The following is a 57,671-nucleotide window of genomic DNA, read 5'->3' on the forward strand; positions in this document are numbered from 1 at the left end:
AGATTTGAATAAAAAACAGGAGCCGAGCCGAGAAAACACATAAAACATAACTATAGAGAGCGTATGGGCCTGGCATTCGTGACTTAATGGGGTGTGATTCTTGTTGTACCTGCATGGTGATAATAACCATTCGACTATCGTGAAAACTTAGGCACATTTGAAATGCTACCAAGATTTATTCGAGTATTTACCTTGATGTACCTTGATAAAATCTAAACACATCAAAGTAGAGCTAAACCATACAGCACATAGCTTTAAGGCCATTTAAGAGCACTTTATGATTATGGTCCATTAAGAAAAAAGGTACGGCGTAATACACATCGATGTACCAGGCCAATTTTGCGACACGTAGAGACACGAAATGAATTTTTGTTAAAAGCAATGCAAGCCTTACAGTGCTTATGTTTGAGTGTGATTTTGGTAGCAAATGTGATACTGCATTGTGTCTCAGAAACTCTTAATACAACCATGCAGCAAATAAGTTTTACCTTGACGAAATTCATTTTTAGTAAAATGCTGGAAAACCTTGCTGTATATAGCTTTGAAACCATTTTAAGGGTCTTTTCCTTGATGGTTTGTTAAGGTAATTAAATCAATCTGAAAATAATGATTTACCCCCCAACCTTGTTATACGTAGTCATACAGAATCAATAACCGGTTAAAACGCTATACCATTTTGAATGGCTTGGCTTTGAGCGCATTTTTATAGGTGTTTTTATGAGTGCCTTGTCAAACAAGATTTAAAGCCATTTTGCGACAAGTAGCGACACAGAACGGTATATGTACCAGTGCGTTTTAACCCTCATAGATTTGAAATCCATAAGGGTAGAATTTCGGATTCTAAATCCTGAATTTGTTATACGTAGTCATACGGATTTACTTGGACGTACTTGGACAAAACACTACTTTCAACAATGTACATAAAAGAGCTGTGATGCTTTATTTGTAAGGCCCTCAGTAGGGTTTTTATGTGGTTTGAAGCATAGAGGCGTCCAAGTAAATTACACCACTGTTGCACAACCAAATACACGGCGTTTTTCATTCTACGTTGATGGAATGGTTGAAATGGCACATAACTTGATGACATTTAGAATGTGACCAAGTTATTGCTATACGAAATGCATTTTTTAGGTTGACGTAGGTGGACAGAATGAGGATTTATCAAAAAAGGCTAAAGCCTTACTGTACATGGGGTTGAATAGGATTTAATGCCTAATTTTTAACGTAAGCTGTTCACCTAAATAATCACCCTATTAGAATATTGATCCTTCAGGATGATTATCTATTTTTAAAAAGATAAAGAAAACTAATGTTTCAAGGTCTAATCATTATCGGACCAAACATTCCAGTGTTAATTAATGATTCCCATATTTTTTTAATTGCTTGACCTGTTTCTTGATTTACAAATAATGATGATCTTTTACCATTAGGTTTACCTAAGAAATAAGGTCGCATGGATTCCCATGTTTCCGCTACCTCTGCGGTTCTCCAGTGAGGAAGTTCATTTTCGAGTAGCAATGGAATTGCTATTGATAAAGGAATTGTGCCATCGTCTGCTAAAGGTTTCTGCCAATTACAACGTACAAGAATTGGAGTTGCTGATTTAGCGTAAAACTTAACATCCAATCGTTCTGCAGTAATATCGGCGACTGGATTGTATTTTAGGTTAATTACTGAGTCTAAAACATTTTGACCGTCATCATATGGACATGTGATAAAACCATTTGCAAAATAAACAGTATGATCTAACCCCTTATAGCCACACTCTTTATTCGGCACTAACAGATCATAATTTGTACGCTTATCACTAATTAGTGGATGCCAACTAGGGTATGTGTCGATTACAGGTCCTAGCTCCAAGAAGAGGTCATTTAATTTTGATCTACTTTCAGATAGTTCCTCTGGACTAATATCCGTTAATCGAGATAGCAAATATTTTTGTGCAAATTCTTGCCCATCCTTTATTTCTTCATCTGAGCGAAATGCCATTTTAAATAAACCTTATTTAATTAACTTATGCATAAGTTATCAATTAGACGCATAAAATGCAAATATTGTGTATAATAACTTAAAATACAAATACTTAATGTTATTTATTTGATTTTTAATTGAATGACCATGTTGATTTAAATGTGGGGCTATCAAGTTAAATTGCTTATGTCTTGTATAGCTAAATTCACATTGTTTTTGTCGGTCAAAAGCTCAAATTAGGACGTCAGAATATGCCGTTTTATCTTTAAATATGCATATAAAGCCATATATATGAAATGTAAGGGTATGTATAATGCCTTGCCTTTCGCTGAGGGTTGTTGTAATTCTTGGACAACAATTAGAAGGTTTGATAGTCGTTAAGACTCTGTGTGGAATGTTTTCCGCATTTACTTATAGGAGGTACAGCATGGCTCATACTGCACTTCAAGTTGCTGATGAATTTACAAGGCTTGGTAATCAAGACGGTAAATATTTTACTCAAATGCAATTGCTTAAATTAGTTTATATTGCACATGGTTGGATGCTTGCAGTTTTTAATGAACCGTTGATTTATGATGAGGTACAAGCTTGGAAGTTTGGCCCAGTTATACCTAATCTTTATCAAGAGTTAAAGATTTATGGTTCAAGTCTAATTATGGACCCTATCCTCCAATTTCCAACTCAATTCAATGAAAGAGAGCATCAAATTATCCATTTTACTTATGCAAGTTATGGTGATTTTAGTGCATATCAACTTTCTGATATTACTCATGCTCCAGATACTCCATGGTCAGAAACATACGGAAAAGGTGTTGGATGGGCTGAATTAATTCCCAATAATGTCATCCAAAGTCATTACCAAAACTTATACCATAAGTACTTCAGCTAGGTGGTAATCAACATTGTCTACAATTGACCCCACCAAGTTAAAAACAGTTAGTAATGATAAAATTCTTCAAGTTGAAGATGGCTCTATTAATAACAAGCCAGAGCCATCTAATGAAAACTTAAATAAACAATTAAATAGTGAAAGTGAAGAACTTGATAAACAATTAAAAATTAAAGCCACTCAGAATGATCATACTAGAGATCAAAAATGGAAAGATCATTTTGCCTTTGCATTTATATGTGCTTTTTGGATTCTTTGGTTTTTATTCATAGTTATGTGCATATCATTAATATGGCACTGGATAACCCCTGTTAAATGGCAATGGTTAAGTACAGAGCAATTAGATAAGATTAAAGTTATTATCTTGGCCGCTTTAGCATCCAAAGCAATTAGTAATAAAATAGAAAAATCATAAGCCCACCAGTCGAGCATTAAAGCAATTGCAGCTCATCAGCTCGAATCTCTGTTACCTCCCGATCTGCACCGCTTTGGTCTTTCCATTTCCTTGTACGCAATGAGCCTTCGATATAAACCTTTCCGCCTTTCTTGAGGTACTTGCCTGCAACATCCGCTAAACGTCCGTTGGTGGTGATTCTATGCCATTCCGTTGCCTCTTTACGTTCTCCAGTGGTCTTGTCTTTCCAAAATTCGGAAGTTGCCACGCTGAATGTAGTAATGCTGCCACCATTCGGAAAATTCTTCGTTTCAGGGTCACGACCCAGCACACCCATGACAATTGTTTGATAGAATCACTCGCATTCACACATAGAGAAAATAAATGCTTAAGAATATGAAGTTTATTAAATTTTTATTGGGACTCACTACACTTACAGCATCAACAATTGGCTTTGCTCAAAATAGTGAAGAAAAAGAATGGCAACATGTCTATGACGCAAGAGAAGCCTTCTATGAGAAAAATATAGGTAAGTTACCTAACGACATTATGAAAGCTTCTAACTTATTTGGTGTTTGGCCTGGTGGTGGTTTTTATGTAATACCTGCCGACAAAATCAAAAAAGGGCTATGGGTATATTCTACTTTTGGCCTTACAAATAGTGATATGCCTTCAACTTTAACAGCTACTGATATTGAGATTAAACATAATGACCAAGGACGGGTCATTTCAAGCTCATCAAAATTAGAAAAAAAGAATAGAGCCATGCCTTCTACTGGAAAGGCTGGCTATGGATATGAAGTGCTCATGATTGCAAAAGAAAATGCAGAATGGCCACTTTGGTTTATGCAATGGACAGGAAATATAGTTTTACTGAATGATGTGGATTTATTAACTAGAGTTGAAAAAAACAACGGTTTAACAATTGAAGAAATACCTGTGGGTAATGATGAAAATGACACCATCAATGTACTGATAGCCAAAGCACAAAAACCGTTACCTACAGACATCAAATTACCTAATGGAAATATGCAGTTCCTTATTGCAACAGTTATTACAGATGAAGAAATGCAGTGGTCTATTGAAAATGGGCGTGATGCTTTATTGAAAAAACTTATGGTTAGCGGTGCAGGGCAAATAAGTGACCGTAATAGATCATCAATAGTGAAATAACTATTTCCATCGATATTTTTATACTTAAATGCTAGGTGCCAATGCTTATCAATTAAGTAAGATTGTATCAAATAACCTTATAAGACAATGTGAGTTAGTTGGTAAAAAGCTTCCTCTTATCCTGTTGCTTATGTATATGAGTCCTTTTGAGTGGACATGGTGGACAAAGTGGACATTGGTAATTATCTATATGTTTTTAAATAATTAATTTAGTCCACCTACATATCAATTTGTATAGTAAAAAAGTGGACAGATAAAATAGAAGAAGTGGACAGGATATATTTACCTTGTGTCGTGTCCACCTTATGTCCACCTATTAATATAGATATGTTTATATAAAGTGGACAGAATAATATTCATATATAACAAGGTATTAATTATAAAGATTCCTCCTATGTCCACCATGTCCACTGCGTCCACCTTATAAATATAATTTTCAGATTTCACTGTCTAGGTTCTGCATGGCTTCTGCACTGAAATGCATCATTCGTGGGCGTGTGCCATCGGGTAGGGTATTGCTGGATTTCTTCACATACAGCTTTTTATCACCCTCGATAAACTCCTTAATCCAGCCATGCTTAATCAATGCCTTTTTGACGCTGGCCTCATTCATCCCAGTGCACATTTCCTTTTTAAACATGGTTGGGGATACAAGGTAGGTCCTTTCTTCGGGGTCATAGTAGCCGACACGGTTATGAATCCTTTGGCGTAGTACTTCACCATCTGCCTGTCGGATTACGGTTAGATCCTCAAAACGGCTTGTGCCATTGGCTTCGAAAAAGGCCTTAATATGCTCAAGCGTTTTGGTTTCCTCCATGTTCTCGCCATTGCCTAGATTACCCAGCCAAGCTTTAAAACATTGCGCTACGGATTCAAATGCACGTCCTTGCTGCCATCCTGTAATGCCTGCTTGTGTTGCTAATTCTCCAGCAGTGGCCACAAGTGCAAAACGCCGTAAAACGCGGCTGGCTTGGCCATTCTTGATGTGGCTGTGCTGTTCAATAAAGCTATCTAGTAGGGCTTGGGCTCTCTGCATGACGGCATCTTTATCCTGTGTCAGATATTCAAGCCATTTGATACTAGCATGGCCATAATGCTGTGATGCCAGTTCATTAATGCGGTTACCAACGTCCTGTGGTGCTGCACCATAATTAATACAGTCAAATACGCCGTATCCTTTACCTGCATCACTGGGAATATGAGCAAAGCGCAATAATAGGCCTGCATCCAGTTCAATACTGCCACGGCGTAAATGCTCCTCAAGGGTGACTTCACCAGTAGAGGTATACATAAGGCTAAACTGTTTGGCATCACGGTTTTTTCCGGACTTGGTACTTCGGGCTTTGCCTTGGCCACCGGTAAGCATATAGACAATATCAGACACAGCTTTAGGTACGGCCTGGCGAAGTTCATCCAAATTTAAAAAACTATCATTTCTGAGTTCTGCTTCATTCTCTAAAGCGTTATCCGTGGTCCGCCATGATTTGGATATATGCTTTGGATTACCCCATACACTACAGGCTGCTTTAGTAATTGTGCTTTTGCCATCGGTCGATGAGCCATAGATGTGAAAGCCACCACTTTCAGCACCTAGGGGCAAAACCAATTGCCCTGAAAAGGCACATGAAAATGCCAGTACTGCTAAAGCATGAGGTTCAATCAGCCTGCTAAGATCCTGCCATTCATCAAAGGTCCCAGATACGGTATATGGGCTTTTACTGTCACTGTGAAAAAGTAGTTCTTCATCTTCACTGTTGCCATAAGTTTTATTTGGTGTAGCAAAACAATGGCCATGCCATCCAGCACGATCCACGCAGCGGAAACGCTGTTCTATCGGGTAGTCTTGAATGTAGTTAATGAATACATTTTTCTTGTAGGCTTGTCGCGGTGGCATCAGGCCATGATTAGCAATAATTTTGAGTGCTTCCTGGGCTTCACCCATAAAATGCTCATAAGGGATTAACAACCGGTGTAAGGTGTTGTCTTTGTCGTGGAACTGAATAACACGCTTCCAGTTGTCATTATTTAGACTGCGCGCTTCGCCTAATATAATGGCTGAATTGCAGATAAAAGTTCTGGTTTGTTTAAGCTGTCCATCCTCATCTCTTTTTTCTTTGATCAGATAGAGGCCATTTTCCAGGATATGCAGAAATGCGCCGTCATCCATCCTGAAGGGCTTGGCTAAATGACCTTTAGGTAAAATGCTTTTTGTCGGCAAGCGCTTGATAGATTCATCAAGAAAAATAGCAATTTCCTCTGCATCATCCTCCTTGTACAGCTCGATCAGGTACTCGTTTTTAATGCCTTGCTCATCTATAACGATGTGCTGATTAAGTAAGCGAACCGCCGTATTTTTCTCAAGATTTTGGAATGCCTCAAGCTGGATATGTTCGGGGCGCACTGGCAGATAGAGCTGGGCATATCCGGCATTTGAAAGTTGATTGATAACAAATTGGATCTGCTCAAAATCAAACGGCTTGAGTTCTGCTTGTTTGGCATTGCAAAGGGTAGGCAATAACACCAATGCCACGGCGTAGCCGGTCTGGGTAATTTTAAAGAAAGTTTCCAGGCCATAAGTGATAATTACAGGCTTGTCATGATGAAACTCGCCATAACATGCAAAGCCTTTTGCCAGACCATCTGGCATGACTTGCACACGTTGGCCATCCTGTAATACAGCACATTGCACAAGATTTAATTGCCCATCATAGATAGGCAGAATTAAAGGATTGTCATAGCTCATGCCGTTAATATCGACATTGCACTGGTCAACATAGATCGGCTGTGATGGATGGCCAAAACGCTCAATGATGGGATGATTTAGATATGTTTCATCCAGTGGATTAAATACCGTGCAATTTGCTAAGATACTATCGGGTTTGATGGAGGCGGTGATGTTCATAGTGTCACCGCCTTTTTATCTGCATCCCATTCAGCTTGATATGCCTCGGTTTCATCCGAATAATGATGCAATCGATTTTCAGCAATGTATTGGTACATATCTACAACGTGCTCTAAATCATAAAGCCCAATTACATTTGCATTGTCCAACTTGTTTTTGATTTCTTTAATTCGTTTTTTAATATCAGTGATAGCTACACTCATCCACTGCATATCACATTCAGCAAGTGAATATGCATCTACCATATCGCCAGCATCATAGTTTTTTGGCGCATTTTTAGAATTGATTTGATTCGACATGATTACACTCCCCATACTTTTTTAAGCATTGAAGAAATGCGTTTGCTTAGGCTTGGCTTATGTGCAAAGTCGGCAGATTGAATACGTTTTCGTGTAATTTGATGGATATTAGGCATGATTGCCTCCTTACGTTTTTGAGCTTTGAGATTCGCCATAACTTGAGAAATTATGGTGAGGGGATTCACTCTCGGAACGTAAGTACCGCCCGACATATTCGCCATTGCTGACTTATTTTGTCGTGTCATCCCCTCATAGAGGGATTGCAGCCTTGAATGCACGGCTGTAGTGCTTGGACCATATATTTCGTGCATAAATTGAGGGCCTATGCAGAATTTAGGCACAATAAAACCACAATGACGCTGTGGGGTGACGCTTACGTTTTTTGAGAGGTCTACAGCATAAGCAGAACGCCCACAACTTGCAACAAGAAAAATAGCAACCGCCCAAACTAAAGCGAGTTTTAAGCATAAATCCAAGTTTGGATTGACCTTTGAAAACAGCATGTTATAGCCCTCACTGCACACGGTTAAGCTTAAAATTAGGATTAATTAAAACCCCATCATTGGATAGCCCAACCTGTTGGCGGTTATCTATCATCTGCAATAACTGTTGTTCAGCTTCTTCAAAACTGATTCCAAAATGCTTGGCAATATCCTCTAGGCTATACATTGGTTCACCCTCATCGGTATATCCGCTTACTGGTGGCAGTAGGTTCAGTTCTTTAGCTTTGGCATCCATTTCCGCTTTGATATGTTCAGGCGTGTAATGCAGTGTGAGCATGAATGCCTGTTCAGTAATTGGATGTCCTTCACCGTACTGTTTAAGCATTGCTTTGTAGTGGTCAAAGGCTTTGAAAAACTCAGGGTTTACATGGTTATTCACTGTGTACCCCCTCGAAAGTAAGCTGTAAATTGGCTTTGCATGTTTCAATTCGGACGGCGTTTAAATGCTTTTCATGTTTACGGCGGTGCATACCTAAACTGTGAAATGTGCCTTTGTCCTTAGATACCTTTTCCTGCATACATAGGCGGTTTAATTCTTCATAAGCGGTCTGCCGTGCTGAATAACTTCCAGTCTTTCGGATAGTCGGTAATACTTCTGCAAATACCCAATCTTGAAAGTTCAGCGCTTCCTTTTTATTAGATCGGAAGATAACTCGATATAAATTCGGCTCATTAATAAATTTGAGTTTTTGAATACCGCCATTTGTAGGGGTGTGGTAATCCGCCATACCCTTTGGATCTAATGCGCCATTTCGCTTAGGGGTTTCGTTTTTAACGTACCCCCTTTGAATCTGTAATAAGTCCGATGATCTTGAAATGTCTAAAACCTTACATACATCAGTTAAACAAAACCACGGTTCTTGATTCTCATCTAGGACAACTCGAACGCCGTGTTCATTGAAATTAAAAATAGATGGATTCATGCCTGCACCTCTTTTAACTCATAACGTGCGTGAGTGCCTTTGTTGTTTAGGTTCGGTTCTTGGTGGGTCACAATGTTATGACCTAGATTGCGTAAACGCTGAATGACAGCACTGAGGCGGTAACAATCAAAATAATGAATAGCCTCAGCCTGTGAAAGCGTCTTGCCTTGCTTGAGATGGTCTAAAACTTGGGTTTGATGGTTCATGCTTATGCCTCCAATCCTTTGGACTGCATCCATGCCTTAACATCAGATAAACGCCATACAGTTATGCTGTCGGATAGCTTTATAGGTGCAGGGAACTCGCCACGCTTCACCCATTGCCAGATTGTTTTATCAGATACACCGATCAAGCCTTTTGAGGCAGGGCGAGCATTAATATTCTTGGTTTTGCCTTTGTTGATACCACTTTTATAAGTGTGGATGGTCGCCTGCTTTTCAGGATAATTGGCAAGGTCTTTGATGCGTAAAAACTGTTCTTGATTGAGAGATGACATATACACCCATCCTATTCATAGATTGAAATAGAAAGCCTTTGCAAGTAGTTGCATCGGCTTGATGGGTGAATCAAAGCAAATAAATGTTGGGGTAAGGAATTATTAAAGGGGTAATGTTAATGTGAAAAACCTGCCATCAACCCAAAATAAAATTTTGATTTTTATTGTTTTATTGGGGTGATGGGTTTTAGTGGATTTAGAAGTTAAATTTCCTATTTCCTCCATTTTTAGCAGTGGGGTGACGGCAAATTTTATCTATTGCTGTTTGTATATAATCACTGTCCATTTCAGGGTGATTCTCTGCAATCCATGTTTTTATATGTTTTTGCTGTGGTATAGATTGTGGCTGGTTGCTATCGGGATCAAAATCTTTCCACCAATGATTTACTACTGCCTTTACTGCTTCAAGTGCTGGCGTTGTATATATTTGTTCAGGACTGATTTCAAAAACACTTCTATTTTTTTTCTGAATATCATTTTTTAATTGTTCAATTTCATCATCCTTTTCCTGCAATTCTACTTTTAATTTATTAATAGACTTTTCAAGTTCTAAAACTCTATTGTCTGTCGAAAAAATTTCAGCTTCTATAGTCTGTGCTGAAGGTATTTGACTGTTAAATTCTTTTTGTTCTTTTAGTGATTTTTGAGCTAAATAATCAATATACTCTTTTTCATTAAATCCCTTAATTTCTATATTTTGATTTGCTAAGAATTGTTGAAATTCATTGCTATATAGTCGATTACTGTCGTTATCATAGCTTAACATTTGGGCATCAATGCAAGCGTTTATATAATCATAAGCTCCCAAGTAATCAGAAAAATTTTGTCTAAAATTCGTGTCATTTTGGCATTGATCCACATATTGAGGGTCATATCCTGTCATGATGCAAGCCGCTTCATGAAATGTTAGTAATGGTTTTTTGAATAAATAAAATTTATAGTCATACTGGGAATTAGAATAACTTGATAACTGTTCACTTTTTTGATTATTACAAGTAGGTGAATCAAAACTAAAACTACTATCAATTGCCCGTAAAATTTCTAATAATTCAGATTTTTTGAAAGCAAATTTACTGTAATCTTGTTTGTCAAAAGGATTAGAACGGTAAGTCATCATCCAGCTCCTCAGTTTTTCGTTTTTTCATTATCTTATTAACTAAGTAATGGATTATCTCTAATTTTGCTTGGTCACTAGGATTGGGTGCTTCCATAAAGTCACCATTGTATTGATTCTTCAAAATGACAGGCATCCAGCTTTTAAAGTCATCATTTTTATAAATACTTGGTGGTTCATCTGCCTTGCCGATAGCTAGGTTTAGTAGCTGAACAGCTTTAGATATATCCTGATTTGAGCCTAAGTGATGATGAATAGAATCTATAGCTTCACTGATACTTATGTATTCGGCATCTGCATTCTTTAAGAAATCTGCAAGGGAAATACTATTTTGATTTTTTTTATTAAAAATTTGCTCTTTATTTTCAAACTTGGATTTCCACCGATTAAATGAGCGTTTATTGATTAATAGCAGTCCTCTGCCGTATAACTCCATAACAGGGTCATCAAAAGACTTCCCATCATTTCTTGTATATTCTATTTCTTGCTTTTCACATGCACCTAAAATGGCTAATTTTTTAATTTCTTTGCATGACTGATCTTGCTTACACCAGTCATTTAATACATCTGTTAGCCTCAACCATTCGGCATGATCTAAGTATTGTGAACAATCACTAAAACTAGTGCTGTACATATAATGCCTCCCACAGCATACCCAAAATAGAAAAGGCTAAGCCGGCCGGATTGGGTGTCCGACTTTTCGAGAGCTACTCTAGGCTTAGTGATTAAAATATATCAGATAGTGGGGTAATTGCACGTAATGGATTGTTTCTGAAAGTCTTAAATTATCGCTTTATTTATGCACGTTTATTTTTTGGAAAGGGGACGACATTATTTCTAAGGCTATCTATAAAGTCCGCCCATTCTTGCATCATCTTAGTTCTGTACTGTAAGTGTTGGGCATGGTTATAAGCCTGTGATACGGCATTACCTGTTTTATGTGCAAGTTGCACTTCGATAGCATCATGCATATAACCTCGCTCGTGTAAGGTCGTAGATGCCAGGCCCCTAAATCCATGACCTGTCATTTTCCCCATATAACCCATTGTTCTAATCGCACTGAGTAAAGCATTATTACTAATCGTTTTCGCCGTACTATGGTTATAAAAAACGTACTGTTTATGACCTGTTAAAGGTTCGAGTTCCTTTAATAGTGCAATGGCCTGGGTTGATAAAGGCACAATATGAGGCAATGCCATTTTCATTTTATAGGCAGGAATACGCCATTCTTTTGCATCAAAATCTATTTCACTCCATTCCATGTTGATCAACTCGCCTGTCCTTACAAAAGTTAAGGTCATAAACTGCAAAGCGGTTTTAACTAAAAAACTGCCGTGATATTTATCCATACGGAGCAAGAAAGGTGGAAACTCGGAAATATCAAGCCTTGCCATATTTTTGACTTTTCTTGGTTTTAAGGCTTCGCCCAAGTGTGGAGTAGGGTCATTCTCAATAAGTCCCTTACGAATAGCAAAACGGAATACACGACCAACCAAAGGGATTGAGCGCTTAGCCATTTCCTGTGCGCCTCGATCTTCAATTCGTTTAGCGCAATCTAGGACATCCTTACCTTTGATTTGATCAATAGGCAGTTTCCCTAAGAAAGGAAAAATATCTTTTTCAAAAACGGTAAGGTCACGTTGATAAGTTCCTTCTTTGATCATGTCCTTGCGGTTTTCCATCCATTCAAGGGCAAGTGTTTTAAAAAGGTTATCTTGGTCTATTTCTTGTTGTTGCCTTTTCTTGGCTTCATTTGGGTTAATGCCTTGCTGAATAAGTAGCTTGGCCTTATCCCTTTCAATTCGGGCATTCGCAAGTGAAATATCGGGATAAATACCAATACTGAATACACTCTCTTTGCCATTAATCCTAAATTTTAAACGCCAGTACATGCCACCAGTAGGCAGAACCTCAAGATACATACCTTTTTCATCGGCATATTTAGCCCTTTTTTCTAATGGCTTTATCTTTCTAACCTTAGCATCTGTAAGCATGTCTGCACCTTTTGGGGGTATAAATAGGGCAAAAATCAATTTATACCCCCAAATAATCCCCAAACTAGGTATTAATGAGAGATTTCCTCATTAATTTGGGGGTATAAATATTTAAGAGATAAATTTATACCCCCATTTATACCCCCAGCTATAGCAAGATTGCAACAGATTGCCTGTAATTGCGTAGGCAATAAAAAAGGCTTAAACCATTGTAGATTCAAGCCTTTCATCTCTGCTTTGGATTGCAATTCTTTCCAATTTGGCGGTGAGAGAGGGATTCGAACCCTCGATACGCGCAAACGTATACACACTTTCCAGGCGTGCTCCTTCAGCCACTCGGACACCTCACCATGCGCTGGGCATGATACCCAAAAAAAAACATTCTGCCAAGAAGAAACCATAGATTTAGAGCAAAACTTTTTTCTCAGTGATATGATTGCGAAAAATCAGTGTCTAAAACGAAGACAAAATATGCAAAGTACTGCAAAAAAAGCAGCCCTGCCGGTCATTACCCTGGCAGCTCTAGGGGTTGTATTTGGAGACATTGGGACCAGTCCGCTGTATGCGCTTCGTCAATGTTTTCTGACAGCACATCTTGCCATTACAGAAGCGTCAGTGTTGGGGATTCTGTCCCTGATTGTCTGGTGCATGATGCTGACCATCAGCTTTAAATACGTCAGTGTCATCATGAAAGCAGACAACAATGGTGAAGGCGGTATTATGTCACTGCTGGCATTAAACCTGCGGACAACACGGATTGCCGATAATAAAAAAATTTATCTGATTGCGCTGGGTTTCATCGGTGCTTCACTGTTTTTTGGTGACGGCATTATTACTCCGGCGATTTCAGTCATGTCTGCCATTGAAGGCTTAAGCATTGCAACGCCAATGTTCAATCAGTGGCTGATGCCACTGGCAATTGGTATTCTGACTGGACTGTTTCTGGTACAGCGTCACGGTACGGGGACGATGGGGAAATTTTTTGGTCCAATTACCCTGGCGTGGTTTATTTCAATTGGTCTGATTGGTCTGCACAGTATTATCCAGACCCCTTATGTCCTTTCCATGCTGAATCCTTACTGGGCAATCAGTTTCGTTGTGCAGCAGCCTTATGTTGCCTTCCTGACCATGGGTGCTGTGATTCTGACCATGACGGGCGGTGAGGCACTGTATGCAGATATGGGGCATTTTGGACGTATGCCGATTAAAATGGCGTGGTTCATTATTGTGTTGCCCTGTCTGCTGCTGAACTATGCAGGGCAGGGTGCCCTGTTACTGCGTGATGCAAGTGCCCTCGAAAACCCATTTTATCTGTTGGTACCGGAATGGGCGCTTTATCCAATGATTGGGCTCGCGACTGCGGCTGCCGTGATTGCCTCACAGGCAGTGATCACAGGTGTGTTTTCCATGGCAAATCAGGCAATCCAGCTGCGTTATCTGCCACGTTTAAGTGTTCAGCACACTTCAGATGTGGAGCAGGGACAGATTTATCTGCCGTTTATTAACTGGGTACTGTATATCTCCATTCTGCTGCTGATTCTGATTTTCCAGAACAGTGCCAATCTGGCAAGTGCCTATGGTGTTGCGGTCACGATGACCATGCTGTGCGATACGATTTTAATTGCAGTGCTGGCTTATGGTTTCTGGCGCTGGCCAAAATGGAAACTGGCGCTGTTTGTTATTCCATTCCTGGTGATTGATCTGATTTTTATTGCATCAACGTCGCTGAAAATTGTTTCAGGGGGATGGGTGCCAATTCTGATCGGTGCAATTGCATTTACGATTTTAATGACATGGAAAGATGGGCGGGAAATTGTTTATAACCGTTTATCCAAAGACTCCTTATCATTGGATCTGTTCATTAAAAGTGTCAGCATGAGTTCTGAAACCATCTTTGTTCCTGGTGAGGCTGTATTCCTCACAGGTAATCCAGAGATTGTTCCTCATGCGATGCTGCACAATATCAAGCACAATCGGGTGCTGCATGAACGTAATATTCTGGTGACGGTTATTACCCGCGATGTTCCTTATGTTTCTGATCAGGAACGGGTCAGGGTGGAAGTGCTGGATGATAAATTTCAGCGGATATTTATCTATTACGGATTTAAGGATCAGCCCAATATTCCTGTCGCACTGGAACTGGCTTATGCACAGCTGGATATTCCGTATGACATGATGCATATCAGCTTTTTTATTTCACGGGATCGACTGATTCATACGGTTGGTGACGGCATGTCGCCGTGGCGGGAAAAACTGTTTATTTCCATGCAGCGAAATACCAGTCCTGTCAGTGACTTCTATCAGATTCCCCCGAACAGGGTGGTTGAGCTGGGCAGTCAGATCGAGATCTGATCTCAGTTCGATATAAAAAACCAGGTCTTCGGACCTGGTTTTTTTATTGATGCAGATTGGATAGAGTCTGTTTTTCAGATGGATCGGAGTGAATGTCGCTTTATTGATCATAGTGCCTGAATAAACGACAGATTATGTCGTTCTATGGTCGAGTCTGCTGAACAGGCATGCCATAATCATTCATTCCTTTTCAGATACGGATTCGCAGAGCTTATTATAAAGCGTTTGCGGGGATGATCTGAAAGTTTTCAGGGTTGATAAATGCAGACTTGCAGACTCAGCCCGTTTTACTGAATGTCTGTTGTGTTGGAATGGCTCGCAAAAAAAGTCGTGGTTCTACAGGTGGATTTGGGAAAGTTTTTCTGAATAACACACTGGTTAAAATTGTTCTGGGGATGGTTGCTGCAAGCAGCTTTGCAATTGCATTTGGGCAGGAAAAAATCAGCCAGCTGGCTGCCATTATGCCTTCTGCTTCAAATTCTGCCTGTATGGATCAGTTCTATCGGGATGTACCTCCATATCTGCACAAAACCAGTCTGCAGAAAAATGCATATCCGCTGTGTTTCAATGGTTTTAATGTCATGTATTCGGGCGTGTCCAAAACACCGCTCTGGGTAGCCGAAGCATTAACACCTGAACGTCTGAGCAAAAAAATTCCACGTGAAGACAGTTTTCATGAGGAAAAAAGAGTCCGTGCCGAGCACAGGGCACTGTTGTCGGACTACCGTGGGTCAGGCTATGACCGTGGACATATGGCGCCCAATGCAGACATGCCTGTTACTGAAGCACAGTATGACAGTTTTTCTCTTGCCAATATGGTTCCGCAGGCACCCAAGAATAACCAGCAGGTGTGGCGTGAACTGGAAGAAGCCACCCGTGCTTTGGTGACGAAGCAAAAGCAGGATATTTACGTGGTCACTGGACCGGTTTTTTCAGGCAGAAAGCTGAAAACCATTGGTCAGGGGGTGATTGTTCCAACAGCGGTATATAAAGCGGTGTATCTGCCTAAAACCGGCGCGATAGGAGCTTATTATGCACCGAATGATAATTCTCAGCAGGTCAGCATTGTCAGTGTCTGTTATCTTGAAGAACAGTTGGGCATCAATCTGTTTCCACAACTGACGGAAGAGCAGAAGCGAAATACCTATAAGCTGCCATTGACTGCAAATGCAGTGAAAGCGGCTAAACCTCTGGTGTATTCGCACTGGGATGCCGAGAGCCAGTGTGCAGAAGACATCAGTGCGGAGCAGTTGAAAGCAGTACAGAAGGAGTTCAGATCGTCATCTGTGACGGCTTCATCCACTTCAGCACCGATTGATTCAGCTGCACAGGATGCGATTGTGAAACAGCTGGTTGAGGCATTATTGCAGTACATTTTACAGCTGTTGAAATAAGAACAGCTGAGTTAGGATAATGCTTCATATAACAAAAAGATGTGAGTATCAGTGAATGTTTAAACCGTTTATTCATGGCAATGAATCACATGCCATTCATGATCTGACCCTGGAAAATGCAGAAGACTGTGTCAGTATTTATGGAAATTTACAGATTACAAAAGATCAGGCTGGACTTCAGGCAGCTAAAGCCTTACAGACTTATCTGAATGACATTGTTGCAGCACTGGAGCAACAGACAGATTTACCGGAAGCGCTGGAAACCAGGGCAGAGGGCGAGATTGAAAACCCGTTTCTTTAAAAACAGAAAATAAAAAAACCTGCTGATGCAGGTTTTTTTATTCAGACAGAAATCAGTCCTGCTGCTCACCACCGACAACTTTGTAGATGATTGCACCAATGACTGCACCAATAATCGGTGCAACCCAGAATAACCATAACTGACTTAAAGCAGCTGTTTCAGCAAAGAATGCGACACCTGTGCTTCGTGCAGGGTTAACTGAGGTATTGGTGACAGGAATACTGATCAGGTGAATCAAGGTCAATGCCAGACCAATGGCAATCGGGGCAAAATCGGCAGGTGCGCGTTTATCTGTAGCCCCCATAATCACAATCAGGAAAACAGCAGTCAGTACAATTTCAATGACCAGGGCAGAAGTCAGGGAGTATTTACCAGGAGATAATTCACCAAAACCATTGCTTGCAAAACCGCCAGTACCTGCAAAACCACTTTGTCCCTGAACAATCAGATACAGTACAAATGCTGCCAGTGCTGCACCAATCACCTGTACGATGATATAGGGTGCCAGGTCTTTGGCATCGAAACGTCCACCGACCCACAACCCGATGCTGACCGCCGGGTTGAAGTGTCCACCTGAGATATGACCCAGCGCATACGCACCTGTCAGGACGGTCAGACCGAATGCCAGGGCTACACCTGCAAAGCCAATGCCAAGTTCAGGGAATGCTGCGGCAAGTACGGCACTGCCGCAACCACCAAAGACCAGCCAGAAAGTACCGATCAGTTCTGCTAAATATTTATTCATCGTTTGCTCCATTTGTTATTGTGTTACTTTGTTTTAATGATGAAGATCACTCTTTATCTTTAAATTATCTTTAAAGGAGATTCTGAAGAATCTCAACCTAAACATGATGAACAGACATGACACCTTCATGACAGTGAATCATTCAGGATTGTGCAGCCTCCACTGTTGAGGGGTCAGATTTGCCCATTGTTTAAATGCGCGCTGGAAAGCACTCTGTTCTGAGTAGCCAAGCAATAAAGCAATTTCGTGCAGACTTAAATGGGGATTCTGTAAGTATTGTCTGGCCAGCAGGAAGCGGATTTCCTGCATACGCTGCTGATAGGTTGAGCCCTGCTGCTGTAGATGCCTTTGCAGTTGGCGTACTGAAAGATTCAGCTGGGTGGCAATATGTTCAATCTGAAACTGATGCTTCTGTAAACCCAGTAAAATAGCCTGCTGTAACCGCTGATCAATCTGTGTGGAATTGGGCAGCTTATCCAGCAGAGCCTGAGCCTGTTGCATCAGCAGATGCTGTAAGGTCTGATCACCCTGACGGATCGGTTTGGACAGTTCTGAAACAGGCAACAGTACCTGTGCATAGGGTTGTGAAAAACGGACTTTGCATCGGAAGTACTGCTCATACAGCCCTTGATTTTTAGGTGCAGGATGACGGAAATGTACTTCATGCAGGTGAATATCATCAAATTCCATATAATGCTTCAGAAACTGGAGCATCAGCGCAATGGCAATTTCATCAGTGGTCTGGGTGGTCAGGTGAATAGGCAGTTCGCCCCAGCGGATCGCAATCAGATCTTCGAGCATTTCCACCTGTAATGTCGTACCGTCATAAACCAGGCGGTGAAAGTCATGATAGCGGTAGAGGGCTTCACCGAGGCTTTCACAGGACAGTGCAATATAGGCAATGATACCCAGATGTTTGGGTTCGACATATTCAGCAATTTCCAGACCGAGGGCAGGGGTGTGCAGCTGCTGATTCATATCGGTCAGCAGACTTCGCCACAGACTGAAGTCAAAGCGTTCAAGGTTCTGAACCTGCTGAAGTTTTATTGAAACAGGAATCCCTTTCTGTTGACAGTAGGCATACAGTAAATGCCCAAGTCCCCCGTAAACTGATCCTGTGTAGTCCTTTAATTTTTGCATATTGATCTGTTTTTTTGTTGTCGCAATTTGTCAATGAATTGCAGAGTTGTCGTCAATATTTACCTTTATACCACCATTATATTTAAATAAAAGAAATGGAGGAATAACATATGTGGAAAGGTTTCCTTGCTGGCCTGGTCGTTGCAAACGGCTTCGAGTGGGTTGCACATAAATATATTTTACATGGTACACATCGCCCGGGACAATCCCGTTACAGCCCAGTGCCAGACAGTATGAAATCCCACTGGGAACATCACCGTGAAGTCAGAAAGACGGATTTCAGTGACCACGGTTATGTGGAAGGGATTTCCAACTGGCGTACAAAAAATGAGATCGTTTCCCTGGCTGTCGTTGCAAGTGCTGCAAGTCTTGTGTTTTACCCTTTTTCAAAAGGAATGGCAGCAGCCGCGGTCTACAGTGCCTGCAATTATTATTACATTCACCGCCGTGCTCACCTGGAACCAGAATGGGCAATGAAAAAAATTCCATGGCATTATGATCATCATATGAACTCAAATCAGGATGCAAACTGGTGTGTGACAAAACCATGGTTTGACTATGTCATGGGTACTCGTGTCATTTCATCTGCTGCCTTACAGGAAAAAAATCCTTTAGGGATCGCTTTACCAGGTTTTGCAGCGACAGCTTTAAATAAAGCAGTGAACCGTCTGTTTCCAGCGAAATGGGTTGGAAAGGAGCCTGTTCTTCTGAAAGAGGCATCCTGAGCGTAGCTTTCAAACAGGATCAGCGGTTGAAAATGATATAATGTCTACGGGTTGGCAGAACAGGGCATGTGTCTAAGAAAATGTCGTGATTTGTTAACTTTTGTGGTATGAAATGTCAATATCCTGTATGTTTTTTAACATATAGTCTTTGGCAGTCAGATATTGATATGAATTTCAGCTGTAAGATTTTCTGTTTGATTTTAAACCACGTGCTGTAGTTTCTTCGGTTTCCAGGAGTCTTCAAGGCTCCTTTTTTTTGCCCTGAATTTCTATATTGGATGCTGATTTCAGCATTTTTGATCAGGATGAATACTGAAAATAATATATCATCTGAAAGCTGAGCTGTTTTTCGCCTGGATAAGCATTTTTGAACTGTTTTAAAATGACAAAGAGCATGCAGTGAATACTCTTTGTCAGAGGTGACTGAGCCTTAGAGGCGCATTTCAATTCCTTGTTCAGCAAGGTATTTTTTTGCTTCAGGGATCGTGTGCTGACCGAAGTGGAAAATGGATGCAGCCAGTACAGCATCTGCCCCACCTTTTAAGATACCATCTGCCAGGTGCTGTAAATTACCTACACCACCAGATGCAATGGTTGGAATGGTGACACGGTCATTGATCTGACGCATCAGCTCAAGGTCATAACCTGCTTTGGTACCATCGGCATCCATCGAGGTGATCAACAGTTCGCCTGCACCGAAGTCAGCCATTTTTACAGCCCATTCGATGGCATCAATTCCAGTTGTCTTACGACCGCCGTGAGTAAAAATTTCCCATTTATTTTCAGCGGTTTTTTTCGCATCAATTGCGACCACAATACATTGAGCGCCAAAACGCTGAGAGGCTTCCTGAACAAATTCAGGATTGAAGACCGCGGCTGAGTTGATGCTGACTTTGTCTGCACCGGCATTGAGCAACAGACGGATATCTTCGACTTTACGGACACCGCCACCCACAGTCAGAGGTACAAAAACAGACTCTGCCATACGTTCTACGGTACGGTAAGTGGTGTCACGGCCATTGGAAGTCGCTGTAATATCCAGGAAAGTAATTTCGTCTGCACCTTGCTCATTGTAGCGGCGGGCAACTTCGACAGGGTCACCTGCATCACGGATATCAAGAAATTGAACACCTTTCACCACCCGACCATTATCTACGTCCAGGCAAGGAATAATACGTTTAGCGAGCATAAATTTTTCCAGTTATTACAGCCAATTATGAAACTGACCCGCACAGGTGCTACACCTTGGCAGATTGAACGGCTATTCTATCAAACTTAGCTAAGTTTTTTTGCAGGTTTTCTATGTCGGTTTATACCCCACTGAGTTTAAAGGAAGTTCAGGATTTTGCAGCGCCTTATCAACTGGAGGTGACAGATCTGATTCCTATTCAGGGTGGTATCCAGAATACCAATTATTTTGTGGTCTGTGACACAGCTCAGTATGTACTGACGATTTTTGAAGAAATGGATGAGCAGGGTGCATCTGAACTGGTGCCGGTACTGGAACATCTGGGGCAGCAGGGGCTGGCTGTGCCTGTACCTTTAAAGCACAGTGGAAAATCCATTCATATCTTAAAAAATAAACCGGCTCAGATTGCTCCAAGAATGATGGGCAAACACCCGATGCCATCTACTGTAGGACAGGTCAGGGCAATTGCACAGGCACAGGCACAGATGCATGTGGCACTGCTGGATTTTCCGCTTCAGCGTGCAGAATATCGGGATCACCGTTACTGGCGAAGTGTGGCAAAAGAGATTCAGCCTACACTGGACATGGCAGACCGCACCTTACTCAGTAATCTGCTAGGGCTGTACGATGCTTTGAGCATGATGTATCCAGACCGTCCCCGTGGTTTTATTCACTCAGACCTGTTCAGGGACAACACGCTGTTTGATGGCGATGAACTGAAAGGCATTCTGGATTTTTATGAGCTGAATAAAGATGAATTGCTGTTTGATATTGCCATCAGCATGAATGATTTCTGTACGGATTATCCTTCGGTTGTACTGAACGAAGAAAAAGCGATGGCCTACCTGGAAGCATACAGTGCGGTACGACCACTGACAGAAGATGAAAAATCCTGTCTGGAGCTGTATCTGGCGATGGCAGCGGGCAGATTCTGGATGATGCGTTTACAGATTGCACAGAAAAATGCAATGGAAGGACGTACAGGAACAGATATTCTGCAGAAAAACCCCGTGGAAATGCGTAATATGCTGATTGAACGGATGAAATTTGTTACAGCATAAAATGAGGTGAAAATGCGCGATCAGGGTCGGTTGGTGGAATGGTTTGATGAAAAAGGCTATGGTTTTATTCAGCCTGAGGATGCCTCAAAAGATCGTGTATTTCTGCACATCAAGGATTTTTCCCGACCTGGTCCACGTCCAATCGTCGGCTGTGCACTGGAGTATGTGGTTCAGCTGGATGGTCAGGGACGCTGTAAAGCCCTCCAGGTGACTTATCTGAAAGCCGCACAGACCCGTAAACAATCCTCCAGGGCTCAGCCATCTGCATCTCATGCCAGTCCACGGCTGCAGGGTATGCAGATATTGAGTGTTGCTTATATTGTGGTACTGGCAGGGCTTGTACTGGCTGGAAAATTACAGGGAATGATTCTGCTGTTCATCAGTATCATCAACGTCATGACTTACTGGATGTACGCGCAGGATAAAGAAGCTGCACAACAGAACAATCGGCGTGTTCCTGAAAATACTCTGCATCTGTTGTCCTTCCTGGGAGGATGGCCAGCGGCCTGGCTGGCTCAGCAGCGTTTACGACATAAAACACAAAAACAACCTTTCCGTCAGATTTATTTTTGTACCATAGGCTTTAATATATTGCTGATTTTATGGCTGATTTCACCTTTTAACAGCCTGCATATTTAACTGGGTGCTTTTTGCTGAGGGTAGATGATGAATTATGAGATAGATAAAGATCCGAACCGATCTCTGACACTTGTTCTGTATATTCTTTATATTGTTGCTATTTTTTCGGCAGGTCTGCTCGCCGTGATTGCGCTGATCATCAATTATATAAAACGCAGTTCGGTCAAAGGCAGCATCTTTGAAAGTCATTTTACCTGGCAGATCAGAACGTTCTGGTGGTATCTCATCTGGAACGTCATTGCTTTTGTACCGTTTATATTTCTGTTTTATACCGGACAGAACCCTGAGCTTTTTGCCGGTGTTGCGCTGGGCGCATCTGCTTTCTGTATCGTGGTGGTTGGACTGGCATGGGTCTGGATTGTTTATCGGGCTTTAAGAGGAATCATTACCCTGAATGACAACAGGGCGATGTATACAGACTGATGATAAAATCCTGAAGGTATAAATATAAACATCCTGAATAAAAAAAGAGGTCATATCGACCTCTTTTTTTAATGGGGGAAACCGTCTTACAGAGACTGTGCATCCAGTAACAGCTGAGCTTCACGCAGGTTCAGTGTATTTTCATAGATCGCACGACCCGTGATCGCACCTAAAATACCTAGCTGTCCTTTTAAGTTGCGGACATCATCCAGGTTGGTCACGCCACCTGAAGCAATTACAGGTAGACCTGAGTACTGTGCAAGATGTACAGTCTGCTCAACATTTACACCCTGCATCATGCCGTCACGGGCAATGTCTGTGTACACAATGCTGGAAACACCTGCATCTGCAAAGCGTTTTGCTAAATCGGTTGCTTTAACATCAGTGACATTTGCCCAGCCATCTGTTGCCACCATGCCGTTGATTGCATCAATACCAACAATGATATGACCTGCAAATTTTTTGCATGCTTCTTCAACAAATTCAGGTTCTTTAACAGCTTTTGTTCCAATAATCACAAAAGACACACCTGCATCCAGGTAGTGTTCAATGGTTTCAAGGGAACGGATACCGCCACCAATCTGAATTGGAAGCTCTGGCTGTGCTTTGGCAATGGCTTCAACCACAGGCTTATGGATTGGTGTACCTGCGAAAGCACCGTTCAGATCGACCAGATGCAGACGGCGTGCGCCTTCATTGACCCAATGCTGTGCAGTGGCAACTGGATCATCAGAAAATACGGTATCGTCTTCCATACGACCTTGTTTTAAACGGACACATTTGCCATCTTTCAGGTCAATTGCAGGGATGATCAGCATGCTTTCGCTCCTAGCCCAGTCTCATAAAGAATTTATTGGCGCTAATCTTAGCAAAATATTGATCAATTTCTAAGAGCCTGCACTGGCTTTTATTACAGCAAAGCAGATTTATGCAGAAAATTTTATGAAATATCAGGTGGAAGTAAACCCTGTTGCTGAAGCGCCTTAAAAATCAGCACAGGTGCATAGGCATCTGCTGCGGCATATTCAATCTGCTGTGGACTCAGGTTTTTCCGTGACCAGTTGGAGGTACTGACAGATTTGCGTTTGGGGAAATTCTGCTGGAACAGAACAGCAATGGCATTTTTAATACCCAGAGGATTTTTAAACCCCAGCTGTGTGAAGCATCTGGAGAGATCAACCGTATGATTCAGCTGGATGCCTTTTTTACGGAACAGGTGTGCATCATTTTTCAGTCCAAAACCTGTTTTCAGCTGAGTGTTACTGGAAAGTACAGCCTGCAGAAATTGCAGAATTTCTGGGGAGACCTGAAACAGCCATGCATCTGTTTCTGTGGCAAGCTGAATCAGATGAGGGCCTGTCTGAGTTTCACCTTTGGTAAATGTCGGACGGGACTCAGTATCAAAGCCCAGAATTTTCGCCGCTTTAAGCTCAGCTTCAATCTGCTGACACTGATCGAGGGTCTGAATAACCCTGATCCGTTCCAGCGGTAGATTCTGAAACAGAGGATAAGTACTGATGGTTGCTGTATCCGGCAAAGTGGGTGCTGAATGATCCAAAAGAAAGAGCCTGAAGTTTTTTTACTGTTATAGCAAAAGCTGAACAAAAAATGTTAGTTTTGCAGAGCAACTGTGCAGAGGAGTGAAAAACAGTGAGCAACAGGGATGATGAGTTTTCTGCATTTGTCGATGGAGCAAAACGGATCAAGCAGCTGATTCAGGAAAAGAATATAAAAACCTCTGATATTGTTTCTGCGCTTGAGGTTTCCAAAGATACGGTAGGGCGATGGCTGCAGGGGCAGTCTGTACCCAGTGCGCAGAGTCTAATGGAGCTGGCAAAGTATTTAGGTGTGTCTGAACGCTGGATACTTGAAGGTAAATCTGCTGGCGCTGAAAGTGGAGTACCTGCAGATCTGGTACTGCTGAAACAGGCAAGCGTTGAACAGCTGATGAATGAACTGAAACTGCGCTATGCAGAGCTGAATCTGGACGCTGAAATCCGAGTCAGTGTCAGACCGGTCGAAGGTGGTTTTGTCACACGGGAAGACTGATGACTGAAACAGAACATTAAAAAAGCCCATTTAAAAATGAGCTTTTCTTTGAAACGGATAATATCTGAGACTAAAAACAGAATCAGATATCCCATTCCACAAAGTTTTTCAGAAGCTGTAAGCCTACAGTATGGCTTTTCTCTGGATGGAACTGAGTCGCAAACAGATTTTCTTTGTGAATCGCGGTACAGAACTCAATGCCATAATTACAGGTGGCAGCAGTATAGGCAGTATTTTCAGGTTCTACATAGTAGCTGTGTACAAAGTAGAAACGTGCATCCTGCTCAATATTTTTCCACATCGGATGCTCAGGGTCAGCCTGATGCACCTGATTCCAGCCCATATGAGGCACTTTTAAGCCTTTCATATCGGGAAAGCGTTTGACCACACCTTCAAAAATGCCCAGTGCTTCAGAACCGCCATTTTCTTCAGAAGATTCCAGCAAAGCCTGCATACCGACACAAATCGCTAAAACAGGTTTGTTGAAAGCTGCCTTACGCACGACTTCATCAATACCTGCTTCACGCATTCCCTGCATGCAGTCACGCATTGCACCCACACCAGGAAATACGATTTTGTCTGCCTGAGCAATCAGTTTTGGATCATTGGTCACATCAACAGTTGCACCGACATGTTCAAGGGCTTTTGCTGCTGAGTGAAGGTTTCCCATGCCATAGTCAAGAAGGGCAATACGGGTCATTACAATGTTCCTTTGGTCGATGCCACAGTATTTTCTGCACGAGGGTCAACCTCGCAAGCCATGCGTAAAGCACGTGCAAATGCTTTAAATACACTTTCAATCTGGTGGTGGCTGTTTTTGCCTTTTAAGTTGTCAATGTGCAGTGTCATCAGCGCATGATTGACAAAGCCCTGGAAAAACTCTGAAAACAGGTCAACATCAAAACGACCGATCATGGCACGGGTAAACGGAATATCCATGAACAGACCAGGACGACCAGACAGATCCACTACCACGCGGCTTAAAGATTCATCAAGCGGTGCATAGAAATGACCATAACGGCGCAGACCTTTTTTATCGCCTAAAGCCTGAGCGAAAGCCTGTCCTAAAGTGATACCGCAGTCTTCAACTGTGTGGTGATCGTCGATTTCCAGGTCACCATCGCAGTGAATATCAATATCAAACAGTCCATGACGCTTGATTTGATCAATCATATGGTCTAAAAATGGAACACCGGTGTTCAGCGTGCCTTGACCAGTACCGTCAAGATTCACACGAACACGTATTTTAGTTTCGTTGGTGTTTCTTACTACTTCACTGATACGTTGCGCCATAGACACGTTCCTCAAAAAACGTCAAAAATTAAAAGTTTGATGTAAAGATGTTTCGCTTTGACGAAAGTCACTGCATATTAGATTGCTCAGGAGGGTTAATCAATGCCTATAACCGTACATGCCTATACTTCACTTGAAAATGACGAAGTGCGCAGCCAGCTTGAGCGACTGTATGACACAAGCCCAGAATTTAGTGATGGGCAGGATGCCATTGAACAACTTGAGCAGAACTTAGCTCAGTATACCCTGGTTTATACCGCAGAATTTAATACTAAACTGATTGGTGCACTCTGGTGCACTGGACAGGGAGACAGCAGAACCCTGGAAAATATCGTGGTTCATCCTGCTAACCGAGGGCGGGGCGTTGCTGAAAGGCTGGTGGAAGAAGCCTGTCGTATGGAAGAAGAAAAGGGTGTTAAAGCCTTCGAACCGGGCTGTGGCGCGATACACCGCTGTCTGGATCACATTGGGAAAATTTGAAGAATACCGTTTTTAAAGCAGTCTCAGGATTGCTTTTTTTATGTGTGCAGGTTAATAAAAACCGACTATATAACTGAATCATCAGCAGTAAACAGTTTTAAAAAATAGATAATATGCTGTAAAAGTGAACATTTAAAAGCAATTATTCAGAAAGCTGCTTGACGCTCAGGGACTTAAACTGTTTAATACGCGTCATCGGCGTGATAGCTCAGTAGGTAGAGCAACGGATTGAAAATCCGTGTGTCCCCAGTTCGATCCTGGGTCTCGCCACCATATTTAAAACGTATTTGTGTTTTCAATCCCTGATCCCATCAGGGATTTTTTTTGCATAAAAAATATGCGATCAAATAAAAATGTGATGATTTTTATTGACTAATTAGAGCAGATACGGCTTAATACACCGCATCGGCGTGATAGCTCAGTAGGTAGAGCAACGGATTGAAAATCCGTGTGTCCCCAGTTCGATCCTGGGTCTCGCCACCATATTCAAAAAACCTCAGACATTGTCTGGGGTTTTTTTATTGGTTAAAATAAAAAATTGAGGGTAATAATTGAGATAACAATGAAAAAAATTTTAGGTTATGGATTTTCGGCATTTCTGGTTGTGCTGCTCAGTGGTTGTGGTGGCGGTGATGGCGGCGATAACTTTAACTCCTCTTATAGTCAGACCATTGTCAAAGGTGCGGTGACTTATGTCTGTCGCAGTGAAAAAGCAGCATCTGCCTGTGAAAAGAACAACGACTGTTCAGCCTGCGAAGACCAGTCTGGGAACCCTATTGTCACTGCCTGTAAAACGACCACAGTTTCAGGGTTGAAAACATTTACGGTCACGCAGGCAGGGTGTGTACTGAACCTGAAAAATACGGCTCAGACCGGTGTCTGTGTCAGCGGTGATCTGAAACTGCTCAATGCTCAGGGAGCAAACCGTGCCAGAGTACTTGCAGAGGGTTCTACATTTGAGGCATCCAAACTGCCATACAATGTGATGAATAATGAGCAGATTGTCTGCAGTTAAGCCTTAGTCATGCATTATGCTGTAACTGCGGTCATTGCTATCCTGTGCTTTGGACTGGGCTATCTGACCGCTCACTGGTCTTCTGATCAGACACCAGAGACAAAGGTGCCTGATCAGGTTCTGGCTGAACTGCAGCATTCATCTTCCGCTCAGCTGGAGACAGGACAGGGTGTGCCGTCATGGCAGACCCAGCTGAAAACCCAGACTTCAGAAATCACCGCATTGATCAACACCGCCTCATCCGAGCAGATCAGTCATTATCTGGAGCAGGTTTTTCCGGATTATGATCTGTCCGAAATCCAGGATAAGCGCATGTTTGCAAACCGCCTGATGAATGAATTTATTGAAGCAAAAAATACTGATCCAGCAACGCCTTTAGTGGCAAGCGCGACAGTGAGTTTTTATGAATCCATAACAGCATCTGCGGTTCTGCCCCGTGATATACCGTTGCATCAGCCTTTGTTCGCACATCTGGATACACAGGGTAAGGTGGACAGTGGTAAGCAGATTTTTATCCGCTGGAGCAACAGAGACAGCGGTGAAGTGCTGTTTTTTATGCCACAGCGGATCACGGCTGACAGCCAGCAGAACTGGGTCAGTTTCAGTCCTGCAAAAGGCTGGAAGCCAGGAACCTATGATGTCAGATATTATCAGCTGAACAGTGAGATGGTGCCCATCGCACAGACTTCCTATGTCATTGAACGGGTGTTGAACTGAGATTTTTTACTGTCAGAGCTGAAATTTTCAGCTCTCTGACGGGATTGCACATCGAAATTTGCGCTATAAAATCTGCTGTAATCCCTGATCTGTCTTTTATATGAATAAAAAGAATAAGTATTAGAATTTATATTTGATTACATGCATAAGCTCTAACAATATACTTTGTTATATATTGTTTTTAGTTAAGATAAAATATGAATCATTCAGTTTCGCTGTTATCCCTCAGTGTTGTGATCGCTTTAATCAGTACTTCTGCATCTGCAACCACAGGTTATTTTATGCATGGCTATGGTGTTAAAGCTCAGGGTAATGCGGGGACTTCCATTGCCCAGTTTCAGGATGCATTAACCATTGCCAGTAACCCCGCAGGTTTAAGCTGGATCGGCAGTCGGGTGGATGCAGGTCTGACCGTATTTACGCCCGACCGTTCTGCGAAAATTTCAGGCAATCAGTATGGAGCCAATGGCAGCTATGATGGCAATGGACGTAAGTATTTTGTCATTCCTGATATTGCGCTGAATCATGAAATTAATGACCAGGTGGCGCTGGGGCTGGCTGTTTATGGCAATGGTGGCATGAATACGGGCTATGATAAAAATCCCTATGCTGCCTTTGGAAATACAGGATCAGCAGGTGTTGACCTGACTCAGGTTTTTGTCTCTCCTGCAGTGTCCTGGAAATATACAGATCATCAGTCGATTGGTATTGCGACCAATATTCTTTATCAGCGTTTTGAAGCCAGAGGGATTGGTGGTTTTGCAGGTTATTCGGCTGATGGCGCAAACCTGAGCAACCGTGGCAAGGACTCATCTACAGGTATTGGCGCACGTATTGGCTGGGCAGGTCATTTCTTTGATGAGCGTCTGACCCTGGGTGCAAATTATTCTTCTAAAATCGATGCAGACCGTTTTGATAAATACCGTGGACTTTTTGCAGAGCAGGGCGATTTTGATGTGCCGGAAAGTTATGGCGTCGGTGCTGCATTTAAGGTCACACCCAAACTGACACTGGCAGCAGATGTACAGCGAATCAATTATTCAGATGTCGATTCGGTGGGAAATACATTTGATGTGGCAAAGTTACAGCAGGGACATGCTTTTGGCACAGCCAGAGGTCCAGGATTTGGCTGGGATGATATCAATGTCTATAAAGTCGGAGCATCATATCAGGCAACACCTCAGCTGACACTGCGGGCAGGTTACAGTCACAATGATCAGCCTGTACAGGACAGTGAAACGTTTCTGAATATTCTTGCACCAGGTGTGATTCAGGATCACGTCAGTATCGGGGCAACGTATAATATTGACTCACATCAGGAAATCAGCGTTGCTTATACACATGCACTTGAGGATGAAGTGGAAGGTGTAATTTCCCCTGCATTTGGTGGCGGAAAAACAACACTGAAAATGAATCAGAACATTCTGGGTTTTTCCTATGGTTATAAATTCTGATCTGAATCTGACAGACCATTTTTAACTTTGGCTGTATTGCCGAGCCCTGTTTCTGGCGTCATGATGTGATGTATGTACAGAAACAGGGTTGAGCGTAATGAAAGATCTGTTTTCTTCGGACAGTGAGCTGTACCGACAGGCCAGACCGCAGTATTCACAAGCAGTGCTTGATGAAGTCCTCAGGCATGTTTCACAGCGTGAGTTCGCCTGGGACTGTGGTGCAGGTTCGGGGCAGTTTACTCAGATGCTCGCTCCTTTTTTTAAGCACGTGATGGCAACCGATCTCAGTGCTGCACAGCTCGCACAGGCACCTCAGTTCAGTAATGTCACTTATCAGGCGCAGCCAGCAGAGCATTCGACCCTTGAATCTGCTTCAGTTGATCTGGTGACTGTGGCACAGGCAATTCACTGGTTCAGTTTCGATGCCTTTTATGCAGAAGTCCGACGTGTTTTAAAACCTGATGGGGTGATTGTCGTGCTGGGCTATGGTCTGATTCAGCTGCAAAATACGGAGCTGAACCAGCAGGTACATCATCTGTACTCAGACATTCTGGGTAAATACTGGGATGCTGAACGGCGTTATATTGATGAAAACTACCAGACCATCCCATTTCCTTTCAAAGAGCTGCAAACACCTGAAATAAGCCTTGAATACCAATGGTCAGGGCAACAGTTGCTGGATTATTTAAACACCTGGTCCGCTTTAAAGAATTATCAGAAAGCTCAGGAGCAGAATCCGCAGATGGTGGATGCACTGGCAGAGATTCAGCACTTTCTGCATAACCGTACTGAATTATGGCATGTGACTTTTCCTGTGCTGCTTCGGACAGGGGTGCTTGATTAAGGTCGGTCAGAATTTAAAAATGTCGACTTCTATGCATCATAACCATTTATCCTGAATCAGTACCTGGATTTGTCTGCTTATTGTACTATCTTTACTGACCCGTTTATTTCTGAGTTCCTTCAGGTTGCAGTATGAATTTCCTTTCAAAAAATAGCAGTGTTCTGTTGATGGTGTGGTTGTTTACTGCCCATGCAAATGCGGATACTTCCACGCTGAGTGTTCTGCAGTCTTTGACCGAGCAGGATATGCGAGGAGTGGCAGGCAGCGTTCAATGGAAGGCTGATACTCAGAAACTGGATAATATTCAAAGAACAGGTCTGCGCAATCAGCGCGAACTTCAACAGAAAACGGTTCATGGCGAAAACAGTGGCAATGTTGCTGCACTGGATATTCCACAGCAGCAGACTGAATCAGGTCACTTGCCTGAACCCTTACAGCAGCATGTGGAACATATCGCGCAGGGGCTTCAGTCTTCTGACCCGACACAGGGTATCCATACATTACTTGAGCCTATCGGCAAGGGGAGAAATGACTTACAGATTAATCTGGACAATGTGAAAATCGGAACGGTGGAACGTCAGCTGAACACAGATAGTATTATAAAAATATCTCAACAGTTGCAGAATAAACTGCCGTAAAACAATGAACTTTTTAATTCTAATAATTTTTTAAAAAATGGGGCAATCGTGCATAAAGATACGGTTGTAATAAAAAGCTGAAGTGCTTTAAAAGCAATCCTTTATGAAAGATTGCAGAATTATGGGTCTCTGACCCGCCTGTTATTGGGGAATAACATGAAAAAATTATCACTCGTCACGGGAGGTATCTTCCTGTGTCTAAGCACATCGGTATTCTCAGGGTTTGATGCCTTAAGTGACGGGATGCTCAGAGAGGTTGTTGCACAGTCTGATCTTTCTGCACAGTTTACTGATCCGTATCAGCAGAAGTTGTTTGATACTCATATTCAGCTGGCTGAATCGGGACTGGATTTTATGGCAATCCTGTTTATGGAATCTTCAGTGGAGATCAAAAAGGACTCCAGGGGGAATGTGGTGGTTCAGCTGGATCGTGGGACAGTCCGACTGGATGAGATTCATACCACATTGAGCCCGCAGGGTGTTTATCGGGGGCAGCTGGTTCAGTCCAGAACCGTGGAGTACTGATCAGTTTCTCTTAAGCATAAAAAAAACGCCTCAAATGAGGCGTTTTTTTATGGCGTCAAAATCTTAAGCAGATTTTTTTTCCTGAGTTTGTGCAGTCAGCATGTGACCAGTTTCTTCGAAGTTAGAGTGCCATGACAGCGCTTCACGAAGAATGTGAGGAGTCTGACCACCTTTTTCACATGCACGATCAAAGTAATCGTTCAATGCATCACGGTACATTGGGTGCGCACAGTTGTCGATGATTGCACGAGCACGTTCACGTGGAGCAAGACCACGTAAGTCAGCAAGACCCTGTTCAGTTACAAGGATGTCAACGTCATGCTCAGAGTGATCGATGTGCGATGCAAATGGAACAACAGAAGAAATGTCGCCGCCTTTTGCAATGGATTTAGTTACGAAGATTGCAAGGTGTGCGTTACGCGCGAAGTCACCTGAACCACCGATACCGTTCATCATTTTCGTACCACATACGTGAGTAGAGTTTACGTTGCCGTAAATATCGAACTCAAGTGCAGTGTTGATACCGATGATACCTAAACGGCGAACCAGTTCTGGGTGGTTAGAGATTTCCTGTGGACGTAATACAAGTTTGTCTTTGTATTGCTCAAGGTTGTTAAATACTTTTTCGCCGTATTTAGCAGAAAGCGTGATTGAAGAACCTGATGCAAACTTCATTTTACCTGCATCGATCAGTTCAAATGTACAGTCCTGAAGTACTTCAGAATACATCACTAAGTCTTCGAAGTTGGATTCTTTAAGACCTGTTAATACTGCGTTTGCAATTGAACCGATACCTGCCTGTAAAGGACCTAAGTCTTTTGGTAAACGACCTTCTTCCACTTCTTTTTCAAAGAAAGAGATCAGGTGGTTTGCAATGCCCTGAGTCTCATCATCAGCATCAGCAACAGTTGATGGAGAGTCATGCAGTTCGCTGTTGATCACGATACCAACAATTTTAGAAGGATCGATGTTGATCGCAGGTGTACCGATACGCTCATCCACTTTAGTCAATGGAATTGGCTGACGGGTTGGACGGTAAGTTGGGATATAGATATCATGTAAGCCTTCGAAAGCAGGGCTTAGGTTGGTGTTGATTTCTACAATTACTTTTTCAGCAAAAATTGCAAAGCTTGCAGAGTTACCTACTGAAGTTGTAGGAATGATGCCACCATCTTCAGTGATCGCAACAGCTTCAATTACAGCAACATCAGGCTTTTTCAGCTGAAGGTTACGCATCTGTTCAACAGTTTCAGATAAATGCTGATCGATGAACATCACTTCGCCTTTGTTGATGGCCTTACGTAAAGTGTTGTCCACCTGGAACGGTAAACGACGAGCAAGTACACCTGCTTCAGTCAATTTTTTGTCAAGATCATTACCCAGACTTGCGCCTGTGATTAAAGTGATTTTTAACGGATTTTTTTCCGCTTGTGCTACCAGCGCCAAAGGTACTGCTTTCGCTTCACCTGCACGGGTAAAACCACTCATCCCAACGGTCATGCCGTCCTGGATAAACTGAGCTGCCTGTTCTGCACTCATAACTTTGTCATGAAGTGATGCTAAACGGATGCGATCTAAAGACATGGTTTACTCTCATTAAAATCTTAAACTGATACGGATTGTACCGATCAAAAAAGCCATTTTGCATACCTGTACTGCTAAGGTCTAATTTTTTGAGAAAATGTGGGTATAAGATTTTTTTATGATATTTATCAGTATGATTTTAAACACTTTAAAATCATAAGATTAATAGTTGATCAAAACTGTATGATCAACTATTGAACAGGTGTCAAAAGCGTTCAGTCAAAGTCTGACGAATTTTTTCAAGTGTGCTGCTGCTTGTTTTTTCATCATCACTGATGGTGTTCAGCGGCAGGGAAACAATTGCTTCCAGTCCACCCTGTTCACGATTATGTATTAAAAGTTCACCTTGATGAATGTCTACAATCCGCTTCACAATAGCGAGTCCGAGTCCGCTGCCCTGAACAGTTCTTGCTTCATTTCCACGGACAAAGGGTTGCATCAGTTCTTCAATCTGGTCTTCAGGAATACCCTCACCATGATCTGCAACGCTAATTAAAATATGTTCATTTTCAAGTGTTGCAGAGAGTTCAATCGGCTCTGCCCCATAACGCTTGGAGTTGTTGATCAGGTTTCCGATCAGGCGTTTCAGTGACAGACTGCGGGCCTGAATCACAGGCAGTTCATGTTGCTGAAAACGGATATCCAGTGGTTTGAACTGAATGATCAGTTCCTGTAGCAGCATATTCAGGTCTGTATCCTGTGGTTTTTCATCAGATCCATCCCTCATGTAGGAAATGAACTGATTCAGAATCGCATCCATGTCCTCAACATCATAAATCAGACCTTCTTTCAGAAAATCATCATCAGGCATCATTTCGGCACTCAGGCGGATGCGGGTCAGGGGAGTGCGCAGGTCATGTGAAATACCGGCGAGCATGATTCTGCGGTCACGTTCAGTCTGCTCCAGGGTGTAGATCATATGGTTGAAAGCCTGGTTGACTTCACGGATTTCCTGAGGACCATGATTGGTCTCCAGGTAAGGTGCTTTACCGGTTTTACTGTAACTGTTTGCGGCATTCTGTAGACGGCGCAGAGGACGGTTCAGCTGCCGAACCAGGGTCAGGATAATCGCTGCGGCAAGCAAAGGCACACCAAGCAGCCAGCCGAACACCAGTTCTGGACTGTAGTTGGCATAGGTTTTTAAGGGTTCACGAACCCAGTTGCCGTTCATTTCAGGTGTCTGAATCCAGATACGGGGGCTGGGTTTGAACTGGAAATACACTGTTACTTCGTCTTCTTTAAGTTCCTTCGCCAGCTTTTTTTCAATCTGACTGGTAAAGAACTCAGCAATCACTTTGTCGCGGACATTGGGATAGTCGGCAGGGTCAGTGACATATTCAATTCCAACCCTGTTTTTCAGCCAGGTGTCCACATCCATTTCAGTATCTTTATGGAAAATACGCAGATCAGGGTTATTCAATATTTCAAGTTCTACAGCAAGGTAGCGGGCATGCTGCTGGATTTCTGGCAGATACAGCGTCTTCCAGAAAAACCACAAGGACATAAACAGGCTGAAAAATACCACAAATAAAACCAGTACCGTTGTGCGCATAGCACCTGAACGAGGCTTGATTTTGTCCAGAAAGCGTTCCCATGGGGTACGTTTCCTTTCAGAATATTCCTCAAATTCTGTAAATTGCTGCGGATCAATCGGTTCTAATTTCACTGATATTTTCCATGTATGCCGTGGCTTGGGAGCTTAAATAAAATAAGCCTTTTAAAAAGGCTTATTTGACTGAAGACGATTATTCAGCACCATCTGGAACAAAGACATAACCCACACCCCAGACGGTCTGGATATAACGGGCACGGGCAGGATTTTCTTCGATCAGGCGACGCAGGCGTGAAACCTGAACATCAATCGAGCGTTCCATTGCACCCCATTCACGACCACGGGCAAGATTCATGAGTTTATCGCGGGTCAGTGGTTCACGTGGATGCTGAACCAGTGCTTTGAGTACAGCAAACTCACCCGTTGTCAGTGTTACCACCTGACCTTCACGGGTCAGTGTGCGAGTGGACAGATCAAGTGACCATGGACCAAAGCTGACGACTTCCATCTGCTGACTTGGAGCACCAGGCACTTCACGCACCTGACGGCGCAGTACAGCACGGATACGGGCAAGCAGCTCATTTGGATTGAACGGTTTTGGCAGATAATCGTCTGCGCCTGCTTCAAGTCCTGCAATCCGGTCTGAGTCACTGCCACGGGCAGTCAGCATGATAATCGGTGTGTCTATGCTGGACTGGCGCAAACGACGGCAGATGCTCAAGCCATCTTCTACAGGCAGCATAAAGTCCAGCACGATCAGAGAGAACAGTTCACGCTGTAACAGTCGATCCATCTGAGTGGCATCGTGTGCGGTTTTAACCACAAACCCCTTGTCTTCCAGGAAGCGCTGAAGCAGCGTCCGTAAACGCACATCATCATCAACCACAAGAATACGTTCGACGCGGTCAGTCTCGGCTTGTACGGCATCTTTGTTTTCAGCAGGTACAACTAAACTCATTGATGTGCTCCTTATTCTTTATTGTCATCGTATGAATACAACGGCTGAAGTTGAGTATACGATTCATCTGTATCTGTTTGCTATGTTCTAAAGCAACAAATATTGCAGAAAAAATCAAGACATAGATACCAAATATATACATCTATCATGCAGTAAAACGGAGAAAAAAGGCAGATATAAAATGGACTTATCCGTGAATTTAGTGACTATTTGTGAAAATGTCATGAACTGGCAGGATTGACCACTTATAAATTTAATAAAACAGTTGTGGATTTTATAGTCTTGGTCTTTATAATCATGCCTTTTAGTATTCATCCTTATGGGATCAAACACGATGACTGACTTAGTTCAGCAGCTGGCAAGAGAAATTGCCGTACGTCCAGAGCAGGTGGAAGCTGCCATCCGACTGATAGATGAAGGCTCGAGTGTGCCATTTATCGCGCGTTACCGTAAAGAAGTAACTCAGGGGCTGGACGATATCCAGTTGCGTCAGCTTGATACACGTCTGGCTTATTTACGCGATCTGTTTGAACGTCGTGAAAAAGTTCTGGAATCCTTAACGGAACAGAGCAAACTGACCGATGACCTGAAAGCACGGATTTTTGCTGCTGAAACAAAAAATGCGCTTGAAGAGATTTATGCACCTTACCGTCCGAAACGGACCAGCAAATCTTTCAAGGCAAGAGAAGCAGGCCTGGGTGATGCAGCAGATAAAATTCTGAATGAACAGATTGAACCTGCTGAGGCACTTGCAGGATTCAGTCACGAAGATTATCCAGATACTGAAAGCCAGCTGGATGCCATTCAGCACATTATCATTGATGACTGGGCACAGAACATTTCCCTGACAGCTGAGCTGAAAGAGACGTTTGCGAAAACTGCAGAGCTGAAAAGTACAGTCGCATCTGATGAGAAAAAAGAAGTCGGTAAAAAATTCCGCGACTATTTCGATTTCTCTGAAAATTTAAATAAAATCCCTTCGCACCGTTTACTTGCCATGTTGCGTGGTCGTCAGGAAAACGTACTTGGACTGAAAGTTGATGGTCAGGATGATGCGCCACTGGTCCGTGTTGAAACAGAATACGATCTTGAAGCCGCTCAACCACAGTCACGCCGTGACTATCTGAAGCAGACTGCAAAATTATTCTGGCTGGGTAAAGTCCGTCCTGCGATTGAACATTCTTTACTGACAGAAAAACGTCTGGCGGCTGAAGCAGAGGCAATGGATGTTTTTGCTGAAAACCTGCGTCATTTACTGCTTTCTGCTCCTGCGGGTGCGCGCTGTACACTTGGTGTCGATCCTGGCATCCGTACCGGTGTGAAACTGGCGGTGGTCAATCAGTCAGGTGATGTTGTTGCACACAGCACAATTTATCCATTTGCACCAAAAGAAGACAAAGCAGGTTCGATTGCTGAACTGGCACGTCTTTGCCGTGAGTTCAGTGTTGATCTGATTGCGATTGGTAATGGTACTGCAAGCCGTGAAACGGAAGCGGTTGTTGCTGAAATGATGGCTGAAAATGCAGATCTGAAACTGACCCGTGTTTCAGTTTCTGAAGCAGGTGCATCGGTTTATTCAGCTTCTGAACTGGCATCAAACGAACTGCCTGATCTGGATGTTTCCATTCGTGGAGCGGTGTCGATTGCACGTCGTTTACAGGATCCACTGGCTGAACTGGTCAAAATTGATCCTAAATCCATTGGTGTAGGTCAGTATCAGCACGATGTGAACCAGGCAAGCCTGGCGAAAACACTGGATGCAGTGGTTGAAGACTGTGTGAATGCTGTGGGTGTCGATGTAAATACCGCATCTCCTGCCATTCTGGGTTATATCGCAGGTCTGAATAAATCCATTGCTCAGCAGATCGTGGAATACCGTAAAGAAAACGGTCGTTTTGATAACCGTCAGGCACTGAAAAATGTACCACGTTTAGGCGAGCGCACATTTGAACAGTCAGCAGGTTTCCTGCGTATTCAGGAAGGTTCTGAACCGCTGGATGCTTCTTCTGTTCACCCTGAATCTTATGGTCTGGTCAATAAAATTGTTGAAGCGAAAGCAACCACTGTAAAAGATATTATCGGCAATACCGAAATTATCCGTCAGGTGAAGGCTGAAGACTTTGCTGATGAGCAGTTTGGTCTGCCAACGGTTCAGGATGTATTAAGCGAACTGGAAAAACCAGGTCGTGATCCCCGTCCAGAATTCCGTACTGCAAAATTCCGCGAAGATATTACTGAAGTTTCACAGCTGACAGAAGGTCTTAAACTGGAAGGTGTGGTGACCAATGTGACCAACTTCGGTGCATTTGTGGATGTTGGTGTCCATCAGGATGGTCTGGTGCATATTTCTGAACTTGCCAACGAATTTGTTGCAGATCCGCATAAAGTGGTTAAACCTGGTCAGATTGTTCAGGTGCGTGTTCTGACGGTTGATGCTGAGCGTAACCGTGTGAATCTGTCCATGCGTGCAGAGGGTGCAGAAGCACCTGCTAAACGTCAGCCACGTCGTGAGCAGAACAATGAGTCACGTGGAGAGCGTAAACCACAGGCGAAGCGTCCACAGCAGTCCCGTCCTCAGGGAGACCGCCCGCAGCGTCAGACAAATCAGCATAAGCCACAGGCTGCTAAACCACAGGAAAATAAAATCGGCGGTTTAGGTGCACTGTTGCTTCAGGCCGGAATCAAAGGCTCGAAATAAACCCTGAAAATAAAAAAACCTCCCAGATGGGAGGTTTTTTATTTTCCATACCCTAAAAGGGATGAATATTTATGAAATCATGCTTTGTATCAGCAGACTGGAAGCTACGGTTCCAGCTCCAATTTTTGAGAAAATATAGCAGTATGGGTTGGGTTTTTCTGAATTTTCAGCCTGGGTCACAGGTGCTGAAGTATTATTGGCTGTAACGGGTGATATTTTACTTTTTACAGCAAATTCAAGCAGAATTAAAATCAATCCGGACTGGATGAAAACACTGAAAAACTGTATTTGTGATTGTTGTAAGTCAGTGATCAGGTTGAACGCAGTCAGACCTGCACAAAAGAAACAAAACACTTTAAAGAAAAGAAGACTTTTCATGGGCTGTCCCTCATTTTATTGATCTTATAGTGACTGAGTATTCTTAAAGTTATATTAAAATTCTGATTTTCCAGTATTGCTTTTGTTGTTGGGTGGGTGAAATCACTTTGATTATGACAGAACTGAATTGAAACAGTGATCATATTTTGTAATTTTCTGAGAGATCAGTCCACATTAAAAAAGGCATCAACTCAAAACAGAGAAGATGCCTTTTTGTGATCTGTGAATCTTTAAAATTACCAGTGCTCACCAGGGAACAGGCGGGCATAGGCTTTCTGAACCCAGTTCAGTTTTTGCTGTTCACCAACCGATGCAGATGAGCTTGGGAAAAGGTTAAAGCCGATCGACATCAGTTTGTTGTTGATGTCCGGTGCAACCGCATAAGTGATGGATGCCAGGCGACCCAGATTGGTTGCCACTTTTTTAGGGCGTTTAACAATCGCGTAGGCGACCAGGTCTGCTGCCTGTTCAGGAGACAGAGTCGGTACATATTTATAAATTTTTGTCGGTGCAATCATTGGCGTGCGTACAAGCGGCATGTAGACCGATGTAATCGCAATCTTGTGTGAATGTACTTCAGCAGACAGACAGCGGCTGAATGCATCCAGGGCAGCTTTGGACGCCACATACGCGGAAAAGCGGGTTGCATTTGCCAGTACACCGATTGAACTGATATTGATGATCTGTCCATCTTTGCGATGCATCATCTGTGGCAGAACATTCATGACCAGGCGGACAGCACCGAAGTAATTCAGCTGCATGGTACGTTCAAAGTCATGGAAACGGTCAGCCGACTCATGTACTGCACGACGGATTGAACGTCCGGCATTGTTGATCAGAATATCAATCTGCTCTACAGAAGCTGTAATTTCAGCAGACACTGCATCAATGGCTTCCATGTCATTTAAGTCGCATGGGAATACAGAGGCTTTACCACCGCGGGCTTCAATTTCAGCTTTGACCTGATCCAGTGTTTCTTTGGTGCGTGAAACAAGCAGAACATGCGCGCCTGCATCTGCAAGTCTGTGTGCAACAGTCAGCCCGATGCCACTTGATGCCCCTGTGATTAAAACGGTTTTACCCTGAACCTTTTTCTGGAAAAGCTGCTCTAATTTCTGATTCATGTTCTTTACCCTGATTGACGCGATGAACTGCTGAGCTGTAGTTACTTGTTTTGTACCAGCAAGAGGATTTCTGTATAAAAGATGATCGGCTGCTGTGGTGGGGAATAATATACAATATTAAAAAAAATACTAGGGTTAAGTCCATGAATTTATGAATTATTTTTAGAGTAAATACTCTATTGTTTTTCGCCTTATTAAGTGATTTTTAACACACTCTTAGTGCAATGAAAAGATGTAATGCCGGCAGGATGAGGGAAGTGCCGTTTTTTGAGATTTGACTGGCTGGAAAACCATCACTGAAAAGTGATGAAAATCAATATGGCCAGGAAAACTGTTTTTGATCTGCTGATAAACGGAAGGCAAAATGGTGAAACTGTATCCAATTGAAGAATAAAAAACTGCACAGGTTTTCAGTGGATTTCTGCTCAGAAACAGCCCTGATGATCAGGGCTGTCTGCTGAATTTTTATCTCAGTATTTATACCGCTGAAAGAGCCTGTTCCAGATCTGCAATCAGGTCATCAATATGCTCAATCCCCACGGACAGACGCACCATATCCACACTGACGCCCGCAGATTTCAGTTCTTCTTCATTGAGCTGACGGTGTGTGGTGGTGGCAGGGTGGCATGCCAGGCTTTTTGCATCACCAATATTCACCAGGCGGGTGAACAGCTGGAGCGCATCAATAAAGCGTGTACCACCGTCACGACCATCCTGAACGCCAAAAGAGAGAATGGCTGATGGCTTGCCTTTGACATATTTCTGAGCCAGAGCATGTTGTGGATGATCTTTTAAGCCTGCGTAATTGACCCATTTTACTTTTGGATGGGCTTTTAAATATTCAGCGACTTTTTGCGCATTTTCAGTATGACGTTCCATGCGCAGGTTCAATGTTTCTAAACCTTGTAAGATTAAGAAAACACTTAAAGGACTGATCGCTGAGCCGGTATTGCGCAGTGGGACAACACGGGAGCGGGCAATGTAGGCTGCCTCACCTAAGGCTTCCACATAGTTCACGCCGTGATAGCTTGGATCAGGTGTATTCAGCACTTTGAAACGTTCAGGATATTTACCCCAAGGGAATTTACCACTGTCCACGATTGCGCCACCAATGGAGTTACCATGACCGCCAATATATTTGGTCAATGAATGCACTACGATGTCTGCACCATGTTCAAACGGTTTGAGTAGGGCAGGTGTAGCTACGGTATTGTCCACGATCACAGGAACGCCATATTCATGAGCAATTTTTGAAATCGCTTCAAGATCAATGATGTTGCCCAGTGGATTACCAATCGATTCGACAAATACCAGTTTGGTTTTGTCATCAATCAGATCGCGTAAACTTTCAGGTTTTTGATAATCGAAGAAACGCACTTCGATGCCTTGTTTCGGCAGTGTATGCGCAAATAAGTTGTATGTGCCACCATATAGCGTTGAAACAGAAACAATATTGTCACCAGCTTCTGCAATGGTCTGAATGGAATAGGTGATGGCTGCCATGCCTGAAGCCACTGCAAGTGCGCCAATGCCGCCTTCCAGTGCTGCAATTCGTTGTTCAAGGACAGCAGTGGTTGGGTTCATGATACGGGTATAGATATTACCCTGTACTTTCAGATCAAACAGGTCTGCACCGTGCTGAGTATTATCAAATGCATAAGAGGTGGTCTGATAAATCGGAACTGCCACGGCTTTGGTGGTGGCTTCAGGGCTGTAACCTGCATGAATGGCAAGGGTTTCGTCTTTGTAAGTCATATTCCATCAACTTTTTTGTTAAATTTCAAAAGAGTGTAGCATTGGTTTATATGAAGTAAACAATGGTTTATTAATTTTTAAATCATAAAAAATAATATAGCGTGATTGCATTGTCATTTAATGACGATTCATTTTCAGTATGGACAGGGTGAAAAATAATAGTCACAAAAATATGTTACATAGTCAGAAGCACCATTTATTTATCCGTATTTTCGGGTTTCAGGATTTTTAAAATGGCGGGATAAAGGATGGTGAAATGGGCAGAAAAATCAATGCAGGCGAGATCTTAAAAATAACACCTGCAAATTGGATGAATCTGAACAAAAGCTGATAAATTCAGCGTATAATTATTGCCATTTATTGCTCGCATTTTTGCAGCGTTTTTTTAATTATAGAGGAGTCCTACGTGGCCCAATATATTTACACGATGAACCGTGTGTCGAAAATGGTTCCGCCTAAACGCGAAATCTTGAAAGACATCTCTTTATCATTCTTTCCAGGTGCCAAAATTGGTGTGCTTGGTTTAAACGGTGCAGGTAAATCCACCTTACTCCGTATTATGGCTGGCGTAGATAAAGATTTCTCAGGTGAAGCTCGTGCTCAACCAGGTATCAAAATTGGTTATCTGGAGCAGGAACCACCTTTAGATGAAACAAAAGACGTTCGCGGTAATGTTGAAGATGGTTTACGTGAACCACTTGATGCTTTAGCACGTCTTGACGAAGTATTTGCAGAATATGCAGCAGAAGATGCTGACTTTGATGCACTTGCAAAAGAACAGGAAAAGCTGGAAGCGATTATCCATTCATGGGATGCTCACAATATTGTGAACCAGATGGATCAGGCGGCTGCCGCACTGAACTTACCTGCCTGGGATGCAGACGTATCCAAACTTTCAGGTGGTGAACGCCGTCGTGTAGCACTGTGCCGTCTGCTGCTGTCTAAACCAGACATGCTGCTTCTGGACGAACCAACGAACCATTTAGATGCTTCATCTGTATCCTGGTTGGAACGCTTCCTGAAAGACTTCCCTGGTACCATCGTTGCGATTACGCATGACCGTTATTTCCTGGATAACGTTGCTGAATGGATTCTTGAGCTTGACCGTGGCATGGGTATTCCATATCAGGGTAACTATTCTTCCTGGCTGGAGCAGAAAAATGCCCGCTTAGAACAGGAAAACAAGCAGGAAGAATCTTTTGCTAAAGCATTGAAAAAAGAACTTGAATGGGTTCGTTCAAATGCCAAAGGTCAGCAAAAGAAAAACAAAGCGCGTATGGAGCGTTTTGAAGAGCTTAACTCTCGTGAATTCCAGCAGCGTAATGAAACGTCTGAAATCTACATTCCACCTGGCCCACGTCTGGGTAACAAGGTTGTAGAAGTTGAAGGTATCAGCAAATCATTTGGTGATCGTACGCTTTATAAAGATTTGTCATTTGTTGTGCCACCTGCTGCGATTGTCGGTATCGTGGGTGAGAACGGTGCAGGTAAAACCACACTGTTCCGTATGATGACTGGCGAACAGCAACCAGATACTGGTTCTGTGGTGCTGGGTGAGTCAGTTAAAGTGGCTTATGTGGGTCAGATCCGTGACACACTGGATAACAACAAAACCGTCTGGGAAGAAGTTTCTGGCGGTTTGGATATCTTAAAGATTGGCGAATACGAAATTGCATCCCGTGCGTATATCGGTCGCTTTAACTTTAAAGGTCAGGATCAGCAGAAGCGTGTAGGGCAGTTGTCAGGTGGTGAGCGTAACCGTTTACAACTTGCGAAAATCCTGCAGATGGGCGCAAACGTGATCTTACTCGATGAACCGTCAAACGACCTGGACATCGAAACTTTACGTGCGCTTGAGGATGCAATTCTTGTATTCCCAGGTACTGTGATGGTGATCTCGCATGACCGCTGGTTCTTAGACCGTATTGCAACGCATATCCTGTCATTTGAAGGTGAAACACCTGAATTCTTTACAGGTAACTATGCTGAATTTGAAGCATACCGTCAAAAGCGTGATGGCGATGACCTTGTTGCGAAGCGTCAGAAATACCGCAAAATTGGTGTTTAATTTCACCTGAAGGAAAAACCGGTCAATTGACCGGTTTTTTTATGTCTGCTGACTGGATACAGGATGTAATGGTATTACACAGTGCTTCGTTGTTATAGTAGGCACATTCTGTTTCGAAGTGAAATGTGTGAAACGCTCAGGTATTTTTATTACAGTCTTATTGAGTTTGTTCATGTTCCAGAGTTTGTGGAATGTGGCAGCAGCTTTTTGCGACCATGAAAGTACCGTATCAACAACAGCGAAACTCATACCCTCGCATTTTGGACATCATGTTGCCCCGAATTGCACTCAAGATCAGCAACAGCATTCGATATCCTCTATTTTCAATGATGAATTATCGAAATCAATCACTCATGATCATCTCAATGATGCCAAAGCACATGATTTTCTGAATCATCTTGAAGATGATCACAGTGATCATTTGCCTTCATTTGCGCATTTTATCGTGGCAGATGTGTCTCAACAGGCTGAACAACCCAAGTTTATTGCCTATCCTGAATCTGCCTTTATCGACTGGAAAAATCTGTACCAGTCGCCTGATTTATTTCTGCCCAATCCACCGCCCGCATCCGCCCCGCTATAAGGTGGGGTAGCCGAAAACATTGACCCACCACTGAATATTCATTTTAGTGGGGCATTATCATGTCTAAAAGTGTGTCTATAAAAAAAGCGATTCCTGTGTCTGAAACAGGGTCAAAGGCTGTATTTAAAATACGGAATGCCATTCTCAGCACTGTGGTCATCAGTTTAATGTCATCGGTCGCGTGGGCAGATTCATCTGTTCAAAAGCTGAGTTTACAACAGGCAATTGAAAAAACTGCGCAGTATCAGCAGTCGCAGGGTGTGTGGCAAACTCAGCAAAAAATTAACGATGCGAATATAAAACAGTCAAAGCTGTGGATAAATCCTGAGTTGTCCATAGAGCAGACGGGCTTTGGCTCAGACGAAGAAAAAGAGCTTTCGATTGGTCTTTCTCAGCGACTGGATCTGTTTGGTGAACGCAAATCTGCACAGCAACTGGCGCGACTTGCCAAAGATCAGACGGTGCTGAATCAACGCATTTATCAGGCACAGCTTGAACTGGCAGTGAAATATCTGTGGTCACAACTGGCGATTTTTGAACTGGAACGCAATGTTGTGCGTGAACAGCTCAATGTCAGTGAAGAAAACCTGAATGCGATTCAGAAACGCTATCAGGCGGGTAGTGTGGCGCAGGTCGATGTGGATCGTGCCAAACTCAGTCATGCGGAAAATGTCCGTTTATACCGTCAGGCAGATTTGCAGTTACAGGTGGCAACACAGCAGTTGTCCAATGTCTGGGGCGATGCAGATAAGTCCATCCGTATCGGTTTAAGCCCACAGTCATTGTGGCCGAGTTCCACTCCACAACAGGTGCAGGCTTATCTTGCGGATAATCTGATGGAGAAATCACGTCAGTTACAGCTACTGCAAGCCAAAGCCACCGTTGATCAGCTCAAGGCATCGGCACGTCCAAATCCAACAGTCAATTTAGGCATGAATCGAACCAGATCAGCTGAAACAGCGACTGAAAATGCCTTGGTGGTGGGGGTTTCTATTCCCTTAAATATTTTCAATCGTCAGCAGTATGGTGTCGAGATTGCACAGGCAAAACAGGATTTACTGGGCAAGCAACAGGAATTTTATCTGAAACAGAATGCTTTGCAGATTGGAACCCTATTGACCGAACTACAGGGCCTGGAAGTGCAGTTTAAAGAAGTGGATCAGTCTCAGATTCCCCTCGCCACACAGGTACAGCGTAAAACCTTGCTGGGTTTCAGTGCGGGGAAATTTGCCGTGACCGATGTGCAACAGGCGACTTTGCAGTTGCAGGAGGTTCGTCTGCGTAAGGTGCAGTTGCTGAAAGATGGCTGGCAACGTGCGATTGAAGCAGAAAGTCTGAGCTTAGGTTTAGCACCAGACCAGATCATGGCAAAAGATGCGATTGCACAGATCAATCAGGCTTTGTGGCAGGACACGCAGGCATTGCCTGTGGTGGGTGGAATGAGTGAGGGAAATTAAAATGTTAAATCTAAAACACAATTTGAAAAATCAACATGGAAAAATCTCTCAGTCGTTGCTGATTGTTATTGCATTGGTGATCACCGCTCTGGTTGCATTGGGGCTGTTTATTTCAGGTAAAAATAAACCTGCCAAAACCGATGCGCATGGTCATGGTGAATCAGAAGCGCATGCCGAAGACGGACATGGCAAAGAAGCGGAGCATGATCATAAAGAAGGTGGTGATCATGCGCATGAAGAGGGTGCTGATGGTGCAGACGATCATGCTGAAGCCATCAGTCTAAGCGCACAGCAAATGGCGGAACAGGGGGTACAGCTTGCCAAAGTCGAAGTCGGTGCTGTGAGTAAATCAGCGTCTTATCCTGCCAGATTAACCGTGAATACAGACCGTCAGGCGCACGTTTCACCTGCATTCAGTGGTCATGTGCAGTCGGTCAGTGTTGAACTGGGGCAGCATGTGAAAAAAGGACAGGCTCTGGCAACTTTACTGGTGCCTGATCTGGTCGATCAGCAATCCAATTTACAGATTGCACAGTCTAATCTACAACTGGCAAAGCAGGATTATGAGCGTGAACGTCAGTTATGGTCACAGGGTATTTCTGCCAAGCAGGATTATCAGCGCGCTTATAATGCTTATCAGCAGGCACAGATTCAGGTGCAGGCGACCAAAGCACGTTTATCTGCCTTTGGTGCATCATCGGGTTCAAATGGTCGTTATGTGCTGACTGCGCCGATTTCAGGCGTGATCAGTAAAAAAGATTTAGTGATCGGTGAAAATGTACAGCTGGCGGATCAGCTTTTCATTATTGATCAGTTGGATCAGTTGTGGCTTGAATTTATTGCGCCAAGTTCTGAGTTTGCCACTCTGGCGCCGAATCAGCAGATTGAATTTAAATCTTTGCAAACTAGCAATGCATTTAAAGCGCAGATTCAAACCTTGAACAGTGAAGCTGATGCGCAGACTGGTCGATTACAGGTTCGTGCCAAAGTTCTGTCCAATGCAACTGAGCTGCGCCCAAACTTAATGGTCAATGTACAACTGCAACAGGCAGGTTCAACGCAGGCAATTCGTGTGCTGAAAAGTGCAGTGCAGAAAATTGAAGGCAAAGATGCGGTTTTTATAGCGCATGAACATGATAAGAAAATTGAATTCAGCCCACAGCCTGTGGTTTTAGGGCAGGTTTCAGGTGATGGTCAGTGGATTGAAATTCAGTCGGGTCTGACTCAGGGGCAACAGTATGCAGCTCAAGGCAGTTTCCTGTTGAAGTCTGAACTGGAAAAAGGAGAAGCGAGCCATGCGCATTAATGATTCTCCTGATTCTAAAACTGAAAATTTAAATACAGAATCAGCACTTCCAAAACCCGAAGGTCTGTTTGATCGGCTGATTCAATTTGCAATTAAAAATGCCATCTGGGTGATGCTGTTTATCGTCGCGTGGATCGGGGTTGGGGTTTACAGTTATCAGAAACTGCCGATTGACGCTGTGCCTGATATTACCAACACACAGGTGCAGATCAATACACAGGCGACAGGTTTTACTTCGCTGGAAGTGGAACAACGCATTACCTATCCGATTGAAAATGCGATGGCGGGTCTGCCAAAACTGGAAATGACCCGTTCGATTTCCCGTTATGGGCTGTCGCAAGTCACCATTATTTTCAAAGATGGTACGGATATTTACTGGGCACGTCAACAGATCAATCAGCGTTTACAGGAAGCGCAGACTGAATTACCTGATGATATTGCACCGACCATGTCACCTGTTTCCACGGGGCTTGGAGAGATTTATCAATGGGTGATCAAGTCTGAGCCGAATGCGAAAAAGTCCGATGGTACGCCTTATACAGCGATGGATTTGCGTGAAATTCAAGACTGGATTGTACGTCCGCAATTGCAGCGTGTGGCAGGGGTCGCTGAGGTTAACTCGATTGGTGGATTCAACAAAACTTATGTGGTGACACCTGATTTAAGCCGTCTCCAACAGTTACAGATTCCATTGACGGATTTGCAGACTGCACTGACGGAAAATAATGAAAACCGTGGTGCAGGCTTCATTGAGACCAATGGTCAGCAACTTACAGTGCGTGTACCTGGTACGCTGAACAGTATTGAAGATATTCAGAATGTCACGCTGAGCAATAAAAATGGCTACCCGATCCGTGTTGCAGATGTGGCAACGGTGTCGATAGGACATGATCTGCGTACTGGTGGCGCAACTTACAATGGTGAGGAAGCGGTACTTGGTATTGCCATGATGATGATGGGTGAAAACAGCCGAACAGTCGCGAAGGCAGTCGATGCCAAAGTGAAGGAAGTTCAGCAGTCTTTACCCAAAGGTGTAGTGATTGAAACTGTTTATGATCGTACTGATCTGGTGGAACGAGCGATTAAAACGGTACAGAAGAACCTTGTAGAAGGGGCGATTCTGGTCATTATCATTCTGTTTTTATTCCTTGGAAATTTCCGTGCAGCTTTAATTACGGCATGTGTGATTCCACTGTCGATGTTGTTCACACTGGCAGGTATGGCAGAACAGAAAATCAGTGCCAACCTGATGAGTTTGGGTGCGCTCGATTTCGGGATTATTGTCGATGGTGCAGTGGTGATCGTGGAAAACTGTATCCGTCGACTGGCTGAAGCACAGCATGCCAAAGGACGTTTACTGAGCCGTGCCGAGCGATTTAAAGAAGTCTTTCTTGCCGCAAAACAGGCACGTCGTCCGCTCATTTTCGGGCAATTGATTATTCTTGTCGTATATCTGCCAATCTTTGCACTGTCAGGTGTGGAAGCTAAACTGTTCCATCCAATGGCAATGACTGTGGTTCTGGCTTTGGTGGGTGCAATTATTCTGTCGGTGACTTTTGTTCCTGCTGCGGTAGCATTGTTTGTAAATGGTGAAGTTAAGGAAACCGAAAGTCGCTGGATGCTGTGGTTAAAGCGAAAATACGAAGCACTGTTAAATTTAGCTTATGACTTTAAAGTATTCGTGGTCACCATCGCGATCTGTATGCTGTTTTTAACAGGTGTTTTGGCAACACAGATTGGCAGTGAATTTTCACCGCAGCTCAGTGAAGGTGATTTTGCCGTTCAGCAGATGCGTTCACCGAGTACAGGCTTGGAACAGTCCTTACGGATGCAGGAAAATACCGAAAAGTTATTATTGAAAGAATTTCCTGAAATTAAAGCGATCTTTGCCCGTACAGGCACTGCGGAAGTGGCAACCGACGTGATGCCACCGAATATTTCCGATGCGGTGTTACTGCTTAAGCCAAAGGATCAGTGGAAAAATCCGCGCGAGACGATTGATGAATTACGTCAGCGCATGATCGCATTTCTGGATACTTTGCCAGGTAATAACAGTGAATTTTCACAGCCGATTGAACTGCGTTTTAATGAATTGATTTCAGGTGTTCGCAGTGATGTGGGTGTGAAAATTTTCGGTGATGATATGGAGGTGTTGAATCAACAAGCCAATCTTATTGCACAGAAAATCAAAAGCATTTCAGGTGCAACAGCGGTCAATGTTGAGCAGACTTCGGGTTTACCTTTACTCAATGTGGAAGTGAATCATGCTGCGGCTGCGCAGTATGGTTTGTCGGTAAAAGCTATTCAGGACCTGGTGGCAACAAGTGTCGGCGGTCAGAATGTCGGACAGATTTTACAGGGTGACCGTCGTTTTGATTTTGTGATTCGACTGGATGATGCACAGCGTACTCCTGAACATCTGGCGAGTTTGCCGATTCAGATTCCGAATGGTGGTTTGATTCAGTTACGTGATGTAGCCAAAGTCGACAACATTGAGGGGATCAATCAGGTCAGCCGTGAAAATGGTAAGCGTCGTGTGGTGGTGACTGCAAACGTTGAAGGGCGTGATCTGGGTTCATTTGTCACAGAGTTGCAAAGCACTTTAGCCAAACAGCCAATGCCATCGGGTTACTGGCTGGATTATGGCGGTCAGTTTGAAAATCTGATGTCTGCCAAAGCCCGCATGCAACTGGTTGTACCACTGGCACTGATTACCATCTTTATTCTGTTGATGGCAGTGTTCCATAACTTTAAAGAAAGCTTACTGGTCTTTACAGGTGTGCCATTTGCGCTGTGTGGTGGCTTGGTGGCATTGTGGTTACGCGATATTCCTTTGTCGATGTCTGCGGGTGTAGGCTTTATTGCACTGTCAGGTGTGGCTGTGCTGAATGGTCTGGTGATGCTGACTTTTATTAAAGAACTGCGTCAGCAGATGGATGTCTACCATGCAACGTGGCAAGGTGCGATTTTACGTCTTAGACCTGTATTGATGACGGCTTGTGTGGCATCACTCGGCTTTATCCCAATGGCGCTGGCAACAGGTACAGGTGCAGAAGTGCAGCGTCCACTGGCGACTGTGGTGATTGGCGGGATTGTATCATCTACTTTATTGACACTGGTGGTTCTGCCGTTGATTTATCGCTGGATGAATGAGCGAACTGATTTGAAACAAGAAGAGTTTCGAGGGAAATAAAGATAGATTTATGTGATTGGTATAAGTGTAATCACCTTCGGTGCGACCTACTTTTCTTTCGGGAAAAGTAGGCAAAACCATTGTCATCAGCAAAACTCGTCCAATACCAATGATATATTGAGTGGGTCGCAGAAACATTTTCATCAAATGGTATCCTGCCTCGGACAGTTGCTGATGACGTTTCCGCGTATCAAATTTTTTCATAATTCATATGCTAAAAATGATAGAAAAAAACAGGAGTTCACTATGAGTGAGCACGGACATGACCATAGCCATGCAGTGGTGACAGAGGGCAATGCCAAAAAGCTGACCTTTGCTTTGGCATTGACGACTACATTCTTAATTGTTGAAGTGATTGCAGGTTTTATCACGCAAAGTCTGGCATTGCTTTCAGATGCAGCGCACATGTTTACCGATGCTGCGGCACTCGCGATTGCACTGGTGGCAATTAAAATCGGCAAGTTACCTGCTGATGATAAGCGAACCTTTGGTTATCAGCGTTTTGAAATTCTGGCGGCACTGTTCAATGCATCCATGCTGTTTGTGGTTGCCATGTATATCCTGTATGAAGCCTATCAACGTTTCAGTCATCCACCTGAAATTCAAAGTATGGGGATGATGATTGTTGCGGTTATTGGATTGATCATTAACTTGATTTCCATGAAAATTTTATTTTCAAGCTCGCAGGAAAGTCTGAATGTCAAAGGTGCTTATTTAGAAGTTTTAAGTGATGCTGTGGGTTCAATCGGAGTCATTATCGGCGCAGCGGTCATCTACTTTACGGGGTGGATGTGGGTCGATACGGTCATTGCTGTATTGATCGGTTTTTGGGTTTTGCCTAGAACATGGATCTTGCTGAAACAAAGTATCAATATTCTGCTTGAGGGTGTACCTGATGAGATTGATATTGAAAAACTGCGTAATGATTTACTGGCAGTGAAAGGTGTGGAAAGTATTCACCAACTCAAAGTCTGGGCAATTACCTCTAAAAATGTTCACTTAACGGTACATTTATTTGCACCACATGCAGACCGTAATGCGCTTTATCAGGATGCAATGGAAATGCTTAGTCATGAACATGGTATTACTGAGATGACCTTGCAGATCGAAGATGATGAATGTATGGCACATGCACACAGTGAGGCAGGGCATGCTACTGATGAACATGATCATCACGATCACGATCACGATCACGATCACGATCACGATCACGATCACGATCACGATTCACATACGCATAATGAAAAAAACCATTCACATTAATGTGAATGGTTTTTGGTTTAGAATTTTAATAGGCTTTTTGAGAAAGTTGTTTCAGCAAGAACTGAATTAATATTGAATGTTCCCCTCTCCTTTCAGGAGAGGGTTGGGGAGAGGTTTTCTATTTAAAAGCCCCTCATCCTAGCCTTCTCCCAAAGGGAGAAGGAACTTCCAATATTCTTTTGAATATGTTTTGAATCTCAATATTTTCTAACTTTCGCAAGAGCTTTAATATATTAAAAATATTGGAATTAGATATTCCACTCATGGTTGCAGTCACGGCATTTCCAGTGGCGGTTATTGCTCATAAATGCCTGCATGGAAATTTTAAAGTCAGGTAGATCACGCCAGAACATCACACCTGCGCCAGCACAGATCAGGAAAACCACCACAGTTGCAATCTGAAGTGTCTGACCAGCACCATCGCCAAAAGCCCACATTGCAATGCTGATCACCACAAGCAGTAATAAAACAAAAATGGCAGGAATCAGAATGACCAGGCTTTTAGGCACATTTGGGCGTACAGCAGGTTCACTTGCACTGGCAACAGGTAGGATTTTACGGCTCTGACACTTTGGACACTGGTATTGCATGGTGGTTCCACATTTATAATCTGACTATTATTCTAAACGTTCTGCTTCAGAATGCAAAAGACGTGATAAAAGTTGAAAGCAGAATGATTCAATTACTAAAATTCAGGCAATAAAAAACCCAGGTCATTATGCCTGGGTTTTTTACTAAGATGTATGACACCTTGAATATGGCGTCCCTACGGGGATTCGAACCCCGGTTACCGCCGTGAAAGGGCGATGTCCTAGGCCTCTAGACGATAGGGACAAGTGAGGCAACACAGGTAAAGCAATTTAAGAACTTGGTGGAGTCAAGGAGGATCGAACTCCTGACCTCTACAATGCCATTGTAGCGCTCTACCAACTGAGCTATGACCCCAGTCTGTGTGAGCGCTATATTATGGATAACGCCCGCACTCGTCAACTAAAAAATCAGTTAAGCTTCATCAACTGCATCATTTTTCGGCAATTTGATGCTTTCATTCAGCTTTTCCCACACTTTTGCTTCTTTTTTGCTCGGCCCACCCACAATTTCAAGTGCATGGCGTAAACGAGCGAAGGTCAAGTCCGGACCAATCGTGACCATAGATTGCATCACAGGTGTTGAAGACGTTGAACCTGCAATCGCGATAAAGAACGCAGGCATGAAATCACGCAGCTTAATTTCCATCTGAGTTGCCAGTTCCATCAAGGTCTGGCTGACCGTGTCATTATTCCAGGTAAATAAGCTTTCCAGACGCCAGATGGCAAACTGTAAGCTTTGACGAACCTGTTCTTCAGACAGTTTCTTACTTTCAAACTGTTCTTTGCTTAAGCTTGGGAACTGGTTGAAATAGAAACCTGCCCAGTTTACTGCTTCTGACAGGAGGTTAATACGAGGTTGAATTGCAGCAGCAATCTCTTCCAGTGTATTACGGTCAGATTTCCAGGCCAATAAAGTATTTAACAGTTCAGCAGGAGAGAGCGCTTTAATCCACTGACCATTCAACCAGTTGAGTTTTTCTACATCGAAAATTGGACCACCGAGTGATACACGTTTGATGTCGAAGTTTTCAATCATTTCAGCTAGAGTGAATTTTTCACTTTCATCCGGCATTGACCAACCCATACGCCCTAAGTAGTTCAACAAAGCTTCTGGTAAGACACCAATGTCTTTGTAGTAGTTGATTGAAGTCGGATTTTTACGTTTTGATAATTTTGATTTATCAGGATTACGCAACAATGGCATGTGGCACAGTGTTGGCATGTCCCAACCAAAATATTGGTATAACAATTGATGTTTTGGTGCAGATGGAATCCATTCTTCACCACGGATGACATGCGTGATTTCCATCAAATGGTCATCTACTACGTTTGCCAGGTGATATGTCGGTAAACCATCAGTTTTGAGGAGAATCTGCATATCAACTTGCGCCCAAGGAATCTCAACTTCCCCACGAAGCAAATCATTGAATTTACAGATCCCTTCCTCAGGTACTTTCATGCGGATCACATGCGCTTCACCCGCAGCCAGACGGCGTTGAACTTCTTCCTGAGAAAGTTTTAAACCACGACCGTCATATTTTGGTGATTCACCGCGAGCTTGTTGCTCTGCACGCATCTGATCGAGTTCTTCTGTGGTTGCGAAGCAATAGAATGCATGACCTTTTTCAACCAGTTCCAGAGCGTATTGTTTATAAATCCCCATACGCTCAGACTGGCGGTAGGGTGCATGTGGACCGCCGACGTCTGGACCTTCAGACCAGTTCAGACCTAACCAGCGCAATGAATCCAGAATCATTTTTTCAGATTCAGGAGTAGAGCGAAGCTGGTCTGTATCTTCAATACGAAGAATAAACTCACCGCCATGCTGCTTAGCAAAACATAAGTTAAACAAGGCGATATAAGCGGTACCTACATGAGGAAAACCGGTAGGAGAAGGTGCAATACGGGTACGGACTGTCATAACGGAATATTATTCAGAATGTAAATTGAAACCATTATAACGAAAAAGCCTGATCACTTAATGCTTAATTCGCATTCTGTGATCAGGCAATGTGCGGCTCCCTTTACAGAGGACTGGGTGCCTGAATTAATTAAGAATTATTCTGAGTGAAAAATGACTGAAGAAAACGGCTGAAGCTCTGATTCTGTGATGCAAAGAAGCTTTGTGTCGGTGCTGTTTTAATGGCAGTAATCACTTTAAGATCGTTATCTGACTGTAGGTTTTTATCGCCATTTTTCTGCTGATTCAGGGCTTTTTCAATCAGTGAAGTTTTTTCAGCAGGCAGGCTGACTTTTGCACTGGTTGATTTTATGGATGCAGAAAACGTGCTTTGAGCAGCAAGAGCAAAACTCATGCTGAGCAGTAAAATCTGAATAAACTGTCTGTTCATGTCCAACGTCCCCTTTGGTATTGAAGAAACTGTATTTTTATATAAAGAAGGTTTGTACGACTACAATTTAATCATCTTTTGAAATAAAAAAGTAGAACTACGTCACATTATTTACAAAAATATAAAGAAAACTACTTTAAAACCGTCTTGGTCTAAACATATTTTCTTTTTTCAGCGCTTATGTTGTATCAGATAAGTGTGGAGATAAAGTGAAGAATTTTTATAAGTCACTGTTTTTTCAGTCGCTTATAAAAAATAGGTCTATCATTTGCTGTTTTATGGATATGCATAAATCATATTTACAAATAATTATTTATTATAACTAATTGATTATTTTCATTATTTTTAAAATATAGATTGTGTTTAATCTTTATTTTAAATGAATACCCAATATGAAAAAAATAATTGTATCTACATTTTTCACTGTACTGAGTGGACTGGCGGTTCACAGCCATGCAGGCAAAGAGTTTCTGAATGTGTCCTATGATCCGACCCGTGAATTTTACCAGGAATATAATAAAAGTTTTGGTGAGTTCTGGAAAAAGAAAACAGGGCAGGAGATTGAGTTTAAACAGTCACATGGTGGTTCTGGTAAGCAGGCTCGGTCCGTTGTGGATGGATTACAGGCAGATGTGGTCACGCTGGCACTTGCCAATGATATTGAGGAAATTGTAAAAGCAGGTCTGATTGAACCAGGCTGGCAAAAAGAATTCCCAAGTAATTCTGCGCCATATACTTCGACCATTGTATTTTTAGTTCGTAAGGGCAACCCGAAAGGTATTAAAGACTGGAATGATCTGACAAAACCGGGTGTGGAAATTATTACCCCAAATCCGAAAACAGGTGGCGCACCCCGCTGGATTTATCTGTCGGCATGGGGTTATGCCCTGAAACAGCCTGGGGGGAATGATGCCAAGGCGCGTGAGCTGGTTAAAAAGCTCTATAAAAATGTAAAAGTACTGGACTCAGGCGCACGGGGTTCACTGACGACTTTTGCTGAACGTGGTATTGGTGATGTGCTGTTGTCCTGGGAAAATGAAGCATTGCTGGCAACATCTGGTCCTGATAAAGATAAATATCAGATTGTGTATCCATCCATTTCGATTCTGGCAGAGCCTTCGGTTGCCATCGTGGATAAAAACGTGGATAAGGATGGAAACCGGAATCTGGCGAAAGGGTACTTAAATTATCTGTACTCACCACTGGGTCAGGATCTGGCAGCAAAATATAATTTCAGACCCCGAAATGCTCAGGCTGCGGCAAAATATGCAGCAAAATTCCCTAAAATTAAACTGTTCACCATTAATGATGTGTTTGGTGGCTGGGCAAAAGCACAGCAGACGCATTTTGTGAATGGTGCTGTTTATGATCAGATTTCAGCTGAAAAATAACAGAAATGAAATAAACAGGTGGGTTTTTATCTGTTTATTTCATAAGTGATTCATAAAAACATATAAATTAAGAATAAGCATTCTGTTTTAAAAATTTCATTTTAAAACAGGGTGTTGAGGTGGAATGCTCCCGTTTTTCCTTATCAGCAAAATCCGGTATTTTCATTGAAGAAGTGCAGCATATTTCATATAGTTATCACAATTAAAGATCAACTGTTCTGAATTCTCATGAAAACTGGTTTAAAAGCATTGATAGGAGCAGCAATTGTTGCTTCTGGTTTCACTCTGACCACTGTCTCTGCACAGGCAGCAGACCGTCAGTTCCTGAATGTATCTTATGATGCAACACGTGAATTTTACGATGAATTCAATAAATCATTCGGGACTTACTGGAAAGACCGTACAGGTCGTACCGTCGATTTTAAACAGTCTCATGGTGGTTCAGGCAAGCAGGCACGTTCTGTTGTTGATGGTCTGAAAGGTGATGTGGTTACACTGGCACTTGCCAATGATATTGATGAAATTGTGAAGTCAGGTCAGATTCAGCCGGGCTGGCAGAAAGAGTTTCCATATAATTCTGCACCTTATACATCCACTATTGTATTTATGGTGCGTAAGGGCAACCCTAAAAAAATCAAAGACTGGACCGATTTAACCAAACCGGGTGTTCAGATCATTACGCCTAACCCGAAAACAGGTGGTCTGCCACGCTGGATTTATCTGTCGGCATGGGGTTATGCACTGAAACAGCCTGCGGGTAATGATGCCAAAGCCCGTGAGTTTGTCTCTAAAATGTATGGCAATGTCAAAGTAATGGATTCGGCTGCACGTGCATCCATGACGACGTTTGCTGAACGTGGTATTGGTGATGTATTGCTGACCTGGGAAAATGAAGCCATGATCAGCCAGAAAACACTGGGCAACAAGTTTGATATCGTTTATCCATCCATGTCGATCCTGACTGAGCCTTCGGTTGCGATTGTTGATAAAACAGTTGAGAAAAACGGCAACAAATGGCTAGCAACCGGTTATATCAACTATCTGTATTCACCATTAGGTCAGGAAATGGCAGCACGTCATTTCTATCGTCCACGTAATCCAGAGATTCTGGCAAAATATTCAAAACAATTCCCTGCACTGAAAACATTTACCATTGATGAAGTCTTCGGTGGCTGGGCAAAAGCACAGCAGACGCATTTTGTGAATGGTGCTGTTTTTGATCAGATTTACAGTAAGAAACGTTAACCGGTCACGGTGCTGAGCAGAAAACCTCCTTTTTCAGGAGGTTTTTTTATAAAGATCAGATTGATTTTAAAGTAAACAGGATCATCATGAGTATGCATATACGCGCTGCGACAGCTGAAGATATTGATCTGATTTTTGATATTCGGACAGCAGTCAAAGAAAATCACTTATCCAGAGAGGAACTGGCTGAATCAGGTATTACTGAAGGCACGATTCTGGCGTTGATTGAAAACACTCCATCGGTATGGGTGGCTGAGCTGAATCATCGTGGATGTGGATTTGCGATAGCTGATCAGGATGAAGGCAGTATTTTTGCCATGTTTGTTCATCCTGATTTTGAAGGGCAGGGCGTGGGTGCAGCATTGCTGAAAAAAGCCGAAATTTTTTTATTTCAGTATTTTCAGGAGATCTGGCTTGAAACAGATGCTGAAAGCCGGGCTTATGGGTTTTATTGCCGGCATGGCTGGCGTGTTGCAGAATATTTTGAAAATGGCGATGTGAAAATGATCAGGACAAAGACAGCTGTTTTATAG

At 42.9% G+C, this 57,671-nt stretch carries 56 protein-coding genes and 5 tRNA genes; 30 read left to right on the plus strand and 31 right to left on the minus strand.

Features of this window, described 5'->3' with window-relative positions:
- Positions 1–1,314: 1,314 nt before the first annotated feature.
- Positions 1,315–1,989: a hypothetical protein gene (locus CDG61_RS01470; RefSeq protein WP_087549791.1), complete on the minus strand. Its 675-nt coding sequence runs from the start codon at positions 1,987–1,989 to the stop codon at positions 1,315–1,317.
- 409 nt (positions 1,990–2,398) lie between these two features.
- On the opposite strand from CDG61_RS01470, the gene CDG61_RS01475 reads away from it, so the two are divergent.
- Positions 2,399–2,860, plus strand: a complete 462-nt coding sequence (locus tag CDG61_RS01475) for a Panacea domain-containing protein (RefSeq protein ID WP_171405563.1) — start codon at positions 2,399–2,401, stop codon at positions 2,858–2,860.
- A 13-nt stretch (positions 2,861–2,873) separates the two neighbouring features.
- Entirely contained in the window at positions 2,874–3,275 is a 402-nt protein-coding gene (locus tag CDG61_RS01480; RefSeq protein ID WP_087549793.1) for a hypothetical protein, read from the plus strand.
- 16 nt (positions 3,276–3,291) lie between these two features.
- On the opposite strand, the gene ssb is transcribed toward CDG61_RS01480, so the two are convergent.
- Positions 3,292–3,591, minus strand: a complete 300-nt coding sequence (ssb, locus tag CDG61_RS01485; RefSeq protein WP_087549794.1) for a single-stranded DNA-binding protein — start codon at positions 3,589–3,591, stop codon at positions 3,292–3,294.
- Positions 3,592–3,638: 47 nt separating this feature from the next.
- On the opposite strand from ssb, the gene CDG61_RS01490 reads away from it, so the two are divergent.
- Positions 3,639–4,427, plus strand: coding sequence for a suppressor of fused domain protein (locus CDG61_RS01490; protein WP_087549795.1), 789 nt, complete (start codon positions 3,639–3,641; stop codon positions 4,425–4,427).
- 436 nt (positions 4,428–4,863) lie between these two features.
- Here the strand turns inward: CDG61_RS01490 and CDG61_RS01495 are convergent, their stop codons facing one another.
- The 11 genes from CDG61_RS01495 to CDG61_RS01545 form a co-directional block, all read right to left on the minus strand.
- Positions 4,864–7,329 carry a DUF927 domain-containing protein gene (locus CDG61_RS01495; RefSeq protein WP_087549796.1) on the minus strand — a complete coding sequence of 822 codons (2,466 nt, stop codon included), beginning with the start codon at positions 7,327–7,329 and terminating at the stop codon, positions 4,864–4,866.
- Complete coding sequence (locus CDG61_RS01500; RefSeq protein WP_087549797.1) at positions 7,326–7,628, minus strand: hypothetical protein; 303 nt, start codon at positions 7,626–7,628, stop codon at positions 7,326–7,328. The genes CDG61_RS01495 and CDG61_RS01500 overlap by 4 nt, the downstream gene beginning before the upstream one ends.
- Before the next feature lie 2 nt (positions 7,629–7,630).
- Positions 7,631–8,131, minus strand: coding sequence for a hypothetical protein (locus tag CDG61_RS01505; protein ID WP_228199648.1), 501 nt, complete (start codon positions 8,129–8,131; stop codon positions 7,631–7,633).
- Positions 8,132–8,141: 10 nt separating this feature from the next.
- Positions 8,142–8,510, minus strand: a complete 369-nt coding sequence (locus tag CDG61_RS01510) for a hypothetical protein (protein WP_087549798.1) — start codon at positions 8,508–8,510, stop codon at positions 8,142–8,144.
- Positions 8,503–9,054 carry a Bro-N domain-containing protein gene (locus CDG61_RS01515; RefSeq protein WP_087549799.1) on the minus strand — a complete coding sequence of 184 codons (552 nt, stop codon included), beginning with the start codon at positions 9,052–9,054 and terminating at the stop codon, positions 8,503–8,505. The genes CDG61_RS01510 and CDG61_RS01515 overlap by 8 nt, the downstream gene beginning before the upstream one ends.
- Positions 9,051–9,260: a helix-turn-helix domain-containing protein gene (locus tag CDG61_RS01520; RefSeq protein ID WP_087549800.1), complete on the minus strand. Its 210-nt coding sequence runs from the start codon at positions 9,258–9,260 to the stop codon at positions 9,051–9,053. Before CDG61_RS01520 ends, CDG61_RS01515 begins: the two co-directional genes overlap by 4 nt.
- A gap of 2 nt (positions 9,261–9,262) precedes the next feature.
- Positions 9,263–9,550: a helix-turn-helix transcriptional regulator gene (locus CDG61_RS01525; protein WP_087549801.1), complete on the minus strand. Its 288-nt coding sequence runs from the start codon at positions 9,548–9,550 to the stop codon at positions 9,263–9,265.
- A gap of 196 nt (positions 9,551–9,746) precedes the next feature.
- Positions 9,747–10,667 carry a coiled-coil domain-containing protein gene (locus CDG61_RS17560; RefSeq protein WP_205671795.1) on the minus strand — a complete coding sequence of 307 codons (921 nt, stop codon included), beginning with the start codon at positions 10,665–10,667 and terminating at the stop codon, positions 9,747–9,749.
- Positions 10,648–11,298 (minus strand): hypothetical protein, encoded by a 651-nt coding sequence (locus CDG61_RS01535; RefSeq protein WP_087549802.1) that lies wholly within the window; start codon positions 11,296–11,298, stop codon positions 10,648–10,650. The genes CDG61_RS17560 and CDG61_RS01535 overlap by 20 nt, the downstream gene beginning before the upstream one ends.
- A gap of 163 nt (positions 11,299–11,461) precedes the next feature.
- A complete protein-coding gene (locus tag CDG61_RS01540) occupies positions 11,462–12,658 on the minus strand; it encodes a tyrosine-type recombinase/integrase (RefSeq protein ID WP_087550012.1) in 1,197 nt (398 codons plus the stop codon).
- A gap of 260 nt (positions 12,659–12,918) precedes the next feature.
- Positions 12,919–13,008: transfer RNA gene (locus tag CDG61_RS01545), tRNA-Ser, on the minus strand.
- 121 nt (positions 13,009–13,129) lie between these two features.
- Between CDG61_RS01545 and CDG61_RS01550 the strand changes: the two genes are divergently transcribed.
- The 3 genes from CDG61_RS01550 to CDG61_RS01560 all read left to right on the plus strand — a co-directional run bounded on the left by CDG61_RS01550 (position 13,130) and on the right by CDG61_RS01560 (position 16,705).
- On the plus strand, positions 13,130–15,010 hold the full coding sequence (locus tag CDG61_RS01550; RefSeq protein WP_087512077.1) for a potassium transporter Kup: 1,881 nt from the start codon (positions 13,130–13,132) through the stop codon (positions 15,008–15,010).
- Between the two features lie 311 nt (positions 15,011–15,321).
- Positions 15,322–16,404 (plus strand): DNA/RNA non-specific endonuclease, encoded by a 1,083-nt coding sequence (locus CDG61_RS01555; RefSeq protein WP_087549803.1) that lies wholly within the window; start codon positions 15,322–15,324, stop codon positions 16,402–16,404.
- 55 nt (positions 16,405–16,459) lie between these two features.
- Positions 16,460–16,705, plus strand: a complete 246-nt coding sequence (locus tag CDG61_RS01560) for a hypothetical protein (RefSeq protein WP_087549804.1) — start codon at positions 16,460–16,462, stop codon at positions 16,703–16,705.
- 52 nt (positions 16,706–16,757) lie between these two features.
- Here CDG61_RS01560 and aqpZ read toward each other — a convergent pair whose 3' ends face one another.
- Both aqpZ and CDG61_RS01570 read right to left on the minus strand, forming a co-directional pair.
- On the minus strand, positions 16,758–17,450 hold the full coding sequence (gene aqpZ, locus CDG61_RS01565; protein ID WP_087549805.1) for an aquaporin Z: 693 nt from the start codon (positions 17,448–17,450) through the stop codon (positions 16,758–16,760).
- Between the two features lie 138 nt (positions 17,451–17,588).
- On the minus strand, positions 17,589–18,590 hold the full coding sequence (locus CDG61_RS01570; RefSeq protein WP_087549806.1) for an AraC family transcriptional regulator: 1,002 nt from the start codon (positions 18,588–18,590) through the stop codon (positions 17,589–17,591).
- Positions 18,591–18,700: 110 nt separating this feature from the next.
- Here CDG61_RS01570 and CDG61_RS01575 point away from each other — a divergent pair, with 110 nt between their 5' ends.
- On the plus strand, positions 18,701–19,315 hold the full coding sequence (locus CDG61_RS01575) for a sterol desaturase family protein (RefSeq protein WP_087512081.1): 615 nt from the start codon (positions 18,701–18,703) through the stop codon (positions 19,313–19,315).
- 430 nt (positions 19,316–19,745) lie between these two features.
- Here the strand turns inward: CDG61_RS01575 and hisF are convergent, their stop codons facing one another.
- A complete protein-coding gene (gene hisF, locus CDG61_RS01580; RefSeq protein WP_087512082.1) occupies positions 19,746–20,504 on the minus strand; it encodes an imidazole glycerol phosphate synthase subunit HisF in 759 nt (252 codons plus the stop codon).
- Positions 20,505–20,617: 113 nt separating this feature from the next.
- On the opposite strand from hisF, the gene CDG61_RS01585 reads away from it, so the two are divergent.
- Genes CDG61_RS01585 through CDG61_RS01595 form a run of 3 tightly spaced genes read left to right on the plus strand, consistent with a single transcriptional unit; the run spans position 20,618 to position 22,627 of the window.
- Complete coding sequence (locus tag CDG61_RS01585) at positions 20,618–21,565, plus strand: homoserine kinase (RefSeq protein WP_087549807.1); 948 nt, start codon at positions 20,618–20,620, stop codon at positions 21,563–21,565.
- Between the two features lie 12 nt (positions 21,566–21,577).
- Positions 21,578–22,204, plus strand: coding sequence for a DUF1294 domain-containing protein (locus CDG61_RS01590; protein WP_087549808.1), 627 nt, complete (start codon positions 21,578–21,580; stop codon positions 22,202–22,204).
- Between the two features lie 27 nt (positions 22,205–22,231).
- Entirely contained in the window at positions 22,232–22,627 is a 396-nt protein-coding gene (locus tag CDG61_RS01595) for a DUF4870 family protein (protein ID WP_087549809.1), read from the plus strand.
- Positions 22,628–22,713: 86 nt separating this feature from the next.
- On the opposite strand, the gene hisA is transcribed toward CDG61_RS01595, so the two are convergent.
- Both hisA and CDG61_RS01605 read right to left on the minus strand, forming a co-directional pair.
- A complete protein-coding gene (hisA, locus tag CDG61_RS01600; RefSeq protein ID WP_087549810.1) occupies positions 22,714–23,445 on the minus strand; it encodes a 1-(5-phosphoribosyl)-5-[(5-phosphoribosylamino)methylideneamino]imidazole-4-carboxamide isomerase in 732 nt (243 codons plus the stop codon).
- 122 nt (positions 23,446–23,567) lie between these two features.
- A complete protein-coding gene (locus tag CDG61_RS01605; RefSeq protein WP_087549811.1) occupies positions 23,568–24,185 on the minus strand; it encodes a 3'-5' exonuclease in 618 nt (205 codons plus the stop codon).
- A gap of 92 nt (positions 24,186–24,277) precedes the next feature.
- Here CDG61_RS01605 and CDG61_RS01610 point away from each other — a divergent pair, with 92 nt between their 5' ends.
- Positions 24,278–24,676 (plus strand): helix-turn-helix domain-containing protein, encoded by a 399-nt coding sequence (locus tag CDG61_RS01610; protein ID WP_087549812.1) that lies wholly within the window; start codon positions 24,278–24,280, stop codon positions 24,674–24,676.
- Between the two features lie 82 nt (positions 24,677–24,758).
- Here CDG61_RS01610 and hisH read toward each other — a convergent pair whose 3' ends face one another.
- Both hisH and hisB read right to left on the minus strand, forming a co-directional pair.
- The gene (hisH, locus tag CDG61_RS01615) at positions 24,759–25,376 is read right to left on the minus strand and encodes an imidazole glycerol phosphate synthase subunit HisH (RefSeq protein ID WP_087512088.1); all 618 of its coding nucleotides are present in this window, start codon (positions 25,374–25,376) and stop codon (positions 24,759–24,761) included.
- A complete protein-coding gene (gene hisB, locus CDG61_RS01620; protein WP_087512089.1) occupies positions 25,376–25,969 on the minus strand; it encodes an imidazoleglycerol-phosphate dehydratase HisB in 594 nt (197 codons plus the stop codon). Before hisB ends, hisH begins: the two co-directional genes overlap by 1 nt.
- A 102-nt stretch (positions 25,970–26,071) precedes the next feature.
- Between hisB and CDG61_RS01625 the strand changes: the two genes are divergently transcribed.
- The 9 genes from CDG61_RS01625 to CDG61_RS01665 all read left to right on the plus strand — a co-directional run bounded on the left by CDG61_RS01625 (position 26,072) and on the right by CDG61_RS01665 (position 31,642).
- Complete coding sequence (locus CDG61_RS01625; RefSeq protein ID WP_087512090.1) at positions 26,072–26,449, plus strand: GNAT family N-acetyltransferase; 378 nt, start codon at positions 26,072–26,074, stop codon at positions 26,447–26,449.
- A gap of 197 nt (positions 26,450–26,646) precedes the next feature.
- Positions 26,647–26,722 (plus strand) — tRNA-Phe (locus CDG61_RS01630).
- Positions 26,723–26,856: 134 nt separating this feature from the next.
- Positions 26,857–26,932 (plus strand) — tRNA-Phe (locus tag CDG61_RS01635).
- A gap of 79 nt (positions 26,933–27,011) precedes the next feature.
- The gene (locus CDG61_RS01640) at positions 27,012–27,464 is read left to right on the plus strand and encodes a hypothetical protein (protein WP_087549813.1); all 453 of its coding nucleotides are present in this window, start codon (positions 27,012–27,014) and stop codon (positions 27,462–27,464) included.
- 9 nt (positions 27,465–27,473) lie between these two features.
- A complete protein-coding gene (locus CDG61_RS01645) occupies positions 27,474–28,181 on the plus strand; it encodes a hypothetical protein (protein ID WP_087549814.1) in 708 nt (235 codons plus the stop codon).
- A 197-nt stretch (positions 28,182–28,378) separates the two neighbouring features.
- Positions 28,379–29,635, plus strand: coding sequence for an OmpP1/FadL family transporter (locus CDG61_RS01650; protein WP_087549815.1), 1,257 nt, complete (start codon positions 28,379–28,381; stop codon positions 29,633–29,635).
- Positions 29,636–29,732: 97 nt separating this feature from the next.
- Entirely contained in the window at positions 29,733–30,479 is a 747-nt protein-coding gene (locus tag CDG61_RS01655) for a class I SAM-dependent methyltransferase (protein WP_087549816.1), read from the plus strand.
- 131 nt (positions 30,480–30,610) lie between these two features.
- Positions 30,611–31,117, plus strand: coding sequence for a hypothetical protein (locus CDG61_RS01660; protein ID WP_087549817.1), 507 nt, complete (start codon positions 30,611–30,613; stop codon positions 31,115–31,117).
- A gap of 156 nt (positions 31,118–31,273) precedes the next feature.
- Positions 31,274–31,642 (plus strand): hypothetical protein, encoded by a 369-nt coding sequence (locus CDG61_RS01665; protein ID WP_147387765.1) that lies wholly within the window; start codon positions 31,274–31,276, stop codon positions 31,640–31,642.
- Positions 31,643–31,705: 63 nt separating this feature from the next.
- On the opposite strand, the gene CDG61_RS01670 is transcribed toward CDG61_RS01665, so the two are convergent.
- From CDG61_RS01670 to ompR, 3 genes are all read right to left on the minus strand, one after another.
- Positions 31,706–33,226 (minus strand): acetyl-CoA hydrolase/transferase family protein, encoded by a 1,521-nt coding sequence (locus CDG61_RS01670; RefSeq protein WP_087549819.1) that lies wholly within the window; start codon positions 33,224–33,226, stop codon positions 31,706–31,708.
- Between the two features lie 205 nt (positions 33,227–33,431).
- Entirely contained in the window at positions 33,432–34,892 is a 1,461-nt protein-coding gene (locus tag CDG61_RS01675; protein WP_087549820.1) for an ATP-binding protein, read from the minus strand.
- 79 nt (positions 34,893–34,971) lie between these two features.
- Complete coding sequence (gene ompR, locus CDG61_RS01680) at positions 34,972–35,736, minus strand: two-component system response regulator OmpR (RefSeq protein WP_087512099.1); 765 nt, start codon at positions 35,734–35,736, stop codon at positions 34,972–34,974.
- A gap of 334 nt (positions 35,737–36,070) precedes the next feature.
- On the opposite strand from ompR, the gene CDG61_RS01685 reads away from it, so the two are divergent.
- Positions 36,071–38,434 carry a Tex family protein gene (locus tag CDG61_RS01685; protein WP_087549821.1) on the plus strand — a complete coding sequence of 788 codons (2,364 nt, stop codon included), beginning with the start codon at positions 36,071–36,073 and terminating at the stop codon, positions 38,432–38,434.
- A gap of 69 nt (positions 38,435–38,503) precedes the next feature.
- Here the strand turns inward: CDG61_RS01685 and CDG61_RS01690 are convergent, their stop codons facing one another.
- The 3 genes from CDG61_RS01690 to CDG61_RS01700 form a co-directional block, all read right to left on the minus strand.
- Positions 38,504–38,812 (minus strand): hypothetical protein, encoded by a 309-nt coding sequence (locus CDG61_RS01690; protein ID WP_087549822.1) that lies wholly within the window; start codon positions 38,810–38,812, stop codon positions 38,504–38,506.
- A 236-nt stretch (positions 38,813–39,048) separates the two neighbouring features.
- A complete protein-coding gene (locus tag CDG61_RS01695) occupies positions 39,049–39,936 on the minus strand; it encodes an SDR family NAD(P)-dependent oxidoreductase (RefSeq protein ID WP_087549823.1) in 888 nt (295 codons plus the stop codon).
- A gap of 477 nt (positions 39,937–40,413) precedes the next feature.
- Complete coding sequence (locus CDG61_RS01700) at positions 40,414–41,691, minus strand: O-acetylhomoserine aminocarboxypropyltransferase/cysteine synthase family protein (RefSeq protein ID WP_087512103.1); 1,278 nt, start codon at positions 41,689–41,691, stop codon at positions 40,414–40,416.
- Between the two features lie 406 nt (positions 41,692–42,097).
- Here CDG61_RS01700 and ettA point away from each other — a divergent pair, with 406 nt between their 5' ends.
- The 6 genes from ettA (at position 42,098) to CDG61_RS01735 (ending at position 51,561) form a co-directional block, all read left to right on the plus strand.
- On the plus strand, positions 42,098–43,759 hold the full coding sequence (ettA, locus tag CDG61_RS01705; RefSeq protein ID WP_087512104.1) for an energy-dependent translational throttle protein EttA: 1,662 nt from the start codon (positions 42,098–42,100) through the stop codon (positions 43,757–43,759).
- Positions 43,760–43,886: 127 nt separating this feature from the next.
- Positions 43,887–44,342: a cation efflux protein, CzcI-like gene (locus tag CDG61_RS01710; protein WP_087549824.1), complete on the plus strand. Its 456-nt coding sequence runs from the start codon at positions 43,887–43,889 to the stop codon at positions 44,340–44,342.
- A gap of 59 nt (positions 44,343–44,401) precedes the next feature.
- The gene (locus CDG61_RS01715; RefSeq protein ID WP_087549825.1) at positions 44,402–45,799 is read left to right on the plus strand and encodes a TolC family protein; all 1,398 of its coding nucleotides are present in this window, start codon (positions 44,402–44,404) and stop codon (positions 45,797–45,799) included.
- 1 nt (position 45,800) lies between these two features.
- On the plus strand, positions 45,801–47,105 hold the full coding sequence (locus tag CDG61_RS01720; RefSeq protein ID WP_087549826.1) for an efflux RND transporter periplasmic adaptor subunit: 1,305 nt from the start codon (positions 45,801–45,803) through the stop codon (positions 47,103–47,105).
- On the plus strand, positions 47,095–50,298 hold the full coding sequence (locus CDG61_RS01725; protein ID WP_087549827.1) for an efflux RND transporter permease subunit: 3,204 nt from the start codon (positions 47,095–47,097) through the stop codon (positions 50,296–50,298). The genes CDG61_RS01720 and CDG61_RS01725 overlap by 11 nt, the downstream gene beginning before the upstream one ends.
- A 246-nt stretch (positions 50,299–50,544) precedes the next feature.
- Complete coding sequence (locus tag CDG61_RS01735; RefSeq protein ID WP_087549828.1) at positions 50,545–51,561, plus strand: cation diffusion facilitator family transporter; 1,017 nt, start codon at positions 50,545–50,547, stop codon at positions 51,559–51,561.
- A gap of 248 nt (positions 51,562–51,809) precedes the next feature.
- Here CDG61_RS01735 and CDG61_RS01740 read toward each other — a convergent pair whose 3' ends face one another.
- The 5 genes from CDG61_RS01740 to CDG61_RS01760 form a co-directional block, all read right to left on the minus strand.
- On the minus strand, positions 51,810–52,151 hold the full coding sequence (locus CDG61_RS01740) for a hypothetical protein (protein WP_087512110.1): 342 nt from the start codon (positions 52,149–52,151) through the stop codon (positions 51,810–51,812).
- A gap of 168 nt (positions 52,152–52,319) precedes the next feature.
- Positions 52,320–52,395: transfer RNA gene (locus CDG61_RS01745), tRNA-Glu, on the minus strand.
- A gap of 35 nt (positions 52,396–52,430) precedes the next feature.
- A tRNA-Ala gene (locus CDG61_RS01750) sits at positions 52,431–52,506 on the minus strand.
- A gap of 57 nt (positions 52,507–52,563) precedes the next feature.
- The gene (gltX, locus tag CDG61_RS01755; protein WP_087549829.1) at positions 52,564–54,072 is read right to left on the minus strand and encodes a glutamate--tRNA ligase; all 1,509 of its coding nucleotides are present in this window, start codon (positions 54,070–54,072) and stop codon (positions 52,564–52,566) included.
- A 130-nt stretch (positions 54,073–54,202) separates the two neighbouring features.
- Positions 54,203–54,502 (minus strand): hypothetical protein, encoded by a 300-nt coding sequence (locus CDG61_RS01760; protein WP_087549830.1) that lies wholly within the window; start codon positions 54,500–54,502, stop codon positions 54,203–54,205.
- Positions 54,503–54,894: 392 nt separating this feature from the next.
- On the opposite strand from CDG61_RS01760, the gene CDG61_RS01765 reads away from it, so the two are divergent.
- The 3 genes from CDG61_RS01765 to CDG61_RS01775 all read left to right on the plus strand — a co-directional run bounded on the left by CDG61_RS01765 (position 54,895) and on the right by CDG61_RS01775 (position 57,671).
- Positions 54,895–55,893 carry a sulfate ABC transporter substrate-binding protein gene (locus CDG61_RS01765; protein WP_087512113.1) on the plus strand — a complete coding sequence of 333 codons (999 nt, stop codon included), beginning with the start codon at positions 54,895–54,897 and terminating at the stop codon, positions 55,891–55,893.
- A gap of 228 nt (positions 55,894–56,121) precedes the next feature.
- Positions 56,122–57,138 carry a sulfate ABC transporter substrate-binding protein gene (locus CDG61_RS01770; protein ID WP_087512114.1) on the plus strand — a complete coding sequence of 339 codons (1,017 nt, stop codon included), beginning with the start codon at positions 56,122–56,124 and terminating at the stop codon, positions 57,136–57,138.
- A gap of 86 nt (positions 57,139–57,224) precedes the next feature.
- A complete protein-coding gene (locus tag CDG61_RS01775; RefSeq protein WP_087549831.1) occupies positions 57,225–57,671 on the plus strand; it encodes a GNAT family N-acetyltransferase in 447 nt (148 codons plus the stop codon).

It is taken from the genome of Acinetobacter sp. WCHAc010052, assembly GCF_002165295.2.
In the GTDB taxonomy this organism is placed as follows: Bacteria; Pseudomonadota; Gammaproteobacteria; order Pseudomonadales; family Moraxellaceae; genus Acinetobacter; species Acinetobacter chinensis.

Excerpts from the sequence above, each read along its gene's own strand:
- CDG61_RS01470 (WP_087549791.1), bottom strand. The coding sequence starts at position 1,989 with ATGGCATTTCGCTCAGATGAAGAAATAAAGGATGGGCAAGAATTTGCA.
- CDG61_RS01475 (WP_171405563.1), top strand. The coding sequence starts at position 2,399 with ATGGCTCATACTGCACTTCAAGTTGCTGATGAATTTACAAGGCTTGGT.
- ssb (WP_087549794.1), bottom strand. The coding sequence starts at position 3,591 with ATGGGTGTGCTGGGTCGTGACCCTGAAACGAAGAATTTTCCGAATGGT.
- CDG61_RS01490 (WP_087549795.1), top strand. The coding sequence starts at position 3,639 with ATGCTTAAGAATATGAAGTTTATTAAATTTTTATTGGGACTCACTACA.
- CDG61_RS01495 (WP_087549796.1), bottom strand. The coding sequence starts at position 7,329 with ATGAACATCACCGCCTCCATCAAACCCGATAGTATCTTAGCAAATTGC.
- CDG61_RS01500 (WP_087549797.1), bottom strand. The coding sequence starts at position 7,628 with ATGTCGAATCAAATCAATTCTAAAAATGCGCCAAAAAACTATGATGCT.
- CDG61_RS01505 (WP_228199648.1), bottom strand. The coding sequence starts at position 8,131 with ATGCTGTTTTCAAAGGTCAATCCAAACTTGGATTTATGCTTAAAACTC.
- CDG61_RS01515 (WP_087549799.1), bottom strand. The coding sequence starts at position 9,054 with ATGAATCCATCTATTTTTAATTTCAATGAACACGGCGTTCGAGTTGTC.
- CDG61_RS01520 (WP_087549800.1), bottom strand. The coding sequence starts at position 9,260 with ATGAACCATCAAACCCAAGTTTTAGACCATCTCAAGCAAGGCAAGACG.
- CDG61_RS01525 (WP_087549801.1), bottom strand. The coding sequence starts at position 9,550 with ATGTCATCTCTCAATCAAGAACAGTTTTTACGCATCAAAGACCTTGCC.
- CDG61_RS17560 (WP_205671795.1), bottom strand. The coding sequence starts at position 10,667 with ATGATGACTTACCGTTCTAATCCTTTTGACAAACAAGATTACAGTAAA.
- CDG61_RS01535 (WP_087549802.1), bottom strand. The coding sequence starts at position 11,298 with ATGTACAGCACTAGTTTTAGTGATTGTTCACAATACTTAGATCATGCC.
- CDG61_RS01540 (WP_087550012.1), bottom strand. The coding sequence starts at position 12,658 with ATGCTTACAGATGCTAAGGTTAGAAAGATAAAGCCATTAGAAAAAAGG.
- CDG61_RS01550 (WP_087512077.1), top strand. The coding sequence starts at position 13,130 with ATGCAAAGTACTGCAAAAAAAGCAGCCCTGCCGGTCATTACCCTGGCA.
- CDG61_RS01555 (WP_087549803.1), top strand. The coding sequence starts at position 15,322 with ATGGCTCGCAAAAAAAGTCGTGGTTCTACAGGTGGATTTGGGAAAGTT.
- CDG61_RS01560 (WP_087549804.1), top strand. The coding sequence starts at position 16,460 with ATGTTTAAACCGTTTATTCATGGCAATGAATCACATGCCATTCATGAT.
- aqpZ (WP_087549805.1), bottom strand. The coding sequence starts at position 17,450 with ATGAATAAATATTTAGCAGAACTGATCGGTACTTTCTGGCTGGTCTTT.
- CDG61_RS01570 (WP_087549806.1), bottom strand. The coding sequence starts at position 18,590 with ATGCAAAAATTAAAGGACTACACAGGATCAGTTTACGGGGGACTTGGG.
- CDG61_RS01575 (WP_087512081.1), top strand. The coding sequence starts at position 18,701 with ATGTGGAAAGGTTTCCTTGCTGGCCTGGTCGTTGCAAACGGCTTCGAG.
- hisF (WP_087512082.1), bottom strand. The coding sequence starts at position 20,504 with ATGCTCGCTAAACGTATTATTCCTTGCCTGGACGTAGATAATGGTCGG.
- CDG61_RS01585 (WP_087549807.1), top strand. The coding sequence starts at position 20,618 with ATGTCGGTTTATACCCCACTGAGTTTAAAGGAAGTTCAGGATTTTGCA.
- CDG61_RS01590 (WP_087549808.1), top strand. The coding sequence starts at position 21,578 with ATGCGCGATCAGGGTCGGTTGGTGGAATGGTTTGATGAAAAAGGCTAT.
- CDG61_RS01595 (WP_087549809.1), top strand. The coding sequence starts at position 22,232 with ATGAATTATGAGATAGATAAAGATCCGAACCGATCTCTGACACTTGTT.
- hisA (WP_087549810.1), bottom strand. The coding sequence starts at position 23,445 with ATGCTGATCATCCCTGCAATTGACCTGAAAGATGGCAAATGTGTCCGT.
- hisH (WP_087512088.1), bottom strand. The coding sequence starts at position 25,376 with ATGACCCGTATTGCCCTTCTTGACTATGGCATGGGAAACCTTCACTCA.
- hisB (WP_087512089.1), bottom strand. The coding sequence starts at position 25,969 with ATGGCGCAACGTATCAGTGAAGTAGTAAGAAACACCAACGAAACTAAA.
- CDG61_RS01625 (WP_087512090.1), top strand. The coding sequence starts at position 26,072 with ATGCCTATAACCGTACATGCCTATACTTCACTTGAAAATGACGAAGTG.
- CDG61_RS01640 (WP_087549813.1), top strand. The coding sequence starts at position 27,012 with ATGAAAAAAATTTTAGGTTATGGATTTTCGGCATTTCTGGTTGTGCTG.
- CDG61_RS01645 (WP_087549814.1), top strand. The coding sequence starts at position 27,474 with ATGCATTATGCTGTAACTGCGGTCATTGCTATCCTGTGCTTTGGACTG.
- CDG61_RS01650 (WP_087549815.1), top strand. The coding sequence starts at position 28,379 with ATGAATCATTCAGTTTCGCTGTTATCCCTCAGTGTTGTGATCGCTTTA.
- CDG61_RS01655 (WP_087549816.1), top strand. The coding sequence starts at position 29,733 with ATGAAAGATCTGTTTTCTTCGGACAGTGAGCTGTACCGACAGGCCAGA.
- CDG61_RS01660 (WP_087549817.1), top strand. The coding sequence starts at position 30,611 with ATGAATTTCCTTTCAAAAAATAGCAGTGTTCTGTTGATGGTGTGGTTG.
- CDG61_RS01665 (WP_147387765.1), top strand. The coding sequence starts at position 31,274 with ATGAAAAAATTATCACTCGTCACGGGAGGTATCTTCCTGTGTCTAAGC.
- CDG61_RS01670 (WP_087549819.1), bottom strand. The coding sequence starts at position 33,226 with ATGTCTTTAGATCGCATCCGTTTAGCATCACTTCATGACAAAGTTATG.
- ompR (WP_087512099.1), bottom strand. The coding sequence starts at position 35,736 with ATGAGTTTAGTTGTACCTGCTGAAAACAAAGATGCCGTACAAGCCGAG.
- CDG61_RS01685 (WP_087549821.1), top strand. The coding sequence starts at position 36,071 with ATGACTGACTTAGTTCAGCAGCTGGCAAGAGAAATTGCCGTACGTCCA.
- CDG61_RS01690 (WP_087549822.1), bottom strand. The coding sequence starts at position 38,812 with ATGAAAAGTCTTCTTTTCTTTAAAGTGTTTTGTTTCTTTTGTGCAGGT.
- CDG61_RS01695 (WP_087549823.1), bottom strand. The coding sequence starts at position 39,936 with ATGAATCAGAAATTAGAGCAGCTTTTCCAGAAAAAGGTTCAGGGTAAA.
- CDG61_RS01700 (WP_087512103.1), bottom strand. The coding sequence starts at position 41,691 with ATGACTTACAAAGACGAAACCCTTGCCATTCATGCAGGTTACAGCCCT.
- CDG61_RS01715 (WP_087549825.1), top strand. The coding sequence starts at position 44,402 with ATGTCTAAAAGTGTGTCTATAAAAAAAGCGATTCCTGTGTCTGAAACA.
- CDG61_RS01720 (WP_087549826.1), top strand. The coding sequence starts at position 45,801 with ATGTTAAATCTAAAACACAATTTGAAAAATCAACATGGAAAAATCTCT.
- CDG61_RS01725 (WP_087549827.1), top strand. The coding sequence starts at position 47,095 with ATGCGCATTAATGATTCTCCTGATTCTAAAACTGAAAATTTAAATACA.
- CDG61_RS01735 (WP_087549828.1), top strand. The coding sequence starts at position 50,545 with ATGAGTGAGCACGGACATGACCATAGCCATGCAGTGGTGACAGAGGGC.
- CDG61_RS01740 (WP_087512110.1), bottom strand. The coding sequence starts at position 52,151 with ATGCAATACCAGTGTCCAAAGTGTCAGAGCCGTAAAATCCTACCTGTT.
- gltX (WP_087549829.1), bottom strand. The coding sequence starts at position 54,072 with ATGACAGTCCGTACCCGTATTGCACCTTCTCCTACCGGTTTTCCTCAT.
- CDG61_RS01760 (WP_087549830.1), bottom strand. The coding sequence starts at position 54,502 with ATGAACAGACAGTTTATTCAGATTTTACTGCTCAGCATGAGTTTTGCT.
- CDG61_RS01765 (WP_087512113.1), top strand. The coding sequence starts at position 54,895 with ATGAAAAAAATAATTGTATCTACATTTTTCACTGTACTGAGTGGACTG.
- CDG61_RS01770 (WP_087512114.1), top strand. The coding sequence starts at position 56,122 with ATGAAAACTGGTTTAAAAGCATTGATAGGAGCAGCAATTGTTGCTTCT.
- CDG61_RS01775 (WP_087549831.1), top strand. The coding sequence starts at position 57,225 with ATGAGTATGCATATACGCGCTGCGACAGCTGAAGATATTGATCTGATT.